This is a genomic window from Hahella sp. HN01 (genome assembly GCF_018986435.1).
Classification (GTDB): Bacteria; Pseudomonadota; Gammaproteobacteria; order Pseudomonadales; family Oleiphilaceae; genus Hahella.
In genome coordinates, this window is sequence record NZ_JAHMIN010000030.1 from 1 (window position 1) to 57671 (window position 57671).

A 57671-nucleotide genomic window follows, 5' to 3' on the forward strand; every position below is an offset into this window, starting at 1 on the left:
ATGCAGTGAACGCGAAGCATGGCGGATAACGGATACGGCGGCCGGCCATTCTCGCCCTTGGGATAATGACGGGCGACCTTCTTCTCCAACCGTTCCCAGGGAATCAGCTTATCCATCCGCTCCAGAAAGATTTCCCGGCGGGTCTTACGTTTTTATTCTGGTATTCGGCTTCGGAGAAAGTCATCTGTTCCATGAAAAGTGTTCCTGCTGAGTTGGGCTGCCGTATTATGACTGATTCTTGGGGTTATTCAGAGGTTCCCTAGCTATTTTTTATTTCCACCTTGGGTAGTGTTCAGAAATCTGTGTCATTTCAGTATCCTATGCAAAACAGGAATGACACAGATTTCTGAACAGCACCCGCAAACTACTTATAATTTGACCAACACATACCCACTACTCATCCGACCACTGGCAAGCATAACGGCCAGGCCTTGCGCTTCCGTATCGCTGGCGCTGGTCAGGAGGAATTTTTTACCCAGTTCTGTTTGCACCAAGGCTTTATGAAGTATTTCATCATCCAGCATGGTGTAGGCGTAGCGTCCGATGCTTTGTTTAATTCTTGGTGAGGCTTTCTCGTAGGATTCATCCGAGAACACCACTTCAACGGCAAGTCTGTCGCCAGCGGTAACGGCAGCAGACTCCACGACGTCTTGATCGCTATACCAGATATCATCCGGCTCCGTTCCCCTGAATACGAGTTCGCCGGGATGCCCGCTTAGAAATGCGACCAGTTCAGCGTCAGGGGCGCCCCGTGAAAATTCAATCACGCCCTTGCCTTCCACGTCTTTGAACTGGACCGATGACAGTTTACTCGGGAGAACGGCGTTCAGGCGTTTCAACAGAATGTCCATATCCTCTTTCGAACCTTTGTCAGCCTGGTAATCCTGCACTTGGTAGGTGACTTTCTCAGCTCTCAGATACTCCAGTTCCTTGCAGCCCGTCACGGTAAACAGGGACAGCATGAGCAGGGCCAAGGTCAGGCTGTGCGTATGGTTTTTTGTCAAAATGGATTTGGAGCTATTCAATGAATGTCCCTGCGAATGTATGGATGTTCTTCTCGTATCGCGCGTTCTATAAATGATTGTATTAAAACTCAAAGTAGTGTTTCAGAATGCGTTCGCCGCTTTCGATCTGCTTAAACAGTTCTGCAACCGTAGCGTCGCCAGCGATGTGCTCTTCCATTGTTTTTACACTGGCGGTGTCCGTGACGTACTGTTCCGCCTTTTGTTGATAGTACCCTGGCAACAAGTCATGCAAAGCAATCATCGCATAAAGCTGGGCCGGCTTGCTGCCTTCCGTTTGCAACCTGATGAGCTGCTCCTGAGCATCCGCCCGGCTGAGCAGGCACCGATACGCATTAATATGGTCCGGAACATCCCCAGCATAACCAATACGCGCACTGGTGAATTCCTCCGCGTTCTTCAACACTTCATAATCATTTTCGGAGCACTGCCATTCCGCCAGAGACTGACTGGAAAACAGGCAAAACAATATCGAGGCGGCAATTCTTGAACGGGATGTCTTCATGAGTGGAAACTTCTGTAAATCCTTTAAAAAAGCGCCTGAGTCAGCGCGCGGCTATTTAACCACAGAGCCGGTGCGCGGGGAATCAAGTACGGGAGATATATGAGATAAATTAATGGATTTGGCCATACTAGCCATACAAAGAAGAGGCTTAACCGACATTTGCTTAGCAATTTCTTAGCGCACGTCCTGTAGCGCGCCCGCAAAATGCTATAGGTAATGCTTTAGGACGCTCCCGCCATCATTAATCTGTCTGAAGAGCGTAGCCACCTCAGTGCTACCGCCTTTACACCCGTTCATGGTCTTTACTACAGAAACATCTGTTACATACTGCTCAGCTTTTTGCTGAAAATATCCGGGCAGCAATTCATGCAAAGCAATCATTGCATAGAGCTGAGCAGGCTTGCTCCCTTCCGTTTGCAACTTGATAAGCTGTTGCTGTGCGTCCGCCTGACTTAACAGACATCGATAGGCGTTAATATGATCCGGAACGGAGGCGCCTCTATCGGTCCGCGCACTGGTGAACGTCTCCACATTCTTCAACACTTCATAGTCATTTTCAGAGCACTGCCAGTCCGCCAGAGACTGGTCGGAAAACAAGCAAAATAATATCGAGGCGGCAATTCTTGAACGGGGTGTCTCCATGGTTGGAAACTTCTGTAAATCCCTTAAAAACAGCGTCTGAGCCAGCGCGCGGCTATTTAACCACAGAGCCGGTGCGCGGGGAATAACAGACCGTTGAGGACTGATAACTTTAGACATTCAGAGACTTAGCCAGATTGGGTGCGACAAACTGCCGCATTGCCCCCTGCCCGTCCCTCCGCATATAAAAATAAGCGGTGTTGGACCTTACAAAAAACATTAGAAATTAACGGCATGGATCGCGCTTTAGCTGTTGTTCGTCACGCATCAATGTCGGCGACCGCTTTGAGGGAAATTCGTTTTCTCTCCGCCTTCCTTCCGTCGATGACGGTCCTCGCAGCCTGATCCGGCTGCATCCGGTGATATAACCAAACTAATAAACAGGGAGCCTCTGAAAACGTTGGCGAGGCCGCCAGTGCAAGGAAAAAGTCGGCGAAAAAAGCGCAGTTTATCGTGAATAAATGAGCATTTTGAGCCGACTTTTGACGCCGTAATGGCGGCCGCAGGTAGTTTTTCAGAGGTTCCCTAGAAATCGCATCAATCGATAGAGGGACATATGTCGATGAAGCTCCCCCCCCTCGTAGAACCCGCTGCGGAGTTGTCCGCGGAGGAAATCGCCCGCTATAGCCGTCATCTGCTGCTGCCGGATGTCGGACTGGATGGGCAGAAACGCCTGAAGAACGCCAAAGTGCTGGCGGTTGGCGCCGGCGGTCTGGGCTCTCCGGTCTTACTCTATTTAGCCGCCGCCGGGGTCGGAACCCTTGGAGTTGTGGAGTTTGATCTGGTTGACGAATCCAACCTGCAACGGCAAATCATCCACGGCGTGTCCGATATCGGACGTCCCAAAGGCGAAAGCGCCAGAGACGCTATTCACGAGATCAACCCGCACATCGCGGTGCGGCTGCATAGCGAGCGCCTGGACTCAGCCAACGCCCTTGAAATCATCGCCCAATACGATCTTATTGTGGATGGAACCGACAATTTCGCAACTCGCTATCTGGTCAATGACGCCTGCGTGCTGGCAGGAAAACCTTACGTCTGGGGTTCTATCTATCGCTTTGAAGGACAAGCGTCGGTCTTTTGGGAAAACGCTCCCGAAGGCGCAGGCCTGAATTATCGCGATCTTTATCCGGAACCGCCCCCGCCCCATCTGGCGCCATCCTGCTCGGAAGGCGGAGTGTTGGGCGTCCTGTGCGCGTCCATCGGCTCCATCATGGCCACGGAAGCGATCAAGTTGATTACCGGATTAGGCGAATCCTTGTTGGGCAGATTGGCCGTGTACGACGCACTGGAAATGAGCTTCCGTTTTATCAAACTGCGCCGCGACCCGCAAAGACGCGCCATCACCGAACTGGTGGATTATCAGGCCTTCTGCGGGCTGGCGACTGCCGTTCAAGACGATAACGACAGCGTCCCCAGCATTGACGCTCATGAACTAAAGCGGTGGCGGGACAGCGCCAGAGACTTCCAACTGATCGATGTTCGCGACGCGTTGGAGCGGGACATCGTGCGCATTCCGGGATCGCAACATATTCCTGCCCACAGGCTGCTGGACCGCGACATGCTGGACTCTCTCAGCAGCAACGCGCCCATCGTGCTGCACTGCAAATCCGGCGTGCGTTCGCAACGGGCGTTGCAGTCTCTGCGCGAATGCGGTTTCGATAACGTCCATCATCTCGACGGCGGCATTCTCGCCTGGATTCGAGATGTCGACCCTTCATTGCCCAGCTACTGATCCGGGAGGAAACCCAACATGCTGACGATTCTTTCCGAACTCGTAGACGCCATGATCCAACAGGCGCAAACAGATCACCCCATGGAAACCTGTGGCGTTATCGCCGGCCGGGAGGGCGCCGAGCGTCCCATGCGCCTCATTCCCATGCGCAATGTAGCGGCGTCAGAAGATATGTTCATGTTCGACGCCCGTGAACAACTGCAAGTCTGGCGAGAAATGGAGGCAAACGGCGAAGAGCCCGTAGTCATCTATCACTCACACACCCACTCGCGCGCCTATCCCAGCAAAGATGACATTCTTTGCGCCGCGGAGCCGCACGCCCATTACGTCATTATCCCCACGGATCCCGCGTACGGCGGCGGCATTCGCAGCTTCCGCATCGTCAACGGAGCCGTGGTGGAAGAAACCATTCGCGTCGTCGAGCAATACGCCGGCGAAAAATCCTTACCCCTTGCTGAAAACAGGAGTTCTCATGTCAATCACCATCCATATTCCCACCGTTCTGCGTCCACTGACCAACGATCAGAAGCGCATTGACGGCGATGGCGCGAATGTGCGGGAAGTGATCGAGAACATGGAGATACAGTTCCCAGGCGTCAAAGAGCGACTGATGGCGGACGGCAAGGTGCACCGCTTTTTGAATATTTACGTGAATGACGACGATATTCGCTTCGCCGAAAACCTGGACACGTCCGTACAAGCCGGCGACGCCATCACCATCCTGCCGGCGGTGGCGGGCGGGTGCGGCGACAGGTTGAGATAACCGCCATGACCGTGTTACTGGAAAACTGCTATCTCAGCGGATCGTTACGCAACCCAACGCCGGCCCTGGCGCCGCTGTATGCGTCGTTGCGATATCAGGCCAATGCTCTCGGCGTCGCCTGGGAGAACGTCGATACGGAATCCGGCGCCGCTTTCGCGTTGCACGTGGCTGAAAATGTATATGTCGACTGTGTATTGGAAGGCTGGTCGGATGCAGTGGAGCGTCCCATATCAGAAACGTTGGCCCAGGCGACGACAGGGTTGATGTCCGTACATGGCCGCGCCAGCGGCGGCGCGCAGCCCTTGGGAGTGGATTATGTCTCCACCCTCACCGCCGTGCTTTCCCTGCAAGGCGTAATGGCCGCCGCGATTGGTCGTCTCCGGGGCGCCTCGACGCGCGCAACTACGACCAGCCTGACCTCCAGCGCCTTGCTCAGCGTCGCGCAATATCTGGCTGGAGCCACCGCCCCGGAAATGCCGGAGCGACTGCTGCCCGGCGCAGCCAGTGTGCAGGAACGCCCGCCCTTTACGTCCGCCGATGGCGTAGCGTTTGAACTGGAAACCCTGGACGCCGTCCCCTGGCGCGATTTCTGGACCCAGGTCGGCGTCGACGCCGCCAGCGCCGGCAAAGGCTGGAACGGTTTCCTGCTGCGCTACGCCAAAGCCATCGCCCCGGTTCCCGCCACACTCTGTGAAGCGCTCGCAGTGCTGCCATTCGCACAGATCGAACGTCTCGCCCAGCAAACCGGCGTCGCCATTTGCCGAGTGCGCTCGCTACAGGACCGCGCTCAGGACAAGGACGCAATGGCTATGTGGCGCGAAGGCCCCTGGCGTTTTCATTGTGATGGCGACATCGCCCAGGCCAGGCCGCTGAAGCCCTGCGATCCGTCCTCGCCCCTGCCTCTGGCCGGATTAACTGTGGTTGAGTCCTGCCGCCGCATTCAGGGTCCATTGGCGGGACGCTTACTGTCCCTGCTCGGCGCAGAGGTGATTCGCATCGAACCGCCCGGGGGCGACCCTTTGCGCGGTATGCCGCCTATGGCGGAAGACGTTTCCGCCCGTTTTGACGCCCTGAATCGAGACAAAAACGTACGAGAGATCGACATCAAATCCGCCGCCGGCAAGGCGGAAGTGATGGCGTTGATCCAGCAGGCGGATGTGTTTCTGCACAACTGGGCGCCCGGCAAAGCGGCGGAAATGGGACTGGATTATGACGACATGACACAGGTAAACCCTGACCTCATTTACGCCTATGCGGGAGGCTGGGGAGAGAATGCGGAGCACGATCTGCCCGGCACCGATTTCATGGCTCAGGCTTACTCCGGCGTCGCTGCAAAAATCGCCGCTGCTTCGGGACTGCCGGGCGGCGCACTGTTTACTGTGTTAGACGTATTAGGCGGCGCCGTCGCTGCTCAAGGCGTCACCGCCGCACTACTGGCCCGAGGACTGGGTCGCGCCCGCTCCATCAGAGTGGATACCTCCCTGCTGGGCGCCGCCACCTTGTTGTGCGCAGACGAACTTGGCGCGCTGTTGCAACAGCCGGGGTATCAAAATCATGCCCTGGACGGTGAACCGCCCCCACCTGCATGGACTTCATTGAATGGCGTTTACGCCACCGCGCAGGGGCTGCTTGCTCTGGATTGTCTGGATGAACGCGCCTTTTCCAGGCTCACCCATGCCGTTGTTGACGCCGCGTCTGAACTTCAGATAGACCTTAACGACGACACCCCGGATCGAGAGCATCTACAGCGCGCTCTTCTTCATCGCAAGGCCCAGGAGTGGGCGGCGTTGTTCGAAATGAGCGGCGTTCCCGCCGCCGTAGTAGTCGAAGATTTGACTGAGCTTAGCCGCGACCCGCGTCTGGCGCCTGCTCTCAACAAAGACATCTATGTTCGAGTGAATTCACCATGGAGGTTTCAATGAACCACTCAGGCATCATCGATCTGGTTCCAGCGGCGCTGCGCAAGCAGTGGGCGACACAAGGCCTGTACCCTAACCGTACCGTGTTCCAGATGTTTCAGATGTACGCGGAACAGTCCCCGGCCAAAACCGCGGTGCTCTCGCCAGATTCCAGCATGACTTACGGCGACCTGCTGGATAAGGCGCTGCGGTTGGCGACGGCCTTTCAGGAGATGGGCATCGTCGCCGGCGACGTGATCGCCTATCAATTGCCCAACAGTTGGCGTTGCTGCGCCGTCGATCTCGCCGCAGCCGCCATCGGCGCGGTGGTGGCGCCGTTTCCACCGGGCCGCGGACGTCTGGATATTCAGTCATTACTGAAGCGCTGTGACGCCCGCGCCATCGTGGCGACGCCGGAATACGGCGGTGTGGACATGTGCGAGCTGATTGAGTCCTTGCGCCCCACCACCCTGTCATTGCGCTGGCTGATTGCGGACAGCGATCAGGCGCCGGAAGGCTGGATCAGCCTGGAGCAGTGTTTTCAGGCGGAGCCGATAGCGCTGCAGCGCCTGCCTCATGTTGACCCGGACTCGCCAGTGCGCCTGCTGGTGTCTTCCGGCACCGAGTCCGAGCCCAAACTGGTGGCCTACTCTCATAATGCGCTGCTGGGTGGACGCGGACGTTTTCTACAACGTTTACACCCCTATGGCGCGAGCTTTCGCGGCATGTATCTGGTGCCTCTGGGGTCATCCTTCGGCTCCACCGCCACCTTTGGCGTGCTGTCCTGGCTGGGGGGCTCCCTGGCGGTGCTGCCGCGATTCGATGCGGAAGACGCCATTCGCGCCATCGAATCTCTGCGTCCCACCCACCTGCTCGGCGTGCCCACTATGATTCAGCGCATGGCCGCCGAGCCTCTCTTGGCGGATATCGACAAATCCAGTCTGGTCGCCATTGTCAGCGGCGGCTCGGTCATTGACTCCGCCAGCATCCAACGTTGCGTGGACGCCTTTGGCTGCGGCTTTATCAGTCTGTACGGCTCAGCGGATGGGGTGAACTGTCATAACACGCTGGATGAAGCGCTGGACGTGGTGTTCCGCAGCGTTGGCCGCCCCAACCCGGATGTTTGTGAGATTCGCATCGTCGACGACGCGGGCAAGGAAGTCCGGCGCGGCGAAGTCGGCGAAATTCTCGCCCGGGGCCCGATCAGCCCCATGCAATACGTCAACGCTCCAGAGCTGGACGCCCGTTATCGCGATCCTGAAGGCTGGGTGTACACCGGCGATCTGGGTTTGCTGGACCAGGACGGCTATTTGCGCCTTTCCGGCCGCAAGAAAGACGTGATCGTGCGCGGCGGCGCCAACATCAGCACGGTGCAGATCGAGAATCTGGTCACCTGTTTTCCAGACGTGATCAGCGCCGCCTGCGTGCCGGTTCCAGACCCGGACCTGGGCCAGCGCGTATGCCTGTGCCTGAGCATGCGCAGCGGCGCGGAGCGTCCCTCTCTGGCGGAAATCGCCAGCTTTCTGCGCGATCAGGGGCTGGAAGTGAACAAACTGCCAGAGTACCTGCGCTTCATCCGTCATTTTCCACTCACGCCGGCGGGCAAGGTCGACAAGAAGCGGCTCACGGCTGAAGTCGCTTTTCTGGAGCGCAGTGCATGCGCAGTCTAGACACAGGAAAGGTCGCAAATATGCCCATGGATAACAGCGTCTCCAGCGTCGCCAACAAGACATCCAGCGAGCTGGCGCAGCGCATACGCGCCTTCGTCAATGAGCGGGTGATGCCCAACGAGCCCTTGCTCGCCAAAGACGACGACGCGGCTCTGACGCTGCAGTCCGCCCTGGCCGCCGAGGCACGCGCCCAGGGCCTGTGGGGTCTGTACTATCCCGCCGCCCTGGGAGGCGAAGTCGCCACATTAAGCGACTACCTTCCCCTGGCGGAACAGGAGGGACGCTCCGAGTTTGGCCCTGAAATCTTCGGCGGGCGCGCCGCTCTGGATGTGCGCATGCTGTCTCTGCATGGTAGCGAGACCATCGCAGGAGGCTTCCTGCAACCGCTGGCGGCGGGAAATGCCGTGTCCGCCTATGGCATGTCGGAACCGGACAGTATCGGCTCCATTCCCGCCACCATCCAGCTGCGGGCGCAGCGCGAGGGAGACGGCTGGCGCCTTGACGGCCGCAAGTGGTTTATTTCCCGCGCCCGTCGTGCGGACTTTATCACCGTGGTGGCGCGCACTCAGGCGGAGGCGCCGCCGCAACACGCCCTGTCCATGCTGGTGGTTCCCACCGACGCGCCCGGATTCAGCATCCTGCAGGATCTGGATATCCTGGGCCGCCGTAATGGCCAGCATGAGCTGCTGTTCGACAATGTCCGCATTCCTCAAGACTATCTATTGGGCGAGCTGCACGGGGGCATGGCGTTGATGAAACAGCGGCTATGCCTGGGACGCACCATCAACGCCGCCCACTGGGTAGGACTGGCGCAACGCTGCCTGGACCTGCTTGGCGAGCGCGTGTGCAGTGAACGCGGTCAGTTGGCGCGACTGCCGGACAAACAACTGATCCGCCGTCTGGCGTTCCTTAGCCAACAAAGCATCGTCAGCGCGCGGGCGCAGTTACAACTGGCCGCCGCCAAGCTGGATGCGGGCGAGGATAGCGATATTGAAGTGAATATGGCGAAGATCGCCGCCTCTCACGCGCTCAATCAAGCCGCCGACAGCGCCATTCAGGTCTTCGGCGCCGAGGGGCTGTGCGACGCGACGCCGCTCTCCAATATTTTTCGCTACGCTCGCGCCACGCGCATTCTGGACGGCGCTGATGAAGTACTGATCAATACCGTGGGGCGGCGGATTCTGGAGGGTTATCTTCCCCGGGAAGAACAAAACAGCTCACCTGTCGCCCAGGCGGAGCGGGAGACGGCGCAAGTATGAACGCCATCGCGCCGCCGCTGCGCCAATCGCCTTTGCGCGCCATCAGCCTGCATGTCGTGCTGCTGTTATCCATGACCTTACCGATGCTGATCCTGTACACCATCGGCGCGCTGGGCCCCTTGCTGATCGCCGATCTGGGCATTGAACCCGGCTGGCTCGGTTACGTCACCATGAGCGCTTTCGGCGTGGCGGCGGTGCTGTCCCTCGCCGCAGGCCCGCTGGTTGAGCGGCTGGGATCGCGACGCGGCCTGTGGATGCTGTTTCTCAGCGTGGCGCTGGCCTATGGCCTGATGATCACTCTCCCCGGTTTTGCGGGAATTATCGCCGCTGTGGCGGTATGCGGCGTGGCGCAGGCGTTGTCGAACCCGGTCACGAATCTGTTGATCGCGCAGCGGATTCCCCCTTCGCGCAAGGCGTTCGCCGTGGGACTGAAACAATCCGGCGTACAGCTTGGCGCACTGATTGCCGGCGGATTGCTGCCGCTGATCGCGGTTCCGTTCGGGTGGCGCGCCGCCATGGCGACAGTCATCCCAGCCGCGCTGTTATTGGCCTGTTTTGCTCCATCCCTGGCTCCCCCGCCATCGTCCGAAGGTCCGCGTCGCTCCTGGCTGCCCGCGCGCCCAGGCAAACTGCTGCTCAACCTGATGGCGGTGCAAGGCTGCGCTGGCGTCACCCTGTCCGCCTTCGTGACCTTTCTGCCGGTCTTCGCCACCCAGCAAGGCGTCAGTCAGCATGACGCCGGTTTGATGGTGGCCGTCTTCGGCGTCATGGGCTTCACCTCGCGCCTTACGCTGACGTCCCTTTCCAGCAAACTCAAGGATGAATCCTGGCTGCTGCTGGGATTAATGGCGCTCACCGCGCTGGCGCTTTGGATCACCCAACAGGCATCGCCGGAAAGCCATTGGCCTTTGTGGGTTGGCGTGCTGATAGTAGGTCTCACCGCCGTGGCCACCAATGCGGTGGCGATGGGCATGCTGCTGAGAGACAGCGTTTTCGGCGCGCCGGCGACGGCGTCCGGCTTACTGTCCGCGGCATTTTTTGGCGGCTTCGCAATGGGCGCGCCGCTCTTTGGCGCACTCTCCGGTTCCGCGTCAGGTTTCAGCAGCGCCTGGAGCGCGCTCGCTGTCGTTTCCCTGGTGGGGGCCGCTGCCGCCTTGAGCCTGGCTCTGTTACGACGCAGGAGCGCGTCATGAATAACCTGCGTGTACCGCCCTGGGACGCCACAGCGCTGTCGCCATGGGAAATCAGTCAGGCCATGACGCTGCTGTTACGCCGCCTCGACACCATAGAAGCTCATTGCGACGGAAGCTTTCCCCTGTTCTCCCGCGACGGCCAACACTGGAAGACCTCCGCCGGCGGTTCCTGGATGGGAGGCTTTTGGGCAGGATGCTGGGGGTTGCGGGCGTTGATTTCAAGGTCCACGGCAGACCGTGACAAAGCGCTCGCCCTTTGCGCCGCGCTGACGGACAAACTGCACATAGACACGCTCAATCGCAGCCTGATCTTCTGGTATGGCCCCGCGCTTTGCGGCCGTTGGCTCGTAGATAATTCAGCTCTGGATCTGGCCGATCAGGCCGCCGCCGCCATCGCCTCCGGTTTTGACCATCGCCTCGGATATCTCCCTCTGGGTTGCGCCATGGGCGGCGGCGCGGACGGGGGCCAACGTCTGTCTGTAGACTCGCTGGCGGCCACGGTGCAACTCCTCGGCGGCGTCAGCCATGCGTCTCATCAGGACGCCGCCCGCGCGCACACGGACGCCCTGATCGCCGCCTGCTTCACCGCTAATGGCGCATGCAGTGCGGAAGCCTGGTCGACCCAACAGCAAAACTCACAACAGGTTATTTTACAGGCGCTGGACCGCCCCGGCGGCTGGTCCCGTGGTCAGGCCTGGGCGATGCTGGGGTTGCGCCATGCGGCCAGACGCTGGGGCTCGCCCTATCTCGATTACGCCAGAGCCGCCTGCGTGTACTGGCGTCGCTCTCGTCGCACGCCCTATCCCGCCGACAGGCCGGAACGCAGCGACAGTTTGTCCGACCCGTCCGCCACGCTGATCGCCGCTATCGCCATGCTGTCGCTCTCTGAGTTACTGGACGACGGCGACAATTGGCGCACCTATGCGGCGCAGCAAATCGCCGCGCTCGTACGCAGCTCATACTTCGTGCGTCGTGATGGCGCCGCGCACGCCGGCGCTTTCATCGGCGCCTGTTACCGCACCAGCGCCGCCGGTTGCGAACTGGTGGAGTCGCCCTGGAGCAGCTTTTTCCTGCTGGAAGCATTGTGCATGCTCGCCGGCCTGATTGATGGAGAAGAACAAGGAACTCAGTCTCACTCGATGAACCCAGCAGATGACTAGCCACGTTCTCTTTGTCTGCAACGACAGAGCCGGCCCATGTCTGGCCCTGTCTTTTCGCGGCTTAACTCCGCGCAGGCGCGTCCACGCGTCTGATTATTTACTTGTATAAAACACCGCCAAACTCTTCTGAGGAATAACATGAAAAATCGTCATAACAACAGGATGTCTTCACCGCCTCTCCCTTTCCGCAGCCTGCTGGCCGCCCTCACGTTAAGTTCAGCGCTGGTTGCGCCAGCGTTCGCCAACGACGGCCTGACCCAAGAACAGCAGCAAGTGGTCAAGCTGATCTCCGCCACCTACGACCAGCCCCACCACAAGGTGGAGACGGCGCCGGTCATCGTGGTGAACGACTACGCCATCGCAGACTGGATTCAGGGCGAACGAGGCGGACGCGCGCTACTGCGCCGGGACGGCGACAAGTGGATGGTGCTGGCTTGCGGCGGCGACGAGTTCAAGAAAGTCGACCTGCTGCACAAAGCTGGCATCCCTCAGGACACCGCCTCCCAGCTGATTTCTGAACTGACTGAAGCGGAACAGTCGATCGCTCCGCAAAAGCTGGCTCAGTTCGGGCTGTTTGGCACGCCGAATAATCCGGGCATGTCCGCGCATCATCAAAATCATCCACAAAACTGATCCTTTCAGGCCGATTAAGCAGTCAATCAAGTCAGTATTATGAAATTTTCACCCAAGAAACTTACCGTGGCGGTCGCTCTGACCGCTGCGGGCGGCGCACATGCGCAAACCACCGTTCTGGAGCCAATGATAGTGACCGCCAAGCCGGTCATTGAAGAAGTGGAGGTGGATATGTTCTCCAGCACATCCGCCGTGGTCACAGAGGAACAGATTCGCGATCAAAACGCGGTGGATCTCACCGCCGCCCTGCGCCGGACGCCCGGCGTACAGATTTCCCGTTACAACCCGGTCGGCGCTTTTGGCGGCGATCAGGGCGGCGCGGTGTTTATCCGCGGCATGGGCGTCACCCGTCCCGGCAGTGAGATAAAGACCTACATCGACGGCCTGCCCCTGTACATGGGCTTATGGGGACACCCACTGTTGGATCTGCTGCCCGTCAACGCCATGCAATCCATGACCGTGTATAAAAGCCCGCAACCGCAGATCAACGGCAACAACTTCGCCTCCATCGATCTGCACACCAAGCGGGCGACTGAAGACGGAACTCACGGCGCCGCGCGCATCTCCGCCGGTTCCTACCATACCCTGGTGCAGCAGGCGGAACTGACCAGCCGCAATGGCGATCTGGATTTTACTCTCGCGCAAGGATACGCCACCTCCGATGGCCATCGGGACAACGCCGACGGCGAATTGAAAAACCTCTTCGGCCGGGTTGGCGCGCAATTGAATGAACACTGGGCGGCCTCTTTTAGCGGGCTGTACGTGGACAACGAAAGCACGGATCCAGGCCAAGAAGGAGACCCAAAGCCGGATGTCGCGCCGGAGTACAACACCCAGGCCTTCATGCTGGCGACCACATTGTCCCATGAACATGGCGACTGGACCGGCGAGTTCAGCCTGCACCACAGCTCCGGCGAGGGTAACTGGTATCACCAGAGCGCCGGCGATGGCGACACGCTATCGGATTTCACCATGAGCGGCCTGCGCTGGCGCGAGCAGTTCTCCCCCTGGATGGATGGAACCCTGGTCGCCGGTCTGGATTACGATCGCGTGTCCGGCGAAGCGCACTTTAATCGTGATGATCCCGCCAGACGGGCCTACCTGGACGCGCCGACGTTCAAGTTGTGGTCGCCCTATGTCGGTCTCAGTCACTTGTTGATGCTCAACGACGACTGGATGCTATCGCCGTCCATCGGCGTGCGTTATTACGATCACAGTGAGTTTGACGCCCAGACCGCGCCTTACGCTGGTCTGTCGCTGATGTCAGACGCCCTGACCCTGTTCGTCAACGCCTCCCAAGGCGTCAACTATCCCGGTCTGGAAGCGCCAACCCTGGCGACGGCGATACCGCCCCTGGCCGACACTTGGAAGCAGTTGGAGGCGGAGGAGCTGAATCATCTGGAAGTCGGCGCCAAGTTCGCATTAACGACCACCACCCAGATCGATCTCAGCGTGTTCAAGGACAAGGTGAAAAACCGCTACATCTTCTTCACTCCCATGCAAGTATCCAATCCATACTTTGCTAACCTTGGCAGCTACAGCATGCGTGGCGTTGAACTGTCGGTCAGTCAGGCGTTGCCGGCGGGATGGTCCCTGTTTGGCGGGCTGACGCTGCTCGATCCGGATATCGACAACCTTCCCTACACTCCAGAACGGGCGGTTACCGCAGGTCTGAACGGCCAGCTTGGTCCCTTCCGCCTCGCCCTGGACGCCCAGCATCAGTCCGAAGTCTGGGCGCTAACGCGCAAGCGGGCGTCAGGCGATGTTAATGGAGAGAAAGTCAGTGGATTCACCGTGGCCAATATGCGCCTTTCCTATCCTCTGGCGCCATTGGGTCAGGATGGTGAAGTCTTTGTCGCCGTGGAGAATCTATTCGACCGTGAATACGCCTATCGCCCAGGCTATCCCATGCCGGGCCGCTGGGCGCAAATCGGATTGTCCGCGAGCTTTTAGAATGGGAAACAGGGACAGGGATGTCCCGCAAGGTGAATACAGACAAATACCGAAATACGCTTTTACTCTTGCGCCGCCTGCATGCAGGCTGCTTCCGACTTGGCGAAAACCAAATACTGGTATCTCAGCCCGGAATAGGAAGCGTCCTCGCAATCGCTATACCCCTGTTTTTTCAAGTACGCAGACAAGGGGAAGTAAATCAGCACCGGCAGCAGAAAAATCGCCACCACCCCTCCAAACAGGACAGGCTGCAGTATTTTGAAAATGCGGTTTTCGGTGTTTTTCCGTAAAGGCTTTTTTAGTCTCGCCAACAGCTCCAGCAATCCCATTACACACAAAGAAAGCAGGCCCAGGCCAATCCCCAGCATGCCGTATAACGCCGGCTCAAGATACAGACTGGGCGGAAGCGCCATCACCTGACTAATCGTTGACGCCACCGCAAAGCCAAACCACAACAAAGCCCCCAAAGAAAGCGAAGTGAGTACGATCAAAATAGCGACTTGCTTTGCAACAGGCGGAAGGTCTTTTTGAGACAAAACAGAGTTCCTTGTGAGTTTCGAATTGATGTGAGCGTGCAGGTTACCAAGTGGGTATCTAATCAGACTGTGGGGTAAAAACGAACGCCTGTTCGCTTTGAGTCCAATGCCCGGAACGGGCCGCGTGCTATAGTTTGCTAAACAGCTGTCGCCCCCCTTAACAATTAACTATTAGGCGTCCCAGGCGTTATCTTCGTAGTAAGACTTGATAGAAGATAGCGTCATTTCCCTCAAAGGTTCTCCAGTATCGTACTCACGCGCGAAGAATAAGAACTCACGTGAAGGCGATTCAAACTGGAGAATAGCGCAACCTAAATCCATGAAGTAGAGCGATCCGCCCTGGGCTTGCCCATAATCAGCGCTCAGGTTAGCCAGATGAAGTGCGGCCGAGAGCTTATCCATTTTCTGAACATCTTCGCCAACGATAATTAAGTGTTCTACATCGGCTGGATAGGTCGAAAATGCGCTAAGTTTGCCGTCTTGATAATCGCAATCTCCAAAGCCACAAACCTCTGCCTGCAGAGATTCTACCTCCGACTTTGACATACCAAATTTTAGTGGTCCCAAGCCAACGAAGGGCTCAAAAATGAGATCCATATTGCAGTTCCTCTTAGTTCTTCGATTTATCTGCTCAGGCTAACGCCGCTCTAACTGAACTGAACATTGCGTAGTAAAGTGAGCGAAACGATCCACGCAATTAGCTGATGCGCACCTTCTTTGCGTCACCAGCCTAAAATTTTTAACTGCGAATTACGCGTCTTTGTCATTTAAGACATCAATGATGGAATCGTGAAAGTTCCTAAAATTCTCTTGCTGATCATCCCAAACTGGATGTAGAGCAACTAATTTTTTTGCATCATCAAGAGAAATTGATTTAGTTTCTTTCACAAGCTTAATTGACTCAATTATACTCGCCCCTTCCGCACGTAGTAATTGCAATGCACCATCAATATCATCGATCTCTATGAGCTTCTTAGCTTTCACTTGCAGTTCTGTATTCATTACCCGCCTCGACTGTGGTTAACGCCGCAACTTACGCATGAGCGGAGCGAGTCCGCAAGATTGCTTTTTTATAACTCTACTTCTCAGTGCGGTGCTCATGGATTAACTCTGAGACATCTATGTTTTTTGATTTACCACCTAACTCAATTATTGACTTAGAAACAAATGGATTTTTCGTTTTTCTCCATATATCAATGAGCGTTGCAACACAATAATAATGAGCTTCAGTGTCCTCAGGATTTTTTAGCATACTGTTAATCTCCGGAACTATATCAATCGAATTGATTTCCATCGCCCACTGGGACGCCCAGTAGCGCATCCCATAGTGCTTACTTGCCAGAGCGTTTTTTAAGTGAGGTAAAACCACCTCTGATTTAAATGGCCTAAATATATCATCGCAGACCTGATAGACGCCAAAACCACTTCCATCACCGAATGCATTGAGAACAAGTGGAATAGCACGTTCATCGGGGTTTGAAATCAGGAACGTCCTAACTTGATTGAACATATCAATATCGGCTTCCGATACATCCTCATCCGCTGGCAACGGCTGATTCTTTCTAAGAAACTCTAGTGATTTATCAATATTCATTATCAATTATTAATCTTCTAAAATAGACAAAATGAAACGCTACCCTTCCCACGTTTTTTGTCGACCATTCGTAATGGCTTTGTCAAGCATTTTCTTGCACCCAAGTTAGACCAACTTCTTCATCTTCAGTAGAGCAACAAAATAGAAGGGAACTTCCGTGCGTGCTTTTCTGTAGAATAAGGTCTTCCTTATTTTGTATGGCTTTCACCATATCGAGATAGAAGCTATTATCGGGAATTATACCCGCTACTTCTTTTTCAGAGATGTTTATCGCTGCAAAATTACCTAATGATAGATTACGCCCAATATTTGCTTGCCAGAACATGGCCTCTTCAATACTACCTTCCTCAATAATTCGGCGGAAATGCTTCATACTGTATTTGTTCGATTCAAGTAACTGATTTTCTGAGTTTTGTTTTGTATCTATACAGACGCTAACAAATCCCGACTCATGGTCATGATATATAGCAAAGGTGAAAATATCTAAATCCTTAGCCTTTGCTAAAGCTTCATCTATTAGGTTTTCAAATATTCCAATCATATTCATAGATGCTTAACTTTTGCATACGCACATGCGCGTTTTTTTTAAATTTCCAAGCTTCGAAGATATCCCCTCTAGCCCACCGATTCCAGTGTAAAACACCCGAAAATCCAAGCTACCCCCTTTACGAAAAACCATGCATGCGCATATACGCTTTCTTCGGGGGCCTGTTATCGCCACAGGCTAGTTCCCAAGTTATTGAATCGCATAATTTTTCAGGAAAAATCACTCTAATCTTCCCAATAAAACAACGCGTCGTACAACTTAAAAGCGCCTTCATTCAACACGGTAGGAACCTTGATCTGGCGAGGTAGCGCCTTATTCAGATCAGATTTATACAAGCGCAACAGCCCAAAGTCTTCCAATATGGGTTGAATCGTCTGAGCCAGCTGTATGACATTCGGCGTGCGAAGCTGATCCAGGCCATTAAAAGAGGGTAGCGAACGAAAACCGGAGGTGGGAACGGGGGCTTCCATCAATACAAAATAAGGCGACAAGCGGCTGAACAGAACTTCCAGCCCCATTTGTTCAGGGGCGTCTTGTCCCTGCGCCGCCTTACCCTGGTAAAAACAGACGTCGACAAATGACGCGTAGCCGGAGCCGTAGTGTTCCCATTCGGCATGAAACTGGGCCATCGTCAATTGCGAAACCCTTGCGCAGACGTACTTATAGTAACTATCGACAGCTCGCTTGTCTCCGTCGCGCCAGGGCGGCGCGTCTGAAATCGGCTGCTGATTAAGTAACCGGGTAATGTGCTCGTCAGTGAACAAAGAATCCTCCCTGGCGACTACGAATTACCTTAACAAGCCAGCGCACCGATGGTTATGGCGTCGCCGGAGAACAGTTGAAAGTTCATGTTCTGACCGGGACACACTTGCTCGCCGGAGTGGCGGTGAATATGAATATCGACGATAGCTTCGCCGTGCACGGAGTTTTTGTCCAGATAATAAAAGTACTTGGACTCCCCTTCTGGCAGCGGAATATTGTCATCGCCGTAATAGGGCCGGATGCTGGCGCTGAAAGCGTTGGCGTATTGCGTCAAGGCCTCGCCCAAGGTGGCGGCGGGGGTTTCAAATGGGGCGTTCTCAACCAGGACGTATTTATCCTGAACGGGACATTTTTCAAAACGATATCTGGGACTTGCCGGACCAATAATTCTGACCATGAATACTTCTGTCTGATTATGAGGAATTGGCGTCGCCACGGGGCTTGGCCGGGTTGCCGAGGCTACTGGATACACCCTAATGCGACAGTCCGCCACGAAACCCGGAGCTGGTTAGCGTTAACGGCCGTATTAAGGTATAACACCCGTGGAGCACAGGGTGAATCGGCCATTTGTCCGTGAATTTACAGAGAGATCCAAGAGGATATTCAGTCGTGAAAGAATTGGAGCAACTTTTAACCGCTTCCGCCATTCAAGACGCCAACTGGGCGTCGGATTTGCTCGCTCACATGTCAACCAATGACGACGACGCTGTCGAAGCCGCGAATGAGGCCTGCAGCGCCATACTCGCCCATCCAGACGCCGTCGCTCACCCACGCTGGCCGGAACTGGTGGAGGCGGCGATCAACGCCTCTCGCGACTTCGAGGACGTAGCGGAGGAAGTCTACGGCGAACGCATTTCTTTCGAAGATGACGAAGGAGGGTTATGTCAGGGGTTCGATGGATACAGCACTACCTACAGCGTCGCTCTGCTGCTTGGCGAGAAAACCACCCGCGCCCACCCACAATGGTTTGATTTGGTCCTCGCGCTGATGGACTTTAGCGACTGTTCCGAGCACCAGGCGCCAGTCGTTGAAGAAACCATATTGCCGGCCATTCTGGATAACTATCCGCAATGGGATCAGTTAATCCCTCATGTACTAGAGTTTGATCCGCACACATTTATTGGGGACCTGTTGCCCCTGCCCCAAGTCCTGTCGCATCCGGATTTAATACAGTGGGTGGAGCCGCTCACAAGCTACCGAATGATGGTGGATGCCGTTGCTCACCCAGACGTGGCGGCCCATGATCGCTGGCGGGAGCTGGCCTTATTAGTTAAAGACGATCCCAGTATTCGCCGCTACAGCGAATACCCCGCATTGCAAAAACTCTTGCGGGAAAGGGGCTTGGAGTAGGTTTGGCATAGTCTGTAAAAGACTCTACTTTGTCATCAAAGCGCAATACAACAGACTTAGCATTTCGCACTTTTTGATTCACAAACGCCGCTATGAACGACCTCTCTGACGCTCCTGCTCAAACCTCCACGACCGGCGATATCTTTCGCGCGTTTTTAAAGCTGGGACTGACGTCTTTTGGCGGGCCGGTGGCGCATCTGGGGTATTTTCGGGATGAGTTCGTCACCCGGCGACGCTGGTTGAGCGAAGAGAGTTACGCCGATCTGGTGGCGTTGTGTCAGTTCCTGCCGGGGCCGGCAAGCAGTCAGGTGGGGTTTGCGTTGGGGATGCGTCGTGGCGGCCTGCAAGGCGCGCTGGCGGCCTGGACCGCTTTTACCTTGCCTTCCGCGTTGTTTCTATTGCTCTTCGCGCTTAGCGCCGACGCATTTGCCGGAGGCATCGGGCAAAGTCTGATCCACGGATTGAAGCTGGTTGCAGTCGCAGTGGTCGCTCAGGCGGTGTGGGGAATGGCGCGCAATCTGTGTCCAGATAGACAGCGCGCCGGTATCGCCCTCGTCGCGGTGATTCTGACCGCCGCCCTGCCCTCGGCCTTCGGACAAATAGGCGTCATTGCGCTTGGCGCCGGAGCGGGCTTGCTTCTTTGCGGTCATGCGCAACGCAAAGTGGAGGAGCATCGGCCGGTGGAGTTTCCTCACGGCAAATCCTACGTGGCGCTGGCGACCTTTTTTCTTTTATTGCTGATTCTGCCTGCGCTTACTCTATCCACCGGTTCCAATGCCCTGGCGCTGTTCGAAGCCTTTTATCGGGCCGGAGCGCTGGTGTTTGGCGGCGGTCATGTGGTGCTGCCTTTGTTGGAGGCCAGCGTGGTCGACACGGGCTGGGTCAGCGCCAACAGTTTCATCGCGGGATATGGCGCTGCGCAGGCGGTTCCCGGGCCGTTGTTTACGTTCGCCGCCTACTTGGGCGCCTCCGTGTCGCTGACGCCAAACGCCCTGCTCGGCGCCGCCATCAGTCTTGTCGCCATTTTCCTGCCTGGTATGCTGCTGGTCGTCGCCGTACTGCCGCACTGGGACCGTTTCCGCCAGCAAACCCGCGCCCAGGCCGCCATGGCGGGCGCCAACGCAGCCGTGGTCGGGTTGCTGGGTTCTGCGCTTTACCATCCTGTATGGACCAGTTCCGTACTGTCGCCAAGTGACTTCGCCATCGCCCTGACCGCGTTCTGCTTATTAACCATCTGGAAACTGGCGCCGTGGAAGGTCGTTATCGCCACCACCGTCGCTGGCGCATGGATTTATTACCTGTAAACCTGATTCTTTCCCGCTTCGTACTAGACTGAGTAGTGTCGCCGGCCAACCCAGCGCCGGCGCGCCTCACAATAAAAACTAATACGGAGACCGGTTATGAGAAAGCCACTACTCACCCTGCTAAGCCTTGTCGTTTCCTGCAGCGCCCTCGCCGCAGGCAAAACCGTCACCTATAAGGTCGACGGCGACGCCTACGAAGGTTATTACGTCAGCCCCGGCAAAGACGCGCCTCTGGTGCTGCTGGTGCACGACTGGGATGGGCTGACCGACTACGAAGTCAAACGTGCGGAAATGTTATCGGACATGGGCTACTCGGTATTCGCCGTCGATCTGTTCGGCGCAGGCGTACGCCCCACCAAAGACGAAGACAAACGCCAGCATACCGGCGAACTTTATAAAGACCGCAATAAAATGCGCAAGCTGTTGCAGGCGTCGCTGGATACCGCGAAATCTGAAGGCGGAAACGTCAACAACGCCGTGGCCATTGGGTACTGTTTCGGCGGCGCGGCGGTATTGGAGATGGCGCGTTCCGGCGCAGATCTGAAAGGTTTCGCCACCTTTCATGGCGGACTGCAAACACCGGACGGTCAGGACTACAGCAAAACCCACGGCCAGCTCCTGATCATGCACGGCAGCGCCGATTCCGCCATTACCATGGACCAGTTCGCAGCCTTGGCCAATGAGCTTGAAAAAAGCGGCGTACGCCACGAAATGATTACTTATAGCGGCGCGCCTCACGCTTTCACGGTATTTGGATCGGATCGATACAGGGAAGATGCGGATAAGAAATCCTGGCGCCGTTTCGGTGAATTTCTCACCAGCGTGACGCAGTAAATCCGTTCAATCAGGAACAGGCTTTTTAGGGAGAGGATTCATGGGATTTGCTTTATCCAACATGCAGCTTACCAGCGCGGTGTTCAGCAATGACGGCCGCATCCCAAGCAAACATACTGGCGAAGGCGAAGATGTCTCGCCGGCGCTATCCTGGTCGGGAGAACCGGCGGGAACGCAGAGCTTCGCCGTGGTCTGTCACGATCCGGATGCGCCCTTGATCGGCGCGAAGGGAACCTACGGCTTTGTGCATTGGGCGTTGTATAACATTCCTTCCAACGTGCACAGTCTTCCGGAAGGCGTCGACGCCTACGCCAGCGGCAGAACGGACTTTGGTAAAACCGGTTATGGCGGCCCCATGCCGCCGCCAGGGCACGGGACTCATCGCTACTACTTCTGGATTCTGGCGCTCAACGCCCAGCTGGATCTGCCGGAAGGACTCACTCTCTGGCAACTGCTGGAGAAAGTGGAGCCCCATGTCATCGGCATGAATCGACTGGTTGGCGTATATAGCCGCGGCTAGCCCCCGTGGCGGCCGGCGAGGATAAATACATCCATCGTCACCGGGCGGGTCTCCACCCCGCCCCAGGCTTCCTTCATTCGGGCGTAACTATCCGCGAAGAAGCTGTCGCCGCGATCTTCCATACAGCGCCGGGTCGCCGACCAGCTATGCAGGTAGGAGAAAAATTCGTCCAGTGTCCAGGGCATGATCAGTTCAAACCGTGGCGTACGAATGGGTTCAAACGGAAAAGGAACCTCTTTGTATTCATTCCACAATAACAGGTTTTGCGGCGCCCAATAGGGTTCGATCACCTGCAACAGACTCTGTTCCAGAACGCCATCCAATTCCATACCAAGATGCGGCCAGCTATAACCCCAGGCCGCAAACAACCCGCCCGGACGCAGCACCCGCTTCACCTCCGGCCAAAACTTCTCATAATCGAACCAGTGCAAGGCCAAAGCGACGCAGACAGCGTCGAAATAATCATCGGGATAACCGGTCTTTTCACAGGGTTGCACGGCGTAGTGAACGCTATGATAGGTCGGCGCGTTTTCAATCTGCGCCGCACTGACGTCACTGGCTTCCACGACGGAAAAATACTCCCGCAAATCAGCCGCCGCCTGCCCATTCCCACAAGCCGCATCCCACACCCGCTCATGCCCGTCGCACGCATCCGCCAACCACTGATACAACGCCTTGGGATAATGCGGCCGCGCCTTCGCGTATATCTCCGCCTTATCATCGAACAGCTTCTGAATATCCATGTCCCCTCATCCTTAACAGTTTGAAAAGCATCAAAGATTCATTAGTGACTATTACTTGTTTGAAGGGAAATCGCAAATGCGCGAGGCAGGATAGTGGTTGGCTAAAGCAGCTTTAAATAACGCTAGAGCTTGTAGTCTTCCGCACAGTAAATATGGCTACCGGATAAGGATATTTTTTCAATGAACGACCGCCGACTGGAATAAAAGGTCGGGTATTTTATGAGGTGAAGCCGTGCATGCCTGGCACAATAATGGGCAGTGTTTTCGGTTGTCGGTCGGATCGCTTACAACCAAGAAGCGGCGCAGGTATCCGCATCAATGCATTGACTACTCAGAAATGAGGCAGATTAGCCACCCAGCACAACTTTCCGCCCCTGAGTCATAACGAAGGTTTTATCCCAGCCGCTCAATAACACATGCGCCTTTCGCAACTGCGCTCCGAGGGTCCGAGGAACCTCTTTGAAAGGCTTACGCGAGAACAGCACGAAGGTTTTAAAATACCGATGCCCATAGGGAGTTCCATCTGCAATCTCGACGTTAGCGCCAGCGGAAAGCTCGTAAGGAATGTCTTCGAAGAAGCGCTCGTAACGATCGCCTTTTTCATCAAGCTCCATCCACAACTCAATCCAACGACAGATCTCCCCTGGCCGCTGAATCCTGATCCGCGGATAGCGTCCCAACGCGCGGCGATTGACATACTCATACCCGGCAACTTCACAGAACCGGTCCACACAAGGCATCACCCGCTGCAGATGTTCATTCAGCTCCTCAAACTGACGCTCGTTCATTTTTCACTCAAATCAATAAATTACATCCAGATTAACAGCTTAATTCAAGCGCATCCGCAGGAGTAGCCATCCCCCGCTCGCACGGGGGATTTTGGTTGTGGATCACAAGCGGATTATTGGATCAAATCCCCACGTTTTCCGGGTAAAGGCTGCCCAGGCTTTTTTCCCACTCTTTTTTCTCATCCACTTTGCTGGGTTCCTGGGCGACGGCGGCTTTTTCTATCAGGCAACCGTCGATGACCAGGGCGTCCAGGGCGCATTCCATGAAGAAGTCGAGGGCTTCTTTGGGGGTTTCTACGATGGGCATGCCTTTCTTGTTGAACGAGGTGTTGAGCAGTACGGAAACGCCAGTGAGTTCGCCAAATTTGTTTAGCAGCCGATAGTAGTTGGGCGACACGGACTCGGTCACCGTCTGCACTCTGGCGGAGCCGTCGGCGTGGACGACGGCGGGGATTTCTTGTTTCCACTCTTGCCGGGTTGGCGCCACCAGAATCATGTAGGGGCTGGGATAGTCGCAGTCAAAATAGACGCCGGCTTTTTCCAGCGGCACGGAGGGTGCGAATGGCCGGAAGTCTTCGCGGAATTTAACGTTGCGGTTGATATGCTCGCGTACGTCCGGGTTACGTGGGTCCGCCAGAATACTGCGGTGTCCCAGGGCGCGCGGCCCAAATTCGGAGCCTTTTTCAAACCAGGCGACCACTTTGCCGGCGGCCAGCAATTCCGCGGTACGATTGATCGCTTCGTCTTCCGGCAGGCGTCGGTAACTGATTTTTCCGGCGTACGTCTGCATGGCGGGATACAGTTCCTCCGCTTCGTAGGACTTGCCGAAATAAGGCGACGCGTCGTGCTTGATCCGCTCCTGCCCCAGCACTTCCAGCCAGCCGTAATAGGCGCAGCCGATAGCCAGACCGTTATCCGCCGCGGCAGGTTGAAAATAGAAATCCTCGAAGCCGGTCTGCTTCAACAGCTTGGCGTTGGCCACCGCATTGAGCGCCACGCCGCCGGCGTATCCCAGGTTTTTGTGGGGTTGATGCTCGAAGCGATGGTTCACCAGATACAACAACGCGCGCTCAATCTCCCGCTGCATCCAATAGGCGATATCCGCGTAGTAGTCGAAATTCTCCGCCAGATCTTCATAGCGAACCCGCGGCCGATCGAAGTGCTTCATCCAGTCATAATTGACGAACACGCGTCCGTCGCGACATTCGAAGGCCTGAAAATCATAAACGCCAGGACGTCCATAAGGCGCCAGCCCCATCAGTTTGCCCGGGTCTTCCATGCCCTGAAACACATACTGGCTCACGCCGGAATACAGCCCACCGATGGAGTGTTTGGTGGTCGGCGGGCACATGGAGTATCCCTTGAGAAAATAGCCGAAAGGAGAGAAATCTTTGTAAACCGGACGCAGCTTTCCTTTCTCGTACAGGTAATAACTGTCCTTTTCGAAGAACAGATGATTATTGTCAGAATCCGGTTGCGGCTCCGGCAGATGAGCGCCGTCGAGATCCAGACAGTCGTCCCAACTGCTGCCGCAGCCATCGATCACCAGCACCGCCATTTCATCAAAGGGACTGGTTCCCACTACGCTGTAGGCATGCGCCAGATGGTGAGAAATGGTGACGGTTTTAACGTGATCCGGAATGATCCGCGGTTGCCCATGAAAGATCTTGTTGCCGCGATCAAAGTTGCTGAAGTTCGCGTTCTGCACCACCACCGCCACATCGTCAAAGCTGATGCCCTCGGCGTCCAGACAATATTGCATCGCCTCGCTGTCGCAAAAACCGTCATGCTTGATGCGGGTGATCCGCTCTTTCTCGATGGCCACGCACACCTCGCCATCTTTTAACAGGCACGCTGAACCGTCATGGGACAGTCCGGTTCCCAGCACATAAATTGGTTTAGACATAAACATTCCTTTTATTCGGTTTTTGTCAGTCGTTTGGGTGCGAACAGCAAGTCATAAAGCAGCTTGCCGGTAGGAGGCGTACTAAATAATCGCTGGTTGTAAGCGCGGCCTAACACACCGTGCCAGAGGAAGTCGCGGAGGATGCGAAACCATAAATGCCGCCCCGCCAGATTCACCCCGCGCGCCTGCTCGGCGATGGTGAGCGGCGCGCCATACCAACAGGACAGCGAGATCGACGGCCCGGGGGACGAAAAGTGATGCCACCAGCCACGGGGGAAAAATAAAATGTCGCCGGGTTGCAGGCGGGCAATCAGGGTTTGCGCCTTGGCGAAGCGGGGATAATGCATCAGATCAGGACGTTCCGGGTCTACCCGACTCTTGGAGATGCAGTCGCCAAAGGGATATAAATTACGCGCTTCCTGCGGAGCCAGCAGGATCGCTTTTTTCTCTCCGTAAACCTGCACGAACAGGTTGTCCATATTGTCGTAATGCAGTCCCGAGCGGGTCTTGGAGCCGATCCAGAGACTGGTGAAGTTCAGCCCTGGAGGAATAAACTGCTGGTAGCAATAATCCTCCTCCAGACCGCTAAAAGAGTGCACGTCGGTCTGGTCGACATAACAGGCGTCGCCCGTCTCCAGAATGTCGATAAACTCGCTCAGGTACATCTCTCTGCGGTGATGTTTTTCGGTGCTGAAATAGGGAGCGCCATAGGCGGGCAACTGCAAGGACGGGCGCACTTGTTGCGAGGCGAAACGTCGTCGAAAGTAATCCGGCGTCCATTTCTCCAGCGCCGGCCACGCCAGCGCGCCTCCGCTCAGAATCACCGGTCGCGATGACTCCTGACATAACGCGGCGAACCTTTCACTGTCCTCTGCATCCAGACGTTCCACCTCGGACTGCAAGCCGTAACTCTTTTCCTTGTTCATGACAGGCATCTCCTTGGGAAGAGATTTTATTGGGGGCGTGGCGGAAGATACGACAGAGCGACGACGGAGCCTCAGGCGATCATCCTGATAACCCCGTCGCGTTCTAACCCCTAAACCACATCAGCCGGTCTGCGCAAACCGTCGATAACGCCATTAACGGTCATCAGACCCAGTTGGGACAGGTACAGCGCCAGTCCCAGTTTATTGCTGGTCAAACGGGAGAACGGCTTGACCCGCCAGAAGCGATTGACCGAGCAGGTGTAGAAATCCTTGCCGATGCTGGACAGTTCATGCCACCAGTACACGGGGATGAACAGCACCTCGCCTTTACGCAGCACCAGCTCGATTTTGTGTTTCATGGCTTCCCGCAGTTTCGGGTAGGCGTCGTAATCCGGCTTCGCCACGTAGACCTTGCTGAACCAGGGCGCAGCGGGGCTGCCGTATAGTGAGAAGGGATACAGGTTTTCACTTTGTTCCGGCGGAAACAGCACCACTTTCTTGGCGCCGTGCAGCATCAGCACCGTGCCCTCCCCGCAATCCCAATGCAACGGTTCGGTGTGGCCGCTGGGCCCCAGCCAGAGGAACATGTCCGTGGCTTTCTGCATATCGCAACGCTCGGAAATATTACCCAGCGCGCCTCGCAGCACATTGGCCAGCGGCGTATCGCCGATGGCGACCTGTCCCATGTAATGATTGTTCTTGCGCGCGTAATCGCTGGTCAGCTGCAATGCATAATCAGCGAGTTTCATCTCCTGATAATCGCAGTATTTGCTCCATTCCGATTTGGGCTTGTTGAAGTGTCCAGGGCCGTAGCAGCGCACGGGAAATTTACGATCGCCAACCTCGCGACACATAAATTCAAGGGACCAGTTTTTGGCGTCGTTCAGAGCGCCGGTGATGATCAGGGGGCGACTTTTGCGCCGGTATTCCGAGTGAAACAATTGGGGGGTGATTTGAGAGATATCCAGACGATCAACGGGACACGCCTCGACGTCAGCAAGTTTTTCCATGTCGCTTATCAACTTTTATCTTGTTGTTATATGAGGTTACCTCCGCACGTTTTTGGCGCCCATACGTGCGGCTGCGACAGCCCTTGTTGAACTCCCTGACGGGCTGCGCCCTGCTCTGGAGGGGCTTCCCGGAAAAATTAATTTTTCCTTCTAAATCAGTCCTTTCTATAAATTTTGGACCAGACGGGACGCCCCCTGCGCGAGCAAGGTAGCGATAAGTATAGTTAAGCGAGAAAAAATCGGTAGCGGATTCTCAGAAAATATTTTTCCGCGCGCGCAAGTGCAGGAAATATTAGAAATATCGGCGCAAAGCTCCTAGAATGATTTCGCACACTATGGAAGGGTGATCGAAAAACAGGAAAATGCTGTATTTACAGGGCTTTGTCCGCTCTCTATCTATTCTTCCCCCAGCACCCGTCTGACAGAAATACAAAAAGAATCCCTTATCACCCGGACATGGGCGGTCGCTGCGTTATATGGAATTTCTGAACTTTATTAAACGGGAACACGCGGACTTCAATTATTACGCGCTGGCGATGGTGGTGGTCAGCGGTATGCTCAACGGCGTCATCGCCGTCATCGTTATTCACGCCGCGCAACACGCCGCCCCCCATGAACTGAACTTCCGCTACCTGCTGATGTTCGCCGTCGCCCTCGCCGCATTCTGGCTCAGCAAACGCTATACCCTCAATTACAACACCACCCAGGTGGAGCATGTCCTTGAGCGCATCCGCACCCGCATCGCCGATAAGATCCGCAAAACGGATCTGCGCGCGTTTGAGAAAGTGGGCCGCGGTCGTATGTATTCAGTGTTGAACACGGAAACCCTGACGCTGTCGCAATATACGCCCTTCATTATCAACGCCATCGGCTCTTTTGTGATGGTGATATTCGCGCTGATGTTCATTGCTTATGTGTCCACCACCGCCCTGCTCCTCACCGTGCTGACCACTGCGCTCTGTCTGCTTTATTTTTTCGCTCGTCAGCGCGTATTGCACCGTAAGCTGCACATGGCGTCGGAGAAGCAGAATGAGTATTTCGACGCTCTTGGCGAACTGTTGGACGGCTTCAAGGAGCTGAAGATCAACCCGTCGAAAAGCAACTGTTTCTACCAGGAGCGTTTGCTGCCGCTCTCCAACAGTATGGAGACGCTGAAAATAGAAACCGGTCTGGCGTACAACAACCTCAACGTCTTCACCCAGAGTTTCACCTTTATTCTGATGGCGTCCATCATCTTCCTGATTCCGATGATCAGCGCCTCTTCCACAGAGAGCATTCCCAAGCTGGCGGCCATCATGCTGTTCGTCATCGGCCCCTTGAGCGAAATCGTCGGCGTGGCGCCATTGATCGCCAAAAGCAACGTGGCCATCGTCAATATTCAGCGTCTGGAGACAGAGCTGGACGGTTTGCGCAGCATGGAATCGGACCAACTGACGCACTTCTCCGATGAGGACGCCCTCGCACAGAATCAGGAAGCGCCGTTCCAGGAAATTCGCTGCGATCACCTCAAATTCAGCTACAACGAAAACGGACAGCCAGGCCCGGGACAAGCCAAAGGCTTTACCGTCGGGCCTATCGATCTGACGATCAAACGGGGCGAGATCATCTTCATGATCGGCGGCAACGGCAGCGGCAAGTCCACCTTTCTCAAGCTGCTGACGGCGCTATACCAACCCGATACCGGCAGTATTTTGCTGGACGGAAGCCCCCTGCACGCCAACAACATGCTGCAATACCGCAGCCTGTATTCCGTCATCTTTTCCGACTTCCATTTGTTCAAGCATCTGTATGGCGTGGACGTCAAAGATCGCAGCAAAGTGAAGCGCCTGCTGGAGCTGATGAAACTGTCAGAGCGTTGCCAGATCAAGGACAACGAAATCAGCGACATCAAGCTGTCCACCGGCCAGAAGAAACGTATGGCGCTGATTGTGTCCTTGCTGGAGGACAAACAGATCTATGTTTTCGATGAATGGGCGGCGGATCAGGACCCGGATTTCCGGCGCTATTTCTATGAGACCATCCTTCCCGAAATGAAGGCGCAGGGTAAAACCATTATCGCGGCCACCCACGACGATCATTATTTCGATATCGCTGACCGGGTGATCAAACTCGACGCTGGCAAAATAATCACAAATCCTAGTCTGCACATTTAACTCTCCAGCGTCAGGAGAGTGCGGACGTTTGGTTCAAGAAGGGACTTTTGGGTATGAATGCGACGGCATCCATGAGAAGTAAGGGAAATAAACGCTGGAGAGAGAGATTCATGACGCGTTGGCGGCCATTCTGGCGCCGCGCCAAGGTCCCTCTCATCGTGTTGTTTTTTATCTTCCTGTTTCTTGTCGCCTACTTATTTCACCGCATCTTCATCAATATTTACCCCGGGGAAGCCGGCGTGCTCTGGAAACGCTTCGACGACGGCGTGGAGCAGCGGGTCTACGGCGGCGGGCTGCACATCATCAACCCGTTCAACATCATGTACAAATACGAAGTGCGGGTGCAGCAGCGGGAAACCATCTTCACCGTGCTCAGTAAAAACGGCCTGCTGATTCGGGTGCGCGCGTCCGTGCGTTTCTCCCCCAATCGCAAGACGCTGTATCTGTTACATGAGTATGTAGGACCGGAGTACATCGACCGGGTGGTGATACCGGAAACCCAAGCTATTATTCGTCGGGTGCTGGGCGAGTATGAACCGGACGACATTTACGCCACCCAGGGCAACATCATTCAGAACATCGTGCTGATGGCGCTGACCGAACTGCAACAACGGCATATCGTGCTGGACGATCTGCTGATCAAGGAAATTCATCTGCCGGACACTGTCGCCTCCGCCATAGAAACCAAACTGGAAGAGGAACAAAAGGCTCTGGCGTACACCTATATTCTGGAGCGGGAGCAGTTGGAGATTCAGCGCAAGCAGTATGAGTCGCAAGGGATTCAGCAGTTCCAGAAAAACGTCAACGAAGGGCTAACGCCGGAATATCTGCGCTATCAGGGTATTCGCGCCACACTGGAGCTGGCGAAATCCAACAACGCCAAGTTAGTGGTGATTGGCGGCAGCGGCACCGACGGTCTGCCGTTGATTCTGAATACCGCCGGCGATACAACCACTGCGGCGGCGCCCAGTTCTCCCGTGGGCATTTCAGACCTGTCGTCCGTATTCGCCTCCAGCCTGAAGTCCACCAACATCGCTCAGACGGACGACGCCCTGACCTCCTCCGCAACGCCAACAGCACAGCCGAGAGCAAGCGACCCGTCCGCGCCCTCCAACGTCATCATCCCTTCAACGCCAACCGCCAAACCCAGCACCAAGAATCTGGGGGAAGGCATTGAACAACGTCAGGATGTGGGGGTGACCGTCGATTGACGGTCGCCTCAGAACTTCCAGAGCTGGTGCTGGCTGCGTTCGGTTTTGTAGTAGTTCTGCTTGCGTAGATGTTCGAAGTAAAAGCGCATGACGTCGCGCCATACGGTGTCGTAGATCTTCTCGTCATCCCCCAGGTACTGGCGGATAAACACAGGACCGGTGGTAGTGGGCAGGAAGTAGGCCGGGCCATTCACGATCTCGGTCTTCACATAAGGCTCCGCCTGTTGATTGACGGTGGCGAAGTAAGAGTAGTTGGTGACGTCCGCCGACATAAAGGGATCAAGCAAGCAGTTGATGTATTCCAGCGCCAGTTCCTGCTTGGTGGAGGTTTTGGGAATCGCCAGCGCGTCGAAATACACCAGAGCGCCCTCATCAGGTAGAGAGAAACGCACGATTTTCGCCGCCAGGCTGTTAATGCCGCTGACGTCCGGATCTTCATTGAGCGCTTCCGCAATTTCACCGCTCCAGGCCATGGTCAGCAACAAGTCCTGACTGGCCAGCATGTCGCCCATGCCGGAGTTCATCATGCGTATATCGTATTTGGCGATAGCCGTTTTCAGATATTCCCCCGCCTTTTGTACTTCGTCCTCATCTGTGGAATTGGGCGACTTGCCCATGGCGAGCAGCGCAATGCCAAGACTGATGCGGGCGTCCGGCGAAATCGCTATCAACCCTTTCAGAGAAGTGTTCGACTGCGGTTCGAACAACATCTTCCAATTAAAAACGATATTGCCGATTTCCCAGTAGTTATAACCAATGCCCAGGCTGCCGTAGATATAAGGCACCGAGTAGTCGAACAGGCTTCTGGCGAAATCCTGACGCCGCAGGTTCATCGCGATATTGCGGTAGTTGGGAATCTTGTCGTAGTTGATTTTCTCGATCAGCCCTTTCTCCGCCAGACTCAACACCATGTAGTCCGTGGGCATGATGATATCGAAGGGAATTTCTGGATCGTTGGGATTCTTGTCGTCGTTGCCGTGAAGATTCAGATGTTTTTTGAACTCCGCATCGGAATCGAAGGTGGTGACCTCTATGTTGATATTCAGATCCTGCTGAATTTTCTTGTGCACGGAGTCGGGAATATAGCCCTTCCACAGCAGCACCTTCAGGGTTTCCCTGTATTTCATCTTGGTGCCGCCCAGGGCGAGCGTATCTTTGGCGTCGACGCTGCGTTCGATTTCCTGCCAGTACACGCCGACCAGCAAGGCCATCAGGGCGGTAAAGACGACTAAGAAAAAAAGCGTTCCATGTTTTTTCATATTTCCTGTCCGGGATATCCTTTTTTGTCCGCCATAATGGCGCGGATGACGAGAAAATTATAGCGGATTTTATGCTCTCCCGACCTCCTGTTCTGGAACAATTAATCCCGCGAATTACTGGCTTCCTTTAGATGTCTGAAACGACAGCGCCGGCGCAATTCAAAATGCCGGAAATATACAATATTTCGTCACAATAACTGTGTTAAAAATACATCCGCACGCTCCCCTCTGGATGTCACCTGGAGTGGAGCGCCGCAAAGCGCAGAAGGCGTCAGGATACGTCTCTGCGCGGTCGTTTTAAGCCAATCAATAGGACTAGGCGAACATAATAAAGGAGAAAAAATGACTTATTTCAAACAAGGCATGATGCTGACGAGCGCGCTGTTGTTAAGCGCAGCGATACAGGCTCAGGAATTCGCCACAATAGAGGGAATTCAGGTGGTCGACGAGCAATATAACGCCGCTGTGATGGCGGGAGAGGAAATCAAGTGCGCGGGCTTATGGACTTTGTCCTGTATCTGGCCTGAGGACTGCCGCTATGTGAAAACCTCTACGGGGTTTGTCGACAACGGCGGCTGTGATGTGCACTGGAACCTGAACGAGCCCAACCCCGATCGGGGCTGCGGCTACACGAAGACGACGGATGGTTCATTGCATGCAAAATGGTATGACTTTGACGCTAAAGGATGTCCCGGTCGGGCCTTCGTGTTCGAAACCGGTCAGGAGTTTGAGGTGCTGACTCCTTGATCTGACTAACGTCAGACATTTTCTCAGGTTTTATGCCTGAAACGACAGACTCCGCGCATCTGCGCGGAGTCGCCGCAATCTCATCTCAGTTCCGCTCAGTTCTGTTCCGCCTTTTCCAGCTGATCCAGATAAAAGTCGTGCAGGACTTTATCCGAGCCAGGGCGGGTATAGGGCTCCAGTCCATAACGGCTGAGAATATATTTATATTCATCCGACTTAACAAACGTCTGAATAGCGCTGTTCAGCACCTCCCGGTCCTGCGGCGTCGTGGACTTCTTGCTTAACAGGAAATGCACGAAATCCTGATTCAACAGGTGTTCATGAATGGCCACCTTCTCCGCAATGCCCAGCGTTCGCGCCATGACGCTCAAACTGACCCGATCGCCTGCGATAGCGTCCAGGCGGTTCAACACCAGTAAATCCAGCAGTCGTTCGTTGTCTTTCATCAGGATCAGGCGGTTGTCTTTCGCCAGCGAGGCGTGATCCAACAGCTCGTACTCCGCCCCATAATAGGCGCCGATGACAGCGCCGAAGATCAGCTGATAGTTATTCAACAGCTCATTCAGGCTTGAGGCGGGGTAATAGTTCTGCTGTTCCTTGCGGATGAAAATCACCATGGTTTCATCCCGATAACTGACGGTGAAGCGCCCGTACACTTCCCTTTCCGGCGTAATGGAGGCGCCCGCCACCATGTCCACGCGCCCTTTCTCCAGTTCCAATAACGCCCGCTTGGAGGGAATCCGCACGAACGTATACTCGCAGCCGGCGAGATCCAATATGGCTTTGACCAGTTCATAGTCCAAACCGGCAAATTCTCCGTTTTCCTTCACGTACATATAAGGCTTCCAATTCGCCTGATTGATGACCAGGGATTTGGAGCAAGCGGAATAAGCAGGCGCAGCCAAAAACAACAGGCTAAACATGAGCGCCACGGTGAGCTTGGAAACTTTCACAGGGGACATTGTTGAAGCTCCGAGGTAGCCAAGGAGAGATGGTGGGCTGAATTGCAGAAGAGGCATTCCTCTCATAACGCCAGTTCTGTTGTTAATTATAAAACACCCGAACAAATTTTGACCGATATTCTTGTTTCCCTTTGTGAGTTTTAACTTTGTTGACAAAATAGTCTTTTTGTTATGTTATAACATTTACAAAACACACTATTTATCTCCCCAGGAGTCATACCATGCGTAAATTACCTGTGACCGTGCTGTCGGGATTTCTCGGCGCAGGAAAAACCACCCTGCTCAACCATATTCTGCAAAACCGGGACGGCCTCAAAGTCGCGGTCATCGTTAACGACATGAGCGAAATCAACATTGACGCCAACCAGATCAATCGCGAGGTGAATCTGAATCGCGCGGAAGAGAAGCTGGTGGAAATGAGCAATGGCTGTATCTGCTGCACCTTGCGTGAGGATCTACTACAGGAGGTGTCCCGTCTGGCGCGGGAGGATCGTTTCGATTATCTGGTCATTGAATCCACCGGCGTCTCCGAACCCCTGCCGGTAGCCGAGACATTTACGTTCAGGGATGAACATGGCGAGAGCCTGGCGGATATCGCCCGTCTGGATACCTTGGTCACGGTGGTGGATGGCGTCAATTTCATGCGCGATTATGAAAACGCCGCTACGTTGCAGGAGGTCGGCGAGTCGTTAGGGGCTGAAGACGAGCGCAATGTCGCCGAACTGCTGGTGGAGCAGATCGAGTTCAGCGACGTACTGGTAGTGAGCAAGCTTGACCTGATCAGTCAGGCGGAACGGGAAGAGTTGTTTTCCGTACTGCGCAAACTTAACCCGGACGCCGATATCGTGGCGGCCTTGATGGGACAGGCGCCGCTGTCTAAAGTGTTAAACACGGGAAGATTCGATTTTGAGAAAGCCTCCCGCGCGCCGGGTTGGCTGCAGGAGTTACGTGGCGAGCACAAGCCGGAGACCGAGGAGTATGGCATCGGCAGCATCAGTTTCCGCGCCCGTCGCCCTTTCCATCCTGAGCGCTTCCAGCAATTTCTGGAAAGAGACTGGAATAATGGCCGTTTGCTGCGCTCCAAAGGGTATATCTGGCTGGCCAGCCGCCCGTATGAAGCCGGAAGCTGGTCCCAGGCCGGCGGCGTGATGCGTTACAGTTACGCAGGCCTGTTCTGGGCTGGTGCGCCACAGGAATACTGGCCTCAGGATGAAGACTCCCTGCGTCTGATTCGCGGTAACTGGCTGGAGCCTTACGGTGATCGGCGACAGGAGCTGGTGTTTATCGGACAGGGAATCGATTGGGACCGATTACGAACCGAACTCGACGCCTGTTTATTGACGGATGCGGAACTGGCTCAGGGCGAAAAAGTCTGGGTGACCTACCCTGACCCGCTGCCGGCCTGGCGTTCGTTTCAAGATGAAAGGGAATCGGCGTAGTTGCAGGATCAGCCTGTTGGCGTCCGCAACTGCGCCTGACCGGCAGGATGCCTTAAAGCCCCGCGCGCCCATCCGCGCGGGGCTTTTTTATGAGGTGACGCCAGGTTGGTCTTTCAAGCGCCGACTGCGATAAAGGCCTTCACCACCGCGTCGATGTCGCTTTCTCTCAGGCCCGCTACATTCAAGCGGCCGCCGCCGACCAGATACACGCCATGTTCCTGGCGCAGCATAGCGATTTTCTCATCGCTCAGGCTGGTGACGGAGAACATGCCTTTGTGGCGTTTGAAATAGTCAAAACGATCACTGCCGGTCGCAGCCTGGAACGCCATCGCCAGTTGTTCACGCAGACGTTTGATGCGGGCGTTCATGTCCTGCAGTTCGGTCAACCAGGTTTCTTTCAACTGCGGATTATTCAAAATCATGGCCACAATCGCCGCGCCGTGATCTGGCGGCATGGTGTAAGTGGAGCGCGCCATTTCCAGGATGCGTCCCCGCGCCTTCATGGTCTCTTCCATGGTTTTGCCGATAACGATGGCCGCGCCGGTGCGCTCGCGATAGAGGCCAAAGTTCTTCGAGCAGGAAGTGGCGATGATCATTTCTTCCACGCTGTCAGCCAGGATGCGCAAACCAGCCGCGTCTTCCATCAGGCCATCGCCGAAGCCCTGATAGGCGATATCGACAAACGGTAGAAACCCTTTCGAGTTGGTCAGTTCCGCAATGCGTTTCCAGGCGTCCAGGGAAATATCCGCGCCGGTGGGGTTGTGGCAGCAGCCGTGCAGCAACAGCACATCGCTTTCGCCCAACTGCTCAACCTGAGCCAGCATGGCGGCTTCGTCCACCGCTTTGGTTTCGGCGATAAAGTAGGGGTACTCTTTCACGGTCAGACCCGCCGCTTCCATCACCGGGCGGTGATTCACGTAACTGGGCGAGCTGATCCAGACGGTGGCGTCCGGGCGCGCTTGTTTCAGCAGATCCGCCAGCATACGCAACGCGCCGCTGGCGCCAGGCGTCTGCACGCCTGCAGCGCGACTGTGCAATTTGGTTCCCTGCAACAACAGATCAACCATCGCTTTGTTGAAGATTTCGTCACCGGCCAGACCGACATAGCTCTTCGATTGTTGCGTGTTCGCCAGCACCAGTTGCGCCTCGCGCACAGCGGCCATGATCGGCGTTTGCCCCTCGCTGTTGCGGTATACGCCGATGCCCAGATCGATTTTATTGGGTCGGGGGTCTTCCTTGAATGCAACGCTGATGGACAGGATCGGGTCCTGCTTGGGGGCGCTTAAACGCTCGAACATGTTTTTTTACTCCATCTGATAGAGTGATTGACGTTGGAAATTCAGTGATTTTAGGCGCCGCCGCTTAACCTGCTCAGGCTTTCTCCCGGTTCAGCAGGCCGCTGGCGCAAATGACGCCTGAGGTTACCAAGCCCAGTCCCAACAGGGAAGCAAATTCGACGCTTTCCTGTAACATAACCGCCGCCAGCAAAGTGGCGCAAACTGGCGTCATGGAGCCAATGGCGGAGGTAATTTCGGCGCCCAGTCGCGAGATCGCAAAACTGTACAGAAAGCCCGCTCCCAGCCCTACTCCAATGCCTTGCACCAGCATCTGCGCCGTTAACTCCATCATAGGCATGTCGCTCCAGGCTAATTCGGGCTGGCTCCATAGCGCCCAGATCAATAGCAGCGCCGCATTCGGCGTCGTCACTACCGCTGCGGCCTCCAAGGGCTTCAAACCGCTTTGTCGAACGGAAATCGTAAACACCGCCCACATGGCGCTGCAGAATAAGAACAGCACATGACCGCGCCACAGGTCGCCGGAAGGGTTGGACAAAGAGGAATAGAGGAAACAGGAGGCGCCCACCGCCACCGCCAGCAATCCATATCGACGCCATACTGACAGCGGTTCCTTGAAGATCAGCACCGCCATTCCCGTGACGAACAAAGGCGCAGCTCCGGGAATCAATGTGCTGCCGTCCGCCACCGGGGCCCAGCCCATGGCGGCGGCGCTCAACAGAAAGAACGGCAGCCCCGCCCCCAACATGACGCCCAGCAGGTACAGTTTGGGGGCCGCGAGAATGCGATGCCGGCGTTTGATCAGCAAAGGCATCAGGATAAGACCGGGAATACAGAAGCGAAACAAGGCGAGATCGAAAATACCCAGGGGCGACAGCGCGCCAAACTTAAGGGAGAGAAAATAGCTGGACCAGATCAACACAGTGAGACAAGCAGCGCCATAACCCAGCAATTTTTGCTTCGAGTCAGACAGGATGGGAGTGACTCGGGTCAGGGACGCCTCAGAGTGAGCGTTAATGGACGCACTGGCGGACATAGGGATGCCTCGTTAGTTGTTTTTCCCATTATCATGGAAATTAAGAGGCGAAAACGGGCAACTTTCACGATCAAATAGCGCATAATTAGCTCATTAAGCCAATAAATTATCAATTTGTAGTGATTGGAGCTAATCGCATGCAGAGAGCAAATCTTGACCGGATAGACCGACAGTTATTGGATCTGTTGCAACAGGACGCCCGACTCACTACGGCGCAACTGGCGGATAAAGTCGGCCTTTCCTCCTCGCCTTGCGCCCGACGCGTCAGACACCTGGAGGAAAGCGGACTGATTCAGACCTACCGGGCGCAATTGGACAGAACCAAACTGGGACTGGGGGTCACCATCTTCGTACATGTCCGTTTAAGCCGGCACACAGAGTCCGTGGTCGCCGACTTCGAAGAAAAGGTGCGTAATATGGACGAGGTCGTGAATTGCCACACCGTATCAGGTCCGTTCGACTACCTGTTGCAAGTGGTCAGCGCGGATCTGCCGGGATACGAACGCTGGGTGCGCCGCCTGCAAAGCCTGCCCGCCGTCAATAACATCGACAGCAGCTTCGCCATCCGCTCCGTGAAAGAGCATGGCCCTCTTCCCATCTACTGAGCGCGGGTCAACGCCGTCCCGCCAACTTGCATTTGGGAACACTTTGGGAGATGACAATGACTCTCCCAACCTTGCCAATTAACTTTAAAAATAATCAATAACCAACTGTTTTTAAATTAATTAGACAAACAATTACGGCTTATTCCAAACGAAATATCACCTACTCCTTAGGCCATCCAGGGTATTGGAGCAGCCGTCATCTTTTTACACTCTTGTTGTTTCGCTGCAGTGCGCCATGATTTTCATTGTTGGCGGAACTCATCCGTACTGCCGCCCAAACCGCCCGGATATAAGAACAGCAGGAAGGAACTACTATGAACACCTCAACCGTCCCCCCTATCCCGACGCCGCCCTGCGCCGTCGTTCGTAAACCGTGGCGCTCATCCGCCTCCGCTCTGGCGGCTTCCTTCGCTCTGACCACTCTGGCCAGCGCCACCGCCCAGGCGGCGGTCACCGTTTCCGCCGATGGTCCGGGCAACACTTATGAGCTCTTCGTCGAAAAGCTCGGCGCTGATCCTGAAACGCCGGACTGTCGCCATACCGGCAGACATATTGCGGAAGAATGGAATGCTGAGCTGAACACGCATGTATTCGCCTTTCTTGCCCATGTGGACGAAGACGACGACCGTTGCATCAACAGCGACCGTCAGCGCACAGAGGTGAAAACGGCATCCTCTTCGCCTGACGAATTAAAAGGAACCCTAGACGAAACACATACTTACAGATGGAAGTTCAAGCTGGACTCAGGCTTCCAGCCGTCCAATAGCTTCACTCACGTTCACCAAATCAAAGGGGACGGCGGCGGTATGCCGTTGATAACCTTGACGCCTCGCGCCGGCAGCCCCAACAAAATGGAGCTCATTCATAATTCAGACAGCGTCAATCTCGGCAAGGTCAAAATCGTGGATCTGGAGCCCTTTATGGGCGAATGGGTGGAGGTCATCGAAACCTCCCGCTTTGACGACCACGGAACCTACAGCCTAAGCATCAAACGTCTGCGCGATGGCCAGGAGTTGATGTCCTGGAGTTCCAATGACATTGATATGTGGCTCAACGACAAGCCTTTCGTCCGCCCCAAATGGGGCATCTATCGCAGTCTCAACAACAAATCCTCTCTACGGGACGAAAAGGTGCTGTTTAACGATTTCTGCATCGCCGAGGGCGACGACCAATGCTCTGGAGACGGACCCGGCGACGGCGAGCCCGACGTCACAACCATAGAAGCGGAGACTGCCGGGTTGCACGCTCAGGCCAAAATCCTGTCGAAATCCTTTATGTCCGGCGGAAAAGGCCTGGGCTACATCGGTAATGGCGATAACTGGGCGGAGTTCAGAGTCAACGCCAAAAGCGCCGATTACTATCCCATGACACTGCACTTCACTTCGGGCAAAACCCGCACCCTGTACTGGAGCGTCAATGGCGCAGGAGAGGACTCCGCCGCGATGAACTCAGGCGGCTGGAGTCAGGTTAAGGCGTACGAGGACAGCTTGTTCCTCGACGCCGGAGACAACGTCATACGCTTCTACAACACCAGCGCCTGGGCGCCGGACCTGGATAAAATCGAATTCGGCGCGCCCCCCGGAGGCGAGCCTCCCAGCGACGGCGGCTCAACCACAGTGACCAATCTCGCCCAGGGCAAACCGGTTTCCTGCACCGATGAAGAGGACGGCAACGGCTGTAGTCGCGCCGTGGACGGCGATGTGGAGACGCGCTGGTCGGCGAAATATTTTCCCCAAGCGCTGACCGTGGATCTGGGCTCAAAGGCCCAAATCCGCGCGGTTGAGTCAGTCGCCTACAAAGATCGCGCTTATCACTATGTGGTGGAAATCAGCGACGCCGCCGCAGGCCCCTGGACGCAGATCGTGGATCGCAATGACAACGCCACTCCGGGAACCATCGACGCGCCTAACCACGATGAGGTCGATGCCGCGGGGCGCTACGTGCGCATCCGCGTCAACGACGCCAATGTCTATGACGGCGACTGGACCAGCTTGCTGGAATTCCGCGTATTAGGCGTCTCTCTGTAGCCAGTAGCCAGTAGCCAGGACGTCATAGTAATGGGACGGCGTGAGCCGTCTCATTTTCCCGTTACTCTGCAAGCCGCTACTCTGCCAGCCATTAGTCTGCCAGCGCCGTCTCATGAGCAGATTCGCGCCCAACAGCATCCACTGAGTTGGCGACCGCCAGCGCTTCCCTCACGATCGCAACGATATCTTCCCGCGACGCCAGCGCCTGCTCACCGCCACGTCGACGCACTACGATGGAGTTGTCCGCCATTTCCTGCGCGCCGGCGATCAAGACAACGGGCGTTCTGCTCCGCCTCAGCAGCTTCATTTTTTTCGCCAGGGAAACATCGTCCAGGTCCATTTCAACGGGGACGCCGTGACGCCTCAACAAATCGCCAACGCTTTCACAATAGGCGACTGAGTCTTGCCCCACTGACGCCAGCACCACCGGTTGCGGATGCACCCAGGCCGGCAGCGCCGCCTGATAAGACTCAAGCAGCACGCCGATCCAACGCTCAATGGAGCCATACACTGCCTGATGCAAAATCACCGGCCGGCGCCGTTCGCCGGCGGCGTCGATATAATGCAGGTCAAAGCGCTCCGGCATGTTGAAGTCCAGCTGGATAGTGCCCATCTGCCATTGACGCCCCTGCCCGTCCTTGAGCGCCAGTTCAATCTTGGGACCGTAAAATGCGCCCTCGCCTTCCTGCCGGACAAACTCCGCGCCAGCCGCTTCACAGGCCGCCGCCAGCATGAGTTCGGCGCGCTCCCAATCTTCCGGCGCGCCAAAGTAGTCCCGCTGCGGGCGAGTGGATATGAATACCTGTGGGCGTCCGTATCCGTAATCCGCATACACGCGCTCGGCCCGGCGCAAAAACGCCTGAATCTCGTCGCTGACCTGATCCCAGCGACAGAAAACGTGTGCGTCGTCCTGAGTGAACTGGCGCAGACGCATCAACCCGTTCAAGGCCCCGGAGCGTTCATTGCGGTGCACCGAGCCAAACTCGAACAAACGCAATGGCAGAGACTTGTAACTGCGCACGCCTCGCTTATACAGCAGAATATGCGCTGGACAGGACATGGGCTTCAGCGCATATTCCGGCTCGTCACCAAACCCGGCGCCGACAAACATGTCATCGGCGTATTTTTCCCAATGTCCGGAAGTCTCCCACAGCTCCCGCTTCAAAAGCTGCGGCGTGGCCACTTCCTGGAAGCCTTCGGCTTCATAGGCGGCGCGAATATGGTTTTTAACAGTCCGGAACATCCGCCAGCCGCGCGGATGCCAGAACGCCATACCGGGCCCCTGTGGTTCTGAATGGAATAGATCGAGTTCTTCTGCGATATCGCGATGATTTTTCATGGTTCGCCTCCTACGGCTTCGTTTTCAGTACAAGTTCAGGACCCGAAACGAAAACAAGAAGGCGAAAAAAAACCCTCCGGCTCTCGCTCGGAGGGTCCTTTTTCTTCAGACGCGCACTACCCTCCAAGCCATTTGGTGGTGGTGCGGGTGGTCGAAAAAAGATTGATGAGTTTCATGTGGGCAAACATAGCATCGAAATCAATGCAGCGGCAATCCTAATGAGGAATAATTTTAACGCCCAATGGACGCCCTGCGGCGAAAAACTAAACTTTACTATGCAGTCGTTAGAAATGGAGGTCCGATATGTCACGCACATTTGAGCGTCAAGACGCCCCTTTCCCTTCCGATCGTTCTACTTCCGACCATTCCGATATACCTGCTCCCCCCTTACACACGCCGTTTATGCGCCGTCACATTCGCGCAGCGGCGGATCACCTGCGCAATGACTCCGAGCAATTGCGACAATGTTCTCCCGAACAGCAGCTGTATCATCACTATATCGACGCCGGCGAGCCTCATGGCCCGCCGCTGTATGCAGTAAAAGGCGAACACTGGAACGGGGTCTGCCCGGGATTTCTGGATTTTATCAATCAGTTCACCTTTCGCCCTGAAGATATGGGGTACGCGGAGTGTGGTTACGGCATTCAGCGTCATCGCGACTTCCTGCATCGCCTGATTCTCGCCGAGCATGATCTGCATTCGCTGCTGCAAGGCTTCGCCGGCCGTATTGACGTTGGCTGTCTGGCGATGACGACGCGCATGGCCATGTACGATCTGGCGAAAGTCGCATATCGGCAATTTAAGGCTCGCTGGCCTGAAGCCGCGCCAGTAGCGCTGGTTCCCACACCCAGCTGGGACTATCGAGGGATTTTCAAAGATGTGGGCTTTGAAGTGGTCTATCTGCCCATCCGGCCGCAACATGGCTGGCGGCCCAATTTATCGGAATGGAAAGACATTATCGGCGACCTGCGCGGACTGCAAAGCCGACGCATTGCGCTCGCCGTCAGCAACCCGCAGCATAATCCCACCGGCATGCAGTGGCCGACGGAAGTGACGGAGCACCTGTTACAGGTTTGCGCCGAGGAGTCCGCTTATTTGCTCCTGGATGACGCCTACTTCAATGTGCACGACCCCAGAACGCCAATAGTGAACCACCTGAAGGCGCTCTTGCAGGCTTTTGATCAACATGGCGGAGACAACGCGCTGGTTCGCTCCGGCATGTTTGAACGCTGGGTCTCCACGCGCCCCTTCGGCAAGCAATTCAGTTGCAACACCATGGGCGTGGCGGCGATCACGACATCTCCCCTGCTGTTGCGTCAGCTAGCGCGAGAATCCTGGATCAACCGCTATCACTGCAATACCCACAACGCGGAAGTCATGTGCGCCTGGCTGGCCACCCAAGACGCCGCGGACTGGACGGTAGAAACCGGGCTGCAGTACGCACGACAGAAAGAACATGTGAAACAGTTTCTGGTGACGCACCTGGGTTGGCCGCAAGACGAAGTCTGCATCGGCCCCTCCACGTCTTACATGATTTTCGCCGTGCCCGAGGTCTACCAGAAAGAACCCGCCGGCATTGATCACTTCCGCGACGACCTGTTCTACGCTACCGGCACGATGTTATGCGCGTCGCTGTTCAATCAACAGGCCCCGGCCCCCTATGTGCGGCTTCACCTGGGAAGTCATCCCGATATCATTGATGAGATTTTGAGGCGCTGGAGCACAGGCGGATTGCACTATCGACAGAAAGGCCCATTTGCAGGCCAGGAAGCGTTAAAGGCACCGCTGCCTCAGCAGCGGTTTCGAACGCAGGCTGAAAGCTGAGCGTTAATCTTCCCGTTGCGGCAGGCCTTTAAGCACCGCGGCGGGAAGAAATCGCCGCGGCGCCGGAATAGCCTGATCCACCGGGATACCGGCGCCGCGGCATTCAAAGTCCGGCGCGTAGGCGTAATAGTGGGTGGTCAAATGCAAACGGCTGCCATCGTTCAGCATGAATTCCTGCTGGGACCAGCATTTGCCGTAGGAAGGCGCCCCCGCAATGGGAACGTCCATATGCGTCTTCAGCGCGCCCGCCATCACTTCGCATGCGCTGGCGGTGAGTTCGCTTTGCAGAATGACGCCTGGAGCCGCCGGGTGGTTTGCGGTTTTCTGGCTGTAATACTCATACTTTTCCCCGCTGGCGGCGATCAACTCCGCGATTTTCTTGTCTTCGGGCAGCCAATCGGAAAGTATGTCGATGGTTTCGTATAAGTCGCCGCCCTGACAGTAACGCAGATCCAGGGTATACCCTTCTTTCAACCTTACGCTGAGACGATTGAGGGTGGCGCGGGTTGAGCGGGCGTCAATACGGAATAAGGTCAGCGTTTGTTGCTTCGCGTCGACGATCATATCCGGCGCATTGAAGGGCTCTAAACGCACCTGATGGGACCAGCTTTCTGACTGGTCAGGCCAACGGCCTTCGACAAGAACGATTTCACTGTCAGGACTGATTTTACTGGGATTTAGCCAAATGAAAGGACGGTTGACTCCCGCTTGCTCCAATCCGCAGTCCGGCAGCGGGTATATCAAGCGCTGACGACCTAGCGCGAATTCCACTCCGCCCAGTCCGCGCCGCGCGCGCTCGGGGGGAATCACCAGACCATAGGGGTCCAGCAATGGCAGCAGTCGCGCCAAATCCTTGCGCTCCTGCAATAGCAGCGCCTTGGCGGCATCGCTCGCATACCAGTTTTCATTGACGATAGTGTCGAGAGAAGCGGCCGCCGCAGAAGCGCAGGCGGCCGCCAATAACAGGCATGGAAGCGCAGAGCGTCTTCCCGGGATCATTGCAATTGAAGGTCCGCGCGTTCCTGCAGCAACTGATATTCATCCAGCAGACTGTCGCGCTGATTTTCCAGCGAGGCCATGTCGGCCGCCGACATGACTTCACTGCCGACTTCGGCGCGCCCGAGCTTAACCTTCAGGTTATTCATGGCGTACTCCAGTTCGGCGACTTTATCCTGCAGTTCCTGCTTGCTGGATTCCTGCGCGCCCACTTTTTGCTTGAGCGCGGACAGGTTATTGGAAGCCTTGTCCAATTGCTTTCTCAGCTTGTTCAACTCTGCGCGCTGAATCTTGAGCGCCGCCGTGCGCTCGGCTTTGGTCATTTCCAGCTCGCGGTTGCCGGCTTCGACTTCCGCAGTCTCTGCGTTAACCTCGCCCAGCTCACGCTCTTTGCCGACCTTACGCGCTTCGTAATCGCCGCCGTACACCCCATACAGGCCTTCAAAAAAGCCGCCTTTGCGGGGGTTGTTGTCCGTATTCGGCTGATGCGCGCATCCTCCCAGCAGGAAGGATGCGGCGATCAGGCCGGCAGACAGAGTTCGCAGAGTCATAGGCGCTTCTCCTTGTCCGGCCTGAGATTAGATCAGGTTCTGCTGGATAGCCGCCAGCTGCTCTTCCTGCACGCGCATGGAGCGGATAGCGTCAGTCAGTGCGACGATTTCTTTCTGCAGCGCGTCTTTTTCAGGCGTCGGCGCAGGGTTTTCAGCCAGCATGGCGTCGAACTTGGTCACCAGGTGCTGATGGTAGTCTTCCAACACTTCGATCTGGCCGGCGTTTTCTGCGGAGACTTTTTGCAGACGCTCATTCTGCTTGGCGTACACCAGCTTTTTGTTCTGGTTGGACACTTTGGTCTTTTTGACTTGAGCGATTTCTTTTTCGATGGACTCGATTTCTTTCTGCAGATTGTTTCTGGTGTCCAGTGCGTACTCGCGCTGTGCGGTGGACTTGGCGATCATCACGTCCAGAGTATCTTCCTGGGAGATGGCTTCTTCACGCTGATCCTGCACGTGGCTGCCCAGCAGACCGCCCAATAGACCACCCGCCGCTGCGCCGACCAGTGCGCCGCGTCCGCGTTTGTCCTTATCCACCAGAGCGCCAGTCACTGCGCCCAAAGCCGCGCCGGTCACCGCGCCTTCAGTCACGGTTTGGGTGCGCTGGTCGCTGGTGGATTGAGCGGTTTGCTGATCTGCTTTCTGGTCCGCATTCTGCGGCTTGGCGTTTTGTTGCTGGCAACCGGTAGTAGCCAGTGCGCCTGCGAGGATAAGGAGGCTTAATTTCTTCATCGTTACTAATCCTTATAGCTAGTCGTTTAATTCAAGATTGCGTTCAATTGATCTTTCAATTCGTCGTCTCCAGCCTCAGCAGTGGAAATGCATTGGCCGAGATGATCCAGCAGCAGGCGGGTAACAGGCTGATCGGATAGATTTGCGGTTGTCACTCCGTTGTCCTTTAAATGACGGGTAAACTTCTCTGCGCTCAGATTCTGATCGCATGCGTTCGCCAAAGCTGTTTTGTATTCCCCTAAACTCTGCGCCGCCTGATCCTGCGCAACATTGAGCTGCGCACGCGTCTTCTGAACATCCTGCTCGTAACGGCTACCAAAACGCTCTCGTAAATCTTCGTTCACTTTGAGGCGTTTTTGCAGAGTAAATGTATTGCTTTCGGCCTTCACCCAACTACTGTAATGCTGATAGAGGAACAGACTGAGGCTGGGACTGAGGTCCTGCGTCACTGTTCCATTGGCGGGCGCCGGGCCGCCAAGGCCGGTTATTGTAGCGATTGGAGAAGGAATTAGCACTATTACGGCTAAAATTCCCCCAGCCGAGCCTAACCCGGCCACTCTCGCCAGACGTTGTCCGAAACGTCCGTCCGGCGCTTTGGCGAACACCTGCCGAATGCCGATGCCCGCCACGAAGCCGCCCAACGCCAGGGTAATAAGATACTGCATGGGTCCGGCAAGATTTGTCCCCAGCCGTTTGATGGAGGACAACATATCTCCCACCGAAGAGAGATCCACGGGAGATCCTTCCACCAGGGCCAGCCCGCACACCAATGCGCTCAAACTCAGCCCGTGCAGCAACAGATATTTCGGGCGGAACGGAATGCAGCCCAGCAGTACGCTGAACATCAGGCCGAACACCAGCCCTTTTTCCGCCTGCAGGTAGGAGGCGTGATTGCGTAAGGTGAACAGGATGAAGCCGGTGGACATGGCGGCCCACAGCGAGCCGAAAATAACACGTTCAATCAATGCGCGCTTGTAGCGACGCTTCTCTTCCCGCTCGTCCGCCAGTTGCGCTTCCGCCATCGGCAGCAGATCAAGGATGAATCTGGCCTCGGCGATACTGGTCGGCTCCGCCCGATAGATACGTCCGAACCACTTGACCTGAGAGGCCTCCCGGAAACGCTCAATGGAAACCTGCGCCATAATCTCGGCGGGAGACTGGTGCTTGAGTATCGCCTCCAGCACATGGGCCATGAAGGCCATGCCGGGCATTTTTTCGAACGCGCCAGGCTGGGTGAAAGACCCCATTTCGGCGAACTTCAGCGGGATATTCAACAGCGGATTGGCTTCCACTCTCGGCATCAGCGTCTCGGTTCCGCTCTGCTGCCGCAGTCCCTTCAGAGACGTCAGATAAGCGATAACTTCCCGCTGCCAATTGTGGGCGTACTGGCGCAGGGTGACGTCTCGTTGCGTCTTGCCCGCCTGCTCCAATAAATTGTGACGATAGGCCCCGGTCAGGGTTTCCAGGTTGCTGCGGGTCAGGTTCTTGGCGCCTTGCCCGAGAAACGCCTGCAGTCCTTCCCGGGTCAGCTCCAGTTCTTTAAATTTGGCCTTGAGACTGGGATTCAGATAACTGATGAACTTGAACAGACGCAGGTTGGGATCGCTGCTTTCCTGGGCGAAGTGACGCACCCGTTGCGCCGCCTCCAGGTTATCCTGTGAGGAAAACCAGTTTTCCAACTGCTTGGCCAACACCTTGTCCACCAGAGGGTTAACGTCCCACTCCGATTGTAGCGCCTTGCCGACTTCCTCCAACGTCATGCAATCATGCAGACCAATTCGGAAAGCCCCTTCCGGCACCTTGCCGCGTGCGGACACACGCCGCGCCTTTACCGGCTCCAGGTCCCGATACACAGGAATGTCGTTGTCGCCAGCCAGCCAGCGGCCAATTTGCTCCGTTCCCCAACGCAGCTCATTGTTACGAGTCAGCAGGCCTGCGCATAACAGACGCCAGCGCACGTCGGCGACGCCGCTCACATCGATGTCATGCAGGATCTTATAGTCCACCACCGTTTCGTGGTCGATTTGCTCGAAAACGCCCTTGCCGCGCAAACACTCCATGATGATCATGCCCACCGACCACCAGTCCAGAGCGGCGGATTTGAGACCCGTGCTGGCCTCCGGCGCCGCATAGCGCTCGGTGCGGGAGATCGTGGTGCGGTTGCTTTCGGTATTCATCATGGAGGAAATACCAAAGTCCACCAGACAGATATCCAAAGGCGAGGTGGTGCGCAGCAGGATGTTGTCAGGTTTTAAATCCCGGTGGACGATGGAGTGTTCATGCAGACGGGTCAGTGCGTCATGCAATTGCGCCAGCAACTTGTGCACCATGGTCAGCGACATGGGGCCGCTGAGAGATTTCAGGTAGGTTTTTAAGGTTCCGGCCTGTACAAATTCCATCACTTCGAAGAAGCGATGGGTGCTCATACAAAACTGAGCTTCTATCAGGTTAACAATATGGTGCTTGCCCTGATTCCCCAACAGATAACGCACCACTTCGTCCTTGGGGCGCATATTCGGGTTGTACAATTTAAGAATGCAGTCTTCGCCGTTGTCGTGACGGGTGACTATGCCGACGGTGGCTTCCGCGCCGATGGTGGTCAGCCATTCCACCAGATCATAATTCTGCAGAATCGCCGGAGGGATCACCCCCCAGGTGGAAGCTTTACCGGTGGCGGTATTGTCTGTGCGTCGCGAGGTGTTTGACGACACCGCCGTCGCGGGCTGCGGCACCACTTTGGTTTCCGGGGCCGCTTCAGGCTGCGGTTCGGTCCGCTCCTGGGGCTCCGTGCGCAATTGCGGCTCGGTGGGCTCATCCTCCTGCGCAGCGTCTTCCTCGGCGGATCGCGCCTGCGCCAGTTGAGTCGGCTCCATCCCCGGCGCTACTACCGTCGGTTCACAGTCCTGTTGCGGTTGAGTGGGATCCACCACTTCGTCCAAGCTATCCTGTGAAGGGCGAGAATCCTCAGTCACTGCACCACTCCGTCAGACCTCTGAGTAAAACGTACGTCAACGGCCGCTGTTTAAGCGCAAGCCGCATGAACACCAAAACACAATCCCGGGCATGACGACATGGCGTCTCCCGGGACAGGTCGCACACACCGGATTCAATCATCCAGTCTTTCTATAAGAATAAACGAAAAATTGTCATGCGCTCCGCCAGCTTTGATACGAGCGCTCAGCCAGTCGCCAACCTGCTCTGTGTCGCCGGACATCATGTTGGCCTCAAATTCAGAGGCGGAGATGATATCCGTCACCCCGTCGGTGCAGATCAGTAATCTGTCAGTGACGCCGAATCGAATCGGGCGGTAGTGGGCGAAGGGAGCATTGTTAACCGGCTCTACTCCCAGGGCGGCGATCAGTTTGTGACCGTCCAGCCCGGTTAATTCAGGTGGGTCATCATCGTCGTATCCGAACACATCGTCAATACTGACCTGACGTAAGTACCCGAATTGCCAATGATAAATGCGCGAATCTCCAATATTGAACGCATGCAGCGCGCCCTCTTGCTCGTAGACGCCCGCCAGAGTGGCGCCCAGTCCGTGGGTCTCGGGACGATTATGCATCAGCTCCGCCAGACGGGACTGACATCGGTCCAGTACGCTTTGTAAATCCGGCGCAGCGCTGAGATTGCACGCCGCCAGAGTGGAGCACAGCGTATAGCTGGCTAACGCGCCGCAGGCATGACCGCCAAGACCGTCCGACACGGCCCAGCTTTCCGCTCCTGCGGTTTCAAAATACCGGGTGACGGGCTCCGGCATAGATTGATTAATAACCTGACCGCAGATCAGCACAGTGTCTTCATTGTGCTCTCGTTGCAGTCCGGTATTGGTTTGAAACGTTACCTTTAATTTCACTCTTTGCGATCCCTGACTTTACTATCGAACCCTTATGCGCCCTGTCGTATTATCGTTTGACTTCACCGACGCGCCGGCTATCATTTTGTGGCGGGCCGCTGCGCGCCCTATTTGTTACAAACTCTCGTTTTCACAACGAGTTGCGCGGCCACCCCGTTATTCTTCAGAAGCCCCTCCACATTGGCAAGCAACTTATTACTATGGAAGTATCAAACACCCTCTCGGCAGTGCGCCAAGCCGTAAAAGAAGCCACCCAAGGGCTGGTTGAGCGCGAAACGATCGTTGACCTCATTCTTCTTTCCGCCGTGGCGCGGGAGCACCTGCTGATAATCGGTCCTCCCGGCACCGCCAAGAGCGCCGCCGTACGCCGGATTTCCCAGGCGCTGGGAGGAAAATACTTTGAATATCTGCTGGGACGCTTCACCGAACCCAGTGAAATTTTCGGGCCTGTAGATATTCGTAAACTGTCCGAAGGCGTCGTGGAAACCGCCACTGACGGCATGTTGCCGGAAGCGGAAATTGCGTTCCTGGATGAGGTCTTCCTCGGATCGACGGCAATTCTAAACACCTTGCTTGGGGTTCTCAACGAGAGACGCTTCAAGCGTGGGCATACGCAAATAGATTGTCCGCTGCGTATCTGCGTGGCCGCCTCTAACCACTTACCGGAAGATGAAACGCTCGCTGCTTTCGCCGACCGTTTCCTGGTGCATTGTTTTGTGGAGCCCGTGGCGGATGCGCAGCTGGAAGAGTTGCTACGCCAGGGCTGGTGGGCGGCGACCCATCCTCCGGTCAAGAGTTGCGAAATAAAGCTACTGGATACTCTGGCCGAACAGGCGCGGCAGGCGGACATGTCCCTGGTTCAACCTTTGTTGGCGAAGTGCGTGCGCCTGTTGCGCAAGGAAGGCATTCAATTGTCTGACCGCAGAGTGGTCAAAGCCCAAGGTCTGATCAGCGCCGCCGCCACGCTGGCGGGTCGAAGCCAGCCCACTGAAGCAGACCTGTGGCCGTTGCTGTACGCCGTCCCGACCCGGGAGAATCAGGAAAGCGCCCGCGAAATTCTTAGCGACGCCTTGCGCCATTGTGAAAATGACGCTCTGTCCGCCGCCGCGGAGGCCGCCGCCAACAGCCCAGCCGCTCGCGCCGCGCGATTGGCGGAGAAAGCGGAGGCATTGTTACAGGAAGAAGCCTCTCATGAACGCCGTAGTCGCTTCGAAGCACTGGGGCGGGAAATCGACGCAGGCTTTGCGCCGGACGCCCTGCCCGAGCGCCTCTCCAATCTGCGCCAACGTCTGCAGGAAGCGTTGACTCAGCATGAGGCGCCGCAGGGAGAATGATTGAGATCGAGTGGAGGCGAAGCGAGCAGCCAATGCAACCTGGCGGGTTGCTTGCGCGCGAAGAACACAGAGCCGACTGTCTGCGCGCACTCCTGCAACTGGAGCCGGCGCGCCAGGCGGCGCTAATGGGTGTCGCCGCCGCGTCCTGCCTCGTTATTCTTGGCGAAGAGTCAGACCTACCCTGGATTCCAGGCGTTATTTATCTTGGTCGCGCCCCATCCAGCCCTAACCTGTGGTGGCCGACTTACTTACAGCCGATGACGCCCCCGGATCTTTTACAACAAGCCGTGCGTCGTCACGCCGGTTCTGGCGATTTCGCCATTGATCCAGAGCACAAGACGTTGATTCCCCTGCGGGAAGCCTTGCCACTGGACGCGCACACTATTCAGGACGTATTGAAACGCCATGCGACTTAATAAAGGCGCCGAAAAATGGTCTGTTCTGCTGCAGTTGTTTCAGGATGATCTCGGAGACTACCTGAACACGACACAGCAAAAGCTGGCCACACTGTTTGGCCCCGCGCGACTGAGCGCACTGTCGGGCGAGCACGAGCCGGACGGCTACGCAGGCGTGTCCAGAGAGGCGGATTACCAACGCCTGCTGCTTAGTGAATGGACGGTCGCCAAGCGCTACCCCATGAGTTCATGCGCAGAGCGGCGATGGGCGAGCATTTGTTTTTGGCGCAAGCGCAAAAGACATCCCGTAACGACCAAAGCACCATCCTGCTTTTTGACGCCGGCCCCATGCAATTGGGCGCGCCGCGACTTGCGCATCTGGCCCTGTTTATCCTTTTTCTGCGCCGAACGGCCCAGCAAAAACGCACTCTGCGCTGGGGGATGCTGCAGGACGACAAACTGCAATTGAGCGAACAGGCGGACGAAAACGCGGTCATGAAACTGCTGCGTTCGCGCTACCCGCAGCCAGTAACGACGGAACACATCTCCGCCTGGAAGCAGCGCTTGCAAGAACTGGAGTATTCAGAATTGTGGCTCGTTGGCGGCCAGACGCCAGCCTCCCTGCCCCATTCCCGATCTATCCTGATTGAGGAAAACGTCGCAATTGGCGCCCCGGCGTCGCTTCAGGTCAGCCTGCCATCAGCATCCGCCAGTTCCAGTAAACCACCCGGCGACCCACTTGCCTCCGCCWAAACGCTCACCCTCCCTCTGCCGGAACAAGATATCGGCCTGCGTCTGTTGCGCAATCCATTCAGCCGGAACAAAGCGACGCCGGAATCGACTCAGCAAGAGGCTATCACCGGGTTTGCGGCATTCAGCCAGAACGGTCGCAAACTGGCGTTTTTCCAGGGAGCCAACAAAGTTGTCGCCATGTCTATTCCCAGCTCTTCCCGCGAAAACCCAGGAGGAGTGAAAACGCTGGCTTGGCCAAAGAGCCAACAATTACTGGCTTTGTCCCTCAGCAAAAAGCGTCTTAGCGCTATTCTCGTCTCGGGACAAAAGTCCTATCTTCACCGTTTTCCTGGCTGCCAGGAAACTCTAGCCCGTCCCGGCGACAAGAATATTTCGCCCCAGCCGCCGGGAAGGCCGCCAAACCCCTTGTTTTTCACGCCCACCGCCAAGGAGCAGCGCCAACTTTGGGTGAAAGACGCCGAAGGTCGGTTGCTATATATGAACTGGGACGCCGACGATGCGGAGTTTCAGCGCAAAGACGAAAACGTTCTATATCTTAGCGCTTATGGCAAACGTTTATTCCGAGCGGTCTGGCGCAAGCCGAACCTGGTCGTCTATGGCTCCATGAGTGGAGAAAGCGCCCCCCTGAAGGAGAAGCAATTTCCTACTGAACTGCAATCGGAACCCAGTGTTTTCTTCCATACTGGATCTCATGGCTCTGTACAGGGCGTTCCCGCCATGGCGTATCAATATGCTGAGAATACCTGGAAGATCTCGGCCGCCTCGGTGAACGAAACCATTGACATCGCCGCGACGGATGGGACCGTGGTCGGTATCGTCTCATTCGCGCCGGCAGCGGAAGAGCTGGGAGGGTATGTGCGTCAGTCCAGACCCAGCCTGATTGTGCTGGAGCCGTGCGGAACCAAAGTCACTGCACGCCAGGACGCCCACGTTTTTTTAGTCATGAAGAATACGCGCAAAATGTCGCATATGATGATCAATCCACACCTGCCCTATCTTCATTACATTGAAGACAACGGGGACTATGTCGTCTACGCCATCCTGAAACAGGAAGAACTTCTGCGCCTGCCCATTGACGCCGCATCAGAGGCTTTTTCGGATTCAGGCGGAGAGCGTTAATGAAAGCGAAAAAGCTGCTGCACCAAGGCGTTCTGGACTGCCAGGGCCTCTTGCTGGAACTCGGAAGCAATGACACGAGTCTCGACAAACTGAAGCGCCAGATTCTGCAAAACTGGATTCCGGGCTCCTTTCTTTATGAGCTTGACGAATGTTGGGCGCTGGTTTGGCCACGGCCACGAGAACTGGACTGCCAACAGATAAGCGGTTACGCGCTGGTGCGTTATGGCGACACACTGTCGACCACTCCCCTGTATGACGGCCAATTTGCGCCAGACGGAGCTTTACAGTGGTTGCTGCGGCAGCATGCCGGCGATTTGACCAGGCACTCTTTACACAAGGAGAAGCTGCGCGATCCGTCCGAGTTTATCGCCATTAACCGCTACCAGGTTCTGACGGTAGAGCCGCTGGGGGAAATCAGCCCGCCTGAGGCCGCCATCCAGCATGTCGAAAGCAATGTCCGCCAGGTATTCAAAGAAGCCGGCTTAGAAGCGTCGCAAGCGCAACAGGAGACTCTTAACGCGCTAAAGCAGATGCAGTCTGGAGCAAACGCCGGCCCGACGCTTACCGGTTTGGTTCGCGCCGCGCTATCCGGATTATTCAGACCGTCTGGAGACAATGGGTCCGGGGCGGCGTCAGGTCAAGCGCGCAAGCCCAGCACGCCATGGTCGCGAATGCGCGATGCGGTGTCCATGTATCTCATGACCACCCGCATGGGCGCTCTCCTTGGCAGAAGACAGGCTCAGCACCTGCATAAGATGATGGAACTGTTTGAGCAAGGGTTACTGGAAGAGGCGCTGAAAAATGCGATACCACTGGGGGATATAAGAGACGCCTTCGATAGGAACACGGAACGCCCTGCTTTTGGCTCGCCCGACGCCCGCCAGGATCTCTCCCTGAGCACCCACCGACAAAGCAGCGGCGGCTCCATTTACGTGCAAGATGAGTCCATGAGCCTGTTGGAGCGAACCTACGAGCAGGCGTTCAAACGGCTGGACGCCGCCGGCAAAATAGAAGAAGCGGCGTTCGTACTGGCGGATCTGTTGCGCAAATACGAGAGAGCGGTGGACTATCTGGAAAAGCACGGCAGGTTCAAACTGGCGGCTGAACTGGCGGAAGGACAACAACTTTTCCCCGCCCGGGTCGTGCGGCAATGGCTCCTGGCCGGGGATACGGCCCGCGCCATCGCCATTGTCAGACAGACAGAATGCTACAGAGCCGTCCTCGACCTGCTACATCGACACGCGCCGGAAGAAGCCGCCCGAATGCGCTGGGAATTCGCCAGCCAACAAGCCGCGGAAGGCGCCTTCCATGAGGCGGTGACGCTCGCCTGGCCGTTGGAGGATAAGCGCGACGAGGTGATTGAGTGGATCAACCGGGCTGTTTCCGAAGGCGGCGATAACGCAGCGAAACTATTGATCTATTACCTGAAGACAGGACATCAAACGAACGCTCAAGCTTATCTACGGGAAGTGCAGCGAATACTGTCTGATGATCGAGCTGAATACGCCAATGTCCGCTACGCCCTCATTCAGGAGTTAAGCGTCAGCAATGGCGCGGACGCCAAACAGGAAGGCGTGCAGCTGGCGGCGAAAACAGCGGTTCGCGCCCTGCTCAAAGAGCTGAACGCAGGGCATGCGAAGTACGATAAGCGTTCGCTGCAGCGACTTCTCGGCGTAGCGGCCGATCCATTACTGAGTCATGAGATAAACGCGCTCGCCCTGGGCGCAGCTCATCATGGAGCCGGAGAACCACTGCATGTTCGCGCCTCGCCTCTGGAATACAGCCTTGCCAAAGGCGACGGCGCAGCCATCCTGGACATCTGCCCCCTGCATAATGGCGGCCTTCTTGTCGCTCGCGGCGACGCCGGCTTGTTTATGTATGACGCCCGGGGCCACTGCGTTCATAGCTGGTCCGTCGGCGCACGCGCGCTGGTGGGTTCGGATCATGGCAATCGCGCGCTGGTGCTGGACCGCAATGAAAGCTTTATCAAAGCGCAATATTTTGATCTCGCCGGACGCAGCGTGCGCCGCTGGCTGGAACTTAAAGCTGAACGCATCGCCACCAGCTTCGATGGCGGACAATGGATCGCCGCAGAAGGGACCAGCCTGTGGTCGCTGGATGTATTGAGTTCTCAAAGAAGTGCGTTATGGAGCATTTCCGACCTGCCAGGCCATGTCGTTGCGCTCAATCGAACGCCCCAGGCGCTGACAATGCTGGTGCAAAGCTCTGGAGACGCCTTCGAGTTGTGGCGCTATCGGTTACCGCACTTTTTCCTGCGCGCACGCGACCCGGTCAGCAAAACGATCATTCGCCAATGCCGCCCTCTGGCGATGGGGCCAGATGGCGTCATCGCCGGCCTTTTCACGGATCAGGGCGACAATGGAGCGGAGTATTTATCGCTCCTTGAGGGCGATCATCGTGGAGAACCATTAGCGCTGCCGCCAACGGATAAAATAGCCCATGCGCTGCTGCAGGATGACTGGCTGGCGGTGGAAACCCAAAGTCCCGGCGGCGGCCGCAAATTTCGCCTGTATGCAAGACAAGGCCGACTTATCCGCCAGCTCTGCCTGTCCATTCATGTAGAGGGCTTTGCGCCAGTAAACATGAAGTTCTTCCCCAAACAGCTGGCCCTGTTTAGCGATGACGGCAGAGTGATGGTGGTGGAACTTGACGAAGGCCGTCTGGTCAAGGACTGGAGCCTTTAAGGTTTAATCACCAGGGTTGCCTGGCGCAAAATATATTTTCTTACGCCACAGCTTCCGTCTTGCAGTTTTAAGTCCGCTCATCTACACCTAAAGAACTCTCCCCTTGTGGCCAGGATGTCCGCAATGAGCTTAAGGTTAAGGACCCTGCTCTCCCTCAGCTTCGCCGGGGTGGTCATCGCGACGACCGCCGTGGTGAGCGCTATTGTCGACTATGAAGCTTCTCACCGCCTGCAAAAAGAACTGGATCGCCAGTTTATCGGCGCCGCGTCGCAACTGGCCGAAGACCTTGATCGGGGGATATACGCAAGGCTGCGGGATATCATCAACGTCTCCAGTCTTCCCACCATGCGCCATTTGCGGGAAGGCCAGGAGGAGGAACGCCGCAATATTCTGGAGGCGCTGAAAAGAACCCAGGAATATTACGCCTGGATCGGATTCACCGACGAAAACGGCGACGTATTGCAAGCCACCAATGGTTTGATGGAAGGGCTGAATGTCGCGAGTCAGTCCTGGTGGCTGGGTGGAGAAGCCGGTCCTTATGTGGGCGACATTCGCAGCCTGCGACAGGACGCCATCAATAATCCCGGCTTCACGACAAAGCTTTCCAATTTCATTGAGATAGCCGCCCCAGTCCGCAACGGACAAGGGTTGGTCATCGGCGTGCTGGGCGCCTATGTGAGCTGGGATTGGGCCTCGGAGCTGGCGGCGAACGTCTTGCGTCACCAGAGCCAAAAATTCGAGTTATTGGTTGTCTCCCAGCAAAACCGCGTCATCCTGGGGCCAGACTCCCTGCTCGCCCTGGACATCCATTTGCCTGATTCGCTTAGAGCCAACGCGATTGGGTTGATTCAATGGCCAGACAGCGAACGCTATCTCACAGGGTTCGCCGACACCAAAGGCTTTCGCAGTTTCAAAGGCCTGGGGTGGACCGTGGTGGCGCGTCAGCAGGCGGACACCGCGCTAGAGCCGATCCGCCAGCTACGTACGGTTATCTGGCGGTGGGGAGCGATCATCGCCGCGGCATTCGCCCTGGTCGGCTGGGGCATAGCCGAGCAAATCTCCCGTCCGTTGAAATCTCTCGCGGCTTCCGCCCGTCAGATCAAGGACGGCGCGCGTCTGATCGCCTTTCGCATGCAGCAATCAGCGCCCCAGGAAATCCACCTTTTGAGCGATGCATTGGGCGACATGATGCAGCAGTTGAAGTCCAGGGAAACGGCATTGCAACGCCAATATGCGGAATTGGATATGCTTTATGAAGGCGCGCCTATTGGTATCGTCATTGTCGACCAGAGCATGCACTGCCTGCGCATGAATGTGAAACTCGCTGAGTGGAGCGGGCTGCAAAATACCGTTGTGCACGGACGTACGGTCACTGAGCTTGCGTCGGAACTTCTGGGGCAATTTGAAACGCCGCTTTCACAAACACTGCTATCAGGAACCCCTTCCTACAACGCCGAAGCCGTGATCGGGGGCAAGGCGAATGAGGTAGAGAGACACTTCCTCGCCGCCTGCCTGCCTCTCTTCGAAGATGAACAGAGCGGCCCCGCTGGCGCCGCACTGCTTATTTCAGAGATGACCGCACAGCGTCAGGCGGAATATTTCGCCACTCATGACTCGCTGACAGGACTCGCCAATCGGCGCTTTCTGACCGCCTACTTGTTTCAGGAACTCGCCATGGCCCGTCGCCGCAAACGCAAGCTGGCGCTGCTCTATCTGGATCTGGACCGTTTCAAAGCGGTCAACGATACATACGGCCATGACGCCGGCGACGCACTATTAAAAGAAGTCGCATTTCGCCTGAAAAGCATCTGTCGCGAGTCTGATCTGATTTCCCGCCTGGGCGGAGACGAATTCGTCATCGTCGCCCTTGACCACAAGAACCTCAACAACTCCGCCCGCCTCGCCAAAAGCGTCGTCATCAGCCTGTCGCGCCCCTACGTCCTCGGCGGCGTCCATATCCACACCTCCCCCAGCATCGGCATCGCCATCTACCCGGACGACGCCGACGACGAAACCACCCTGCTCCGCTACGCCGACGAAGCCATGTACGAAGCCAAAAAATCCAGCCCCGGCCAATACCGTT

The 57671-nt window shown here is 56.1% G+C and carries 50 protein-coding genes and 1 pseudogene (1 of these 51 running past the window's edge); 26 read left to right on the forward strand and 25 right to left on the reverse strand.

Annotated elements, in window-relative coordinates:
* Positions 1-368: 368 nt before the first annotated feature.
* The 3 genes from KP814_RS23895 to KP814_RS23905 form a co-directional block, all read right to left on the reverse strand.
* A complete protein-coding gene (locus KP814_RS23895; RefSeq protein ID WP_216739132.1) occupies positions 369-1025 on the reverse strand; it encodes a hypothetical protein in 657 nt (218 codons plus the stop codon).
* A 61-nt stretch (positions 1026-1086) separates the two neighbouring features.
* Positions 1087-1527: a hypothetical protein gene (locus tag KP814_RS23900; RefSeq protein WP_216739133.1), complete on the reverse strand. Its 441-nt coding sequence runs from the start codon at positions 1525-1527 to the stop codon at positions 1087-1089.
* A 207-nt stretch (positions 1528-1734) separates the two neighbouring features.
* On the reverse strand, positions 1735-2286 hold the full coding sequence (locus KP814_RS23905; protein WP_216739134.1) for a hypothetical protein: 552 nt from the start codon (positions 2284-2286) through the stop codon (positions 1735-1737).
* Positions 2287-2728: 442 nt separating this feature from the next.
* Between KP814_RS23905 and moeZ the strand changes: the two genes are divergently transcribed.
* The 10 genes from moeZ to KP814_RS23955 all read left to right on the forward strand — a co-directional run bounded on the left by moeZ (position 2729) and on the right by KP814_RS23955 (position 14430).
* A complete protein-coding gene (gene moeZ, locus KP814_RS23910) occupies positions 2729-3901 on the forward strand; it encodes an adenylyltransferase/sulfurtransferase MoeZ (RefSeq protein ID WP_216739198.1) in 1173 nt (390 codons plus the stop codon).
* An 18-nt stretch (positions 3902-3919) separates the two neighbouring features.
* Positions 3920-4438: a Mov34/MPN/PAD-1 family protein gene (locus tag KP814_RS23915; protein ID WP_216739135.1), complete on the forward strand. Its 519-nt coding sequence runs from the start codon at positions 3920-3922 to the stop codon at positions 4436-4438.
* Complete coding sequence (locus KP814_RS23920) at positions 4374-4664, forward strand: MoaD/ThiS family protein (protein WP_216739136.1); 291 nt, start codon at positions 4374-4376, stop codon at positions 4662-4664. The genes KP814_RS23915 and KP814_RS23920 overlap by 65 nt, the downstream gene beginning before the upstream one ends.
* Before the next feature lie 5 nt (positions 4665-4669).
* Positions 4670-6586, forward strand: a complete 1917-nt coding sequence (locus tag KP814_RS23925) for a CoA transferase (protein WP_216739137.1) — start codon at positions 4670-4672, stop codon at positions 6584-6586.
* Positions 6583-8232 carry a class I adenylate-forming enzyme family protein gene (locus KP814_RS23930; protein ID WP_253938607.1) on the forward strand — a complete coding sequence of 550 codons (1650 nt, stop codon included), beginning with the start codon at positions 6583-6585 and terminating at the stop codon, positions 8230-8232. The genes KP814_RS23925 and KP814_RS23930 overlap by 4 nt, the downstream gene beginning before the upstream one ends.
* Positions 8220-9491 (forward strand): acyl-CoA dehydrogenase family protein, encoded by a 1272-nt coding sequence (locus KP814_RS23935; RefSeq protein ID WP_253938608.1) that lies wholly within the window; start codon positions 8220-8222, stop codon positions 9489-9491. The genes KP814_RS23930 and KP814_RS23935 overlap by 13 nt, the downstream gene beginning before the upstream one ends.
* Positions 9488-10684 carry a CynX/NimT family MFS transporter gene (locus tag KP814_RS23940; RefSeq protein ID WP_216739139.1) on the forward strand — a complete coding sequence of 399 codons (1197 nt, stop codon included), beginning with the start codon at positions 9488-9490 and terminating at the stop codon, positions 10682-10684. The genes KP814_RS23935 and KP814_RS23940 overlap by 4 nt, the downstream gene beginning before the upstream one ends.
* On the forward strand, positions 10681-11844 hold the full coding sequence (locus KP814_RS23945) for a hypothetical protein (RefSeq protein WP_216739140.1): 1164 nt from the start codon (positions 10681-10683) through the stop codon (positions 11842-11844). The genes KP814_RS23940 and KP814_RS23945 overlap by 4 nt, the downstream gene beginning before the upstream one ends.
* 138 nt (positions 11845-11982) lie before the next feature.
* Positions 11983-12477 carry a copper uptake system-associated protein gene (locus tag KP814_RS23950; RefSeq protein WP_216739141.1) on the forward strand — a complete coding sequence of 165 codons (495 nt, stop codon included), beginning with the start codon at positions 11983-11985 and terminating at the stop codon, positions 12475-12477.
* Between the two features lie 39 nt (positions 12478-12516).
* The gene (locus KP814_RS23955) at positions 12517-14430 is read left to right on the forward strand and encodes a TonB-dependent receptor (RefSeq protein WP_216739142.1); all 1914 of its coding nucleotides are present in this window, start codon (positions 12517-12519) and stop codon (positions 14428-14430) included.
* A gap of 62 nt (positions 14431-14492) precedes the next feature.
* On the opposite strand, the gene KP814_RS23960 is transcribed toward KP814_RS23955, so the two are convergent.
* The 7 genes from KP814_RS23960 to KP814_RS23990 form a co-directional block, all read right to left on the reverse strand.
* Positions 14493-14966 (reverse strand): hypothetical protein, encoded by a 474-nt coding sequence (locus tag KP814_RS23960; RefSeq protein ID WP_216739143.1) that lies wholly within the window; start codon positions 14964-14966, stop codon positions 14493-14495.
* Positions 14967-15137: 171 nt separating this feature from the next.
* Positions 15138-15563 (reverse strand): hypothetical protein, encoded by a 426-nt coding sequence (locus KP814_RS23965; RefSeq protein ID WP_216739144.1) that lies wholly within the window; start codon positions 15561-15563, stop codon positions 15138-15140.
* Positions 15564-15716: 153 nt separating this feature from the next.
* Positions 15717-15968: a hypothetical protein gene (locus tag KP814_RS23970; protein ID WP_216739145.1), complete on the reverse strand. Its 252-nt coding sequence runs from the start codon at positions 15966-15968 to the stop codon at positions 15717-15719.
* Between the two features lie 76 nt (positions 15969-16044).
* Positions 16045-16560 (reverse strand): hypothetical protein, encoded by a 516-nt coding sequence (locus KP814_RS23975; RefSeq protein WP_216739146.1) that lies wholly within the window; start codon positions 16558-16560, stop codon positions 16045-16047.
* A gap of 82 nt (positions 16561-16642) precedes the next feature.
* Positions 16643-17107 carry a hypothetical protein gene (locus tag KP814_RS23980; RefSeq protein ID WP_216739147.1) on the reverse strand — a complete coding sequence of 155 codons (465 nt, stop codon included), beginning with the start codon at positions 17105-17107 and terminating at the stop codon, positions 16643-16645.
* A gap of 224 nt (positions 17108-17331) precedes the next feature.
* On the reverse strand, positions 17332-17871 hold the full coding sequence (locus KP814_RS23985; RefSeq protein ID WP_216739148.1) for a hypothetical protein: 540 nt from the start codon (positions 17869-17871) through the stop codon (positions 17332-17334).
* A gap of 29 nt (positions 17872-17900) precedes the next feature.
* Positions 17901-18266 carry a hypothetical protein gene (locus KP814_RS23990; RefSeq protein ID WP_216739149.1) on the reverse strand — a complete coding sequence of 122 codons (366 nt, stop codon included), beginning with the start codon at positions 18264-18266 and terminating at the stop codon, positions 17901-17903.
* Between the two features lie 212 nt (positions 18267-18478).
* On the opposite strand from KP814_RS23990, the gene KP814_RS23995 reads away from it, so the two are divergent.
* The 4 genes from KP814_RS23995 (at position 18479) to KP814_RS24010 (ending at position 21877) form a co-directional block, all read left to right on the forward strand.
* Positions 18479-19219, forward strand: coding sequence for a hypothetical protein (locus KP814_RS23995; protein ID WP_216739150.1), 741 nt, complete (start codon positions 18479-18481; stop codon positions 19217-19219).
* A 92-nt stretch (positions 19220-19311) separates the two neighbouring features.
* Complete coding sequence (chrA, locus tag KP814_RS24000; protein WP_216739151.1) at positions 19312-20523, forward strand: chromate efflux transporter; 1212 nt, start codon at positions 19312-19314, stop codon at positions 20521-20523.
* Positions 20524-20619: 96 nt separating this feature from the next.
* On the forward strand, positions 20620-21357 hold the full coding sequence (locus tag KP814_RS24005; RefSeq protein WP_216739152.1) for a dienelactone hydrolase family protein: 738 nt from the start codon (positions 20620-20622) through the stop codon (positions 21355-21357).
* Between the two features lie 40 nt (positions 21358-21397).
* Complete coding sequence (locus KP814_RS24010; RefSeq protein ID WP_216739153.1) at positions 21398-21877, forward strand: YbhB/YbcL family Raf kinase inhibitor-like protein; 480 nt, start codon at positions 21398-21400, stop codon at positions 21875-21877.
* On the opposite strand, the gene KP814_RS24015 is transcribed toward KP814_RS24010, so the two are convergent.
* From KP814_RS24015 to KP814_RS24035, 5 genes are all read right to left on the reverse strand, one after another.
* Positions 21874-22620 carry a class I SAM-dependent methyltransferase gene (locus tag KP814_RS24015; RefSeq protein ID WP_216739154.1) on the reverse strand — a complete coding sequence of 249 codons (747 nt, stop codon included), beginning with the start codon at positions 22618-22620 and terminating at the stop codon, positions 21874-21876. The genes KP814_RS24010 and KP814_RS24015 overlap by 4 nt on opposite strands.
* 347 nt (positions 22621-22967) lie before the next feature.
* Positions 22968-23408, reverse strand: a complete 441-nt coding sequence (locus tag KP814_RS24020; RefSeq protein WP_216739155.1) for a hypothetical protein — start codon at positions 23406-23408, stop codon at positions 22968-22970.
* A 121-nt stretch (positions 23409-23529) separates the two neighbouring features.
* Positions 23530-25314, reverse strand: coding sequence for a carbamoyltransferase C-terminal domain-containing protein (locus tag KP814_RS24025; protein ID WP_216739156.1), 1785 nt, complete (start codon positions 25312-25314; stop codon positions 23530-23532).
* Between the two features lie 11 nt (positions 25315-25325).
* The gene (locus tag KP814_RS24030) at positions 25326-26240 is read right to left on the reverse strand and encodes a cupin-like domain-containing protein (protein WP_216739157.1); all 915 of its coding nucleotides are present in this window, start codon (positions 26238-26240) and stop codon (positions 25326-25328) included.
* Between the two features lie 110 nt (positions 26241-26350).
* A complete protein-coding gene (locus tag KP814_RS24035; RefSeq protein ID WP_216739158.1) occupies positions 26351-27250 on the reverse strand; it encodes a cupin-like domain-containing protein in 900 nt (299 codons plus the stop codon).
* Positions 27251-27726: 476 nt separating this feature from the next.
* Here KP814_RS24035 and KP814_RS24040 point away from each other — a divergent pair, with 476 nt between their 5' ends.
* Both KP814_RS24040 and KP814_RS24045 read left to right on the forward strand, forming a co-directional pair.
* On the forward strand, positions 27727-29403 hold the full coding sequence (locus KP814_RS24040; RefSeq protein ID WP_216739159.1) for a cyclic peptide export ABC transporter: 1677 nt from the start codon (positions 27727-27729) through the stop codon (positions 29401-29403).
* Between the two features lie 110 nt (positions 29404-29513).
* Positions 29514-30614 carry a prohibitin family protein gene (locus KP814_RS24045; RefSeq protein WP_216739160.1) on the forward strand — a complete coding sequence of 367 codons (1101 nt, stop codon included), beginning with the start codon at positions 29514-29516 and terminating at the stop codon, positions 30612-30614.
* Between the two features lie 8 nt (positions 30615-30622).
* On the opposite strand, the gene KP814_RS24050 is transcribed toward KP814_RS24045, so the two are convergent.
* Positions 30623-31873 carry a spermidine/putrescine ABC transporter substrate-binding protein gene (locus KP814_RS24050; protein ID WP_216739161.1) on the reverse strand — a complete coding sequence of 417 codons (1251 nt, stop codon included), beginning with the start codon at positions 31871-31873 and terminating at the stop codon, positions 30623-30625.
* Positions 31874-32215: 342 nt separating this feature from the next.
* Between KP814_RS24050 and KP814_RS24055 the strand changes: the two genes are divergently transcribed.
* On the forward strand, positions 32216-32620 hold the full coding sequence (locus KP814_RS24055; protein WP_216739162.1) for a hypothetical protein: 405 nt from the start codon (positions 32216-32218) through the stop codon (positions 32618-32620).
* Between the two features lie 95 nt (positions 32621-32715).
* Here the strand turns inward: KP814_RS24055 and KP814_RS24060 are convergent, their stop codons facing one another.
* On the reverse strand, positions 32716-33582 hold the full coding sequence (locus tag KP814_RS24060; RefSeq protein WP_253938609.1) for an ABC transporter substrate-binding protein: 867 nt from the start codon (positions 33580-33582) through the stop codon (positions 32716-32718).
* 221 nt (positions 33583-33803) lie between these two features.
* On the opposite strand from KP814_RS24060, the gene zigA reads away from it, so the two are divergent.
* Positions 33804-35021, forward strand: a complete 1218-nt coding sequence (gene zigA / locus KP814_RS24065) for a zinc metallochaperone GTPase ZigA (RefSeq protein ID WP_216739164.1) — start codon at positions 33804-33806, stop codon at positions 35019-35021.
* Between the two features lie 113 nt (positions 35022-35134).
* On the opposite strand, the gene KP814_RS24070 is transcribed toward zigA, so the two are convergent.
* Both KP814_RS24070 and KP814_RS24075 read right to left on the reverse strand, forming a co-directional pair.
* The gene (locus tag KP814_RS24070; protein WP_216739165.1) at positions 35135-36319 is read right to left on the reverse strand and encodes an amino acid aminotransferase; all 1185 of its coding nucleotides are present in this window, start codon (positions 36317-36319) and stop codon (positions 35135-35137) included.
* A gap of 73 nt (positions 36320-36392) precedes the next feature.
* Positions 36393-37352 (reverse strand): DMT family transporter, encoded by a 960-nt coding sequence (locus tag KP814_RS24075; RefSeq protein ID WP_216739166.1) that lies wholly within the window; start codon positions 37350-37352, stop codon positions 36393-36395.
* 137 nt (positions 37353-37489) lie between these two features.
* Between KP814_RS24075 and KP814_RS24080 the strand changes: the two genes are divergently transcribed.
* Positions 37490-37957 (forward strand): Lrp/AsnC family transcriptional regulator, encoded by a 468-nt coding sequence (locus KP814_RS24080; protein WP_216739167.1) that lies wholly within the window; start codon positions 37490-37492, stop codon positions 37955-37957.
* A 314-nt stretch (positions 37958-38271) separates the two neighbouring features.
* Positions 38272-39984 (forward strand): discoidin domain-containing protein, encoded by a 1713-nt coding sequence (locus tag KP814_RS24085; protein ID WP_216739168.1) that lies wholly within the window; start codon positions 38272-38274, stop codon positions 39982-39984.
* 91 nt (positions 39985-40075) lie between these two features.
* On the opposite strand, the pseudogene thrS reads toward KP814_RS24085, so the two are convergent.
* Positions 40076-41326: pseudogene (gene thrS / locus KP814_RS24090) on the reverse strand (threonine--tRNA ligase); the annotation flags it as partial.
* Between the two features lie 300 nt (positions 41327-41626).
* Between thrS and KP814_RS24095 the strand changes: the two are divergent.
* Positions 41627-43147 carry a pyridoxal phosphate-dependent aminotransferase gene (locus KP814_RS24095; protein WP_216739170.1) on the forward strand — a complete coding sequence of 507 codons (1521 nt, stop codon included), beginning with the start codon at positions 41627-41629 and terminating at the stop codon, positions 43145-43147.
* A gap of 3 nt (positions 43148-43150) precedes the next feature.
* Here the strand turns inward: KP814_RS24095 and KP814_RS24100 are convergent, their stop codons facing one another.
* The 5 genes from KP814_RS24100 to KP814_RS24120 all read right to left on the reverse strand — a co-directional run bounded on the left by KP814_RS24100 (position 43151) and on the right by KP814_RS24120 (position 49282).
* Positions 43151-44146, reverse strand: coding sequence for a S41 family peptidase (locus KP814_RS24100; protein ID WP_216739171.1), 996 nt, complete (start codon positions 44144-44146; stop codon positions 43151-43153).
* Entirely contained in the window at positions 44143-44694 is a 552-nt protein-coding gene (locus tag KP814_RS24105) for a hypothetical protein (protein ID WP_216739172.1), read from the reverse strand. Before KP814_RS24105 ends, KP814_RS24100 begins: the two co-directional genes overlap by 4 nt.
* Before the next feature lie 27 nt (positions 44695-44721).
* Positions 44722-45426 (reverse strand): glycine zipper domain-containing protein, encoded by a 705-nt coding sequence (locus KP814_RS24110; RefSeq protein ID WP_127971371.1) that lies wholly within the window; start codon positions 45424-45426, stop codon positions 44722-44724.
* A 26-nt stretch (positions 45427-45452) separates the two neighbouring features.
* Positions 45453-48398 (reverse strand): protein kinase, encoded by a 2946-nt coding sequence (locus tag KP814_RS24115; protein WP_216739173.1) that lies wholly within the window; start codon positions 48396-48398, stop codon positions 45453-45455.
* A 134-nt stretch (positions 48399-48532) separates the two neighbouring features.
* A complete protein-coding gene (locus KP814_RS24120; protein WP_216739174.1) occupies positions 48533-49282 on the reverse strand; it encodes a protein phosphatase 2C domain-containing protein in 750 nt (249 codons plus the stop codon).
* Between the two features lie 200 nt (positions 49283-49482).
* On the opposite strand from KP814_RS24120, the gene KP814_RS24125 reads away from it, so the two are divergent.
* The 5 genes from KP814_RS24125 to KP814_RS24145 all read left to right on the forward strand — a co-directional run.
* Positions 49483-50616: an AAA family ATPase gene (locus tag KP814_RS24125; RefSeq protein WP_216739175.1), complete on the forward strand. Its 1134-nt coding sequence runs from the start codon at positions 49483-49485 to the stop codon at positions 50614-50616.
* The gene (locus tag KP814_RS24130; RefSeq protein WP_216739176.1) at positions 50613-51032 is read left to right on the forward strand and encodes a hypothetical protein; all 420 of its coding nucleotides are present in this window, start codon (positions 50613-50615) and stop codon (positions 51030-51032) included. Before KP814_RS24125 ends, KP814_RS24130 begins: the two co-directional genes overlap by 4 nt.
* A 195-nt stretch (positions 51033-51227) precedes the next feature.
* Positions 51228-52883 carry a hypothetical protein gene (locus KP814_RS24135; protein ID WP_216739177.1) on the forward strand — a complete coding sequence of 552 codons (1656 nt, stop codon included), beginning with the start codon at positions 51228-51230 and terminating at the stop codon, positions 52881-52883.
* Positions 52883-55588 (forward strand): bpX6 domain-containing protein, encoded by a 2706-nt coding sequence (locus KP814_RS24140; protein WP_216739178.1) that lies wholly within the window; start codon positions 52883-52885, stop codon positions 55586-55588. The genes KP814_RS24135 and KP814_RS24140 overlap by 1 nt, the downstream gene beginning before the upstream one ends.
* 123 nt (positions 55589-55711) lie before the next feature.
* Positions 55712-57671: the 5' portion of a diguanylate cyclase domain-containing protein gene (locus tag KP814_RS24145; protein ID WP_216739179.1), read on the forward strand. The gene runs 62 nt beyond the window's last position; only the first 1960 of its 2022 coding nucleotides appear in the window; it begins with the start codon at positions 55712-55714; the stop codon falls past the right edge of the window.

Excerpts from the sequence above, each read along its gene's own strand:
- KP814_RS23900 (WP_216739133.1), bottom strand. The coding sequence starts at position 1,527 with ATGAAGACATCCCGTTCAAGAATTGCCGCCTCGATATTGTTTTGCCTG.
- KP814_RS23905 (WP_216739134.1), bottom strand. The coding sequence starts at position 2,286 with ATGTCTAAAGTTATCAGTCCTCAACGGTCTGTTATTCCCCGCGCACCG.
- moeZ (WP_216739198.1), top strand. The coding sequence starts at position 2,729 with ATGAAGCTCCCCCCCCTCGTAGAACCCGCTGCGGAGTTGTCCGCGGAG.
- KP814_RS23915 (WP_216739135.1), top strand. The coding sequence starts at position 3,920 with ATGCTGACGATTCTTTCCGAACTCGTAGACGCCATGATCCAACAGGCG.
- KP814_RS23920 (WP_216739136.1), top strand. The coding sequence starts at position 4,374 with ATGTCAATCACCATCCATATTCCCACCGTTCTGCGTCCACTGACCAAC.
- KP814_RS23925 (WP_216739137.1), top strand. The coding sequence starts at position 4,670 with ATGACCGTGTTACTGGAAAACTGCTATCTCAGCGGATCGTTACGCAAC.
- KP814_RS23930 (WP_253938607.1), top strand. The coding sequence starts at position 6,583 with ATGAACCACTCAGGCATCATCGATCTGGTTCCAGCGGCGCTGCGCAAG.
- KP814_RS23935 (WP_253938608.1), top strand. The coding sequence starts at position 8,220 with ATGCGCAGTCTAGACACAGGAAAGGTCGCAAATATGCCCATGGATAAC.
- KP814_RS23940 (WP_216739139.1), top strand. The coding sequence starts at position 9,488 with ATGAACGCCATCGCGCCGCCGCTGCGCCAATCGCCTTTGCGCGCCATC.
- KP814_RS23945 (WP_216739140.1), top strand. The coding sequence starts at position 10,681 with ATGAATAACCTGCGTGTACCGCCCTGGGACGCCACAGCGCTGTCGCCA.
- KP814_RS23950 (WP_216739141.1), top strand. The coding sequence starts at position 11,983 with ATGAAAAATCGTCATAACAACAGGATGTCTTCACCGCCTCTCCCTTTC.
- KP814_RS23955 (WP_216739142.1), top strand. The coding sequence starts at position 12,517 with ATGAAATTTTCACCCAAGAAACTTACCGTGGCGGTCGCTCTGACCGCT.
- KP814_RS23965 (WP_216739144.1), bottom strand. The coding sequence starts at position 15,563 with ATGGATCTCATTTTTGAGCCCTTCGTTGGCTTGGGACCACTAAAATTT.
- KP814_RS23970 (WP_216739145.1), bottom strand. The coding sequence starts at position 15,968 with ATGAATACAGAACTGCAAGTGAAAGCTAAGAAGCTCATAGAGATCGAT.
- KP814_RS23975 (WP_216739146.1), bottom strand. The coding sequence starts at position 16,560 with ATGAATATTGATAAATCACTAGAGTTTCTTAGAAAGAATCAGCCGTTG.
- KP814_RS23980 (WP_216739147.1), bottom strand. The coding sequence starts at position 17,107 with ATGAATATGATTGGAATATTTGAAAACCTAATAGATGAAGCTTTAGCA.
- KP814_RS23990 (WP_216739149.1), bottom strand. The coding sequence starts at position 18,266 with ATGGTCAGAATTATTGGTCCGGCAAGTCCCAGATATCGTTTTGAAAAA.
- chrA (WP_216739151.1), top strand. The coding sequence starts at position 19,312 with ATGAACGACCTCTCTGACGCTCCTGCTCAAACCTCCACGACCGGCGAT.
- KP814_RS24005 (WP_216739152.1), top strand. The coding sequence starts at position 20,620 with ATGAGAAAGCCACTACTCACCCTGCTAAGCCTTGTCGTTTCCTGCAGC.
- KP814_RS24010 (WP_216739153.1), top strand. The coding sequence starts at position 21,398 with ATGGGATTTGCTTTATCCAACATGCAGCTTACCAGCGCGGTGTTCAGC.
- KP814_RS24015 (WP_216739154.1), bottom strand. The coding sequence starts at position 22,620 with ATGGATATTCAGAAGCTGTTCGATGATAAGGCGGAGATATACGCGAAG.
- KP814_RS24020 (WP_216739155.1), bottom strand. The coding sequence starts at position 23,408 with ATGAACGAGCGTCAGTTTGAGGAGCTGAATGAACATCTGCAGCGGGTG.
- KP814_RS24025 (WP_216739156.1), bottom strand. The coding sequence starts at position 25,314 with ATGTCTAAACCAATTTATGTGCTGGGAACCGGACTGTCCCATGACGGT.
- KP814_RS24030 (WP_216739157.1), bottom strand. The coding sequence starts at position 26,240 with ATGAACAAGGAAAAGAGTTACGGCTTGCAGTCCGAGGTGGAACGTCTG.
- KP814_RS24035 (WP_216739158.1), bottom strand. The coding sequence starts at position 27,250 with ATGGAAAAACTTGCTGACGTCGAGGCGTGTCCCGTTGATCGTCTGGAT.
- KP814_RS24040 (WP_216739159.1), top strand. The coding sequence starts at position 27,727 with ATGGAATTTCTGAACTTTATTAAACGGGAACACGCGGACTTCAATTAT.
- KP814_RS24045 (WP_216739160.1), top strand. The coding sequence starts at position 29,514 with ATGACGCGTTGGCGGCCATTCTGGCGCCGCGCCAAGGTCCCTCTCATC.
- KP814_RS24050 (WP_216739161.1), bottom strand. The coding sequence starts at position 31,873 with ATGAAAAAACATGGAACGCTTTTTTTCTTAGTCGTCTTTACCGCCCTG.
- KP814_RS24055 (WP_216739162.1), top strand. The coding sequence starts at position 32,216 with ATGACTTATTTCAAACAAGGCATGATGCTGACGAGCGCGCTGTTGTTA.
- KP814_RS24060 (WP_253938609.1), bottom strand. The coding sequence starts at position 33,582 with ATGTCCCCTGTGAAAGTTTCCAAGCTCACCGTGGCGCTCATGTTTAGC.
- zigA (WP_216739164.1), top strand. The coding sequence starts at position 33,804 with ATGCGTAAATTACCTGTGACCGTGCTGTCGGGATTTCTCGGCGCAGGA.
- KP814_RS24070 (WP_216739165.1), bottom strand. The coding sequence starts at position 36,319 with ATGTTCGAGCGTTTAAGCGCCCCCAAGCAGGACCCGATCCTGTCCATC.
- KP814_RS24075 (WP_216739166.1), bottom strand. The coding sequence starts at position 37,352 with ATGTCCGCCAGTGCGTCCATTAACGCTCACTCTGAGGCGTCCCTGACC.
- KP814_RS24080 (WP_216739167.1), top strand. The coding sequence starts at position 37,490 with ATGCAGAGAGCAAATCTTGACCGGATAGACCGACAGTTATTGGATCTG.
- KP814_RS24085 (WP_216739168.1), top strand. The coding sequence starts at position 38,272 with ATGAACACCTCAACCGTCCCCCCTATCCCGACGCCGCCCTGCGCCGTC.
- KP814_RS24095 (WP_216739170.1), top strand. The coding sequence starts at position 41,627 with ATGTCACGCACATTTGAGCGTCAAGACGCCCCTTTCCCTTCCGATCGT.
- KP814_RS24100 (WP_216739171.1), bottom strand. The coding sequence starts at position 44,146 with ATGATCCCGGGAAGACGCTCTGCGCTTCCATGCCTGTTATTGGCGGCC.
- KP814_RS24105 (WP_216739172.1), bottom strand. The coding sequence starts at position 44,694 with ATGACTCTGCGAACTCTGTCTGCCGGCCTGATCGCCGCATCCTTCCTG.
- KP814_RS24110 (WP_127971371.1), bottom strand. The coding sequence starts at position 45,426 with ATGAAGAAATTAAGCCTCCTTATCCTCGCAGGCGCACTGGCTACTACC.
- KP814_RS24125 (WP_216739175.1), top strand. The coding sequence starts at position 49,483 with ATGGAAGTATCAAACACCCTCTCGGCAGTGCGCCAAGCCGTAAAAGAA.
- KP814_RS24130 (WP_216739176.1), top strand. The coding sequence starts at position 50,613 with ATGATTGAGATCGAGTGGAGGCGAAGCGAGCAGCCAATGCAACCTGGC.
- KP814_RS24140 (WP_216739178.1), top strand. The coding sequence starts at position 52,883 with ATGAAAGCGAAAAAGCTGCTGCACCAAGGCGTTCTGGACTGCCAGGGC.